This window comes from Priestia sp. AB, from assembly GCF_028369225.1.
Classification (GTDB): Bacteria; Bacillota; Bacilli; order Bacillales; family Bacillaceae_H; genus Priestia; species Priestia megaterium.
In genome coordinates, this window is record NZ_JAQMYN010000015.1 from 1 (window position 1) to 57,671 (window position 57,671).

Annotated in this window: 51 protein-coding genes and 1 pseudogene (1 of these 52 running past the window's edge); 38 read left to right on the plus strand and 14 right to left on the minus strand. The window is 34.4% G+C overall.

All coding sequences use genetic code 11. The features are described from left to right. Positions 1–222: pseudogene (locus tag POF52_RS26540) on the minus strand (YfcC family protein); the annotation flags it as partial. Between the two features lie 281 nt (positions 223–503). On the opposite strand from POF52_RS26540, the gene POF52_RS26545 reads away from it, so the two are divergent. Further along, a complete protein-coding gene (locus tag POF52_RS26545; protein ID WP_271996467.1) occupies positions 504–1,667 on the plus strand; it encodes a M20 metallopeptidase family protein in 1,164 nt (387 codons plus the stop codon). Between the two features lie 115 nt (positions 1,668–1,782). Here POF52_RS26545 and POF52_RS26550 read toward each other — a convergent pair whose 3' ends face one another. After that, on the minus strand, positions 1,783–2,661 hold the full coding sequence (locus POF52_RS26550; RefSeq protein WP_271996469.1) for a LysR family transcriptional regulator: 879 nt from the start codon (positions 2,659–2,661) through the stop codon (positions 1,783–1,785). A gap of 270 nt (positions 2,662–2,931) precedes the next feature. Here POF52_RS26550 and POF52_RS26555 point away from each other — a divergent pair, with 270 nt between their 5' ends. The 4 genes from POF52_RS26555 to POF52_RS26570 all read left to right on the plus strand — a co-directional run bounded on the left by POF52_RS26555 (position 2,932) and on the right by POF52_RS26570 (position 7,966). Then, positions 2,932–4,317 carry an MATE family efflux transporter gene (locus tag POF52_RS26555; RefSeq protein ID WP_271996472.1) on the plus strand — a complete coding sequence of 462 codons (1,386 nt, stop codon included), beginning with the start codon at positions 2,932–2,934 and terminating at the stop codon, positions 4,315–4,317. Between the two features lie 207 nt (positions 4,318–4,524). Then, complete coding sequence (locus tag POF52_RS26560) at positions 4,525–5,580, plus strand: ornithine cyclodeaminase family protein (RefSeq protein WP_271996474.1); 1,056 nt, start codon at positions 4,525–4,527, stop codon at positions 5,578–5,580. 21 nt (positions 5,581–5,601) lie between these two features. Then, a complete protein-coding gene (locus POF52_RS26565) occupies positions 5,602–6,726 on the plus strand; it encodes an aminotransferase (RefSeq protein ID WP_271996478.1) in 1,125 nt (374 codons plus the stop codon). A gap of 334 nt (positions 6,727–7,060) precedes the next feature. Beyond that, positions 7,061–7,966, plus strand: coding sequence for a DMT family transporter (locus POF52_RS26570; protein WP_271996481.1), 906 nt, complete (start codon positions 7,061–7,063; stop codon positions 7,964–7,966). 714 nt (positions 7,967–8,680) lie between these two features. Here the strand turns inward: POF52_RS26570 and POF52_RS26575 are convergent. Beyond that, positions 8,681–8,821 (minus strand): hypothetical protein, encoded by a 141-nt coding sequence (locus POF52_RS26575; protein WP_271996484.1) that lies wholly within the window; start codon positions 8,819–8,821, stop codon positions 8,681–8,683. 707 nt (positions 8,822–9,528) lie between these two features. Between POF52_RS26575 and POF52_RS26580 the strand changes: the two genes are divergently transcribed. From POF52_RS26580 to POF52_RS26590, 3 genes are all read left to right on the plus strand, one after another. Continuing rightward, positions 9,529–10,581 carry a Gfo/Idh/MocA family oxidoreductase gene (locus tag POF52_RS26580; protein WP_271996487.1) on the plus strand — a complete coding sequence of 351 codons (1,053 nt, stop codon included), beginning with the start codon at positions 9,529–9,531 and terminating at the stop codon, positions 10,579–10,581. A 178-nt stretch (positions 10,582–10,759) separates the two neighbouring features. Next, entirely contained in the window at positions 10,760–12,184 is a 1,425-nt protein-coding gene (locus POF52_RS26585) for a sugar porter family MFS transporter (RefSeq protein WP_271996490.1), read from the plus strand. Positions 12,185–12,374: 190 nt separating this feature from the next. Continuing rightward, positions 12,375–13,370, plus strand: coding sequence for a LacI family DNA-binding transcriptional regulator (locus POF52_RS26590; RefSeq protein WP_271996493.1), 996 nt, complete (start codon positions 12,375–12,377; stop codon positions 13,368–13,370). A 479-nt stretch (positions 13,371–13,849) separates the two neighbouring features. Here POF52_RS26590 and POF52_RS26595 read toward each other — a convergent pair whose 3' ends face one another. After that, on the minus strand, positions 13,850–15,286 hold the full coding sequence (locus tag POF52_RS26595; RefSeq protein WP_442956660.1) for a DHA2 family efflux MFS transporter permease subunit: 1,437 nt from the start codon (positions 15,284–15,286) through the stop codon (positions 13,850–13,852). A gap of 255 nt (positions 15,287–15,541) precedes the next feature. Here POF52_RS26595 and POF52_RS26600 point away from each other — a divergent pair, with 255 nt between their 5' ends. Together POF52_RS26600 and nfsA are read left to right on the plus strand one after the other, a co-directional pair. Then, the gene (locus POF52_RS26600) at positions 15,542–15,862 is read left to right on the plus strand and encodes a winged helix-turn-helix transcriptional regulator (protein ID WP_271996494.1); all 321 of its coding nucleotides are present in this window, start codon (positions 15,542–15,544) and stop codon (positions 15,860–15,862) included. Between the two features lie 588 nt (positions 15,863–16,450). Beyond that, the gene (gene nfsA, locus POF52_RS26605) at positions 16,451–17,191 is read left to right on the plus strand and encodes an oxygen-insensitive NADPH nitroreductase (protein ID WP_271996497.1); all 741 of its coding nucleotides are present in this window, start codon (positions 16,451–16,453) and stop codon (positions 17,189–17,191) included. A gap of 233 nt (positions 17,192–17,424) precedes the next feature. Here nfsA and POF52_RS26610 read toward each other — a convergent pair whose 3' ends face one another. Further along, positions 17,425–17,784: a winged helix-turn-helix transcriptional regulator gene (locus POF52_RS26610; protein ID WP_271996500.1), complete on the minus strand. Its 360-nt coding sequence runs from the start codon at positions 17,782–17,784 to the stop codon at positions 17,425–17,427. A 225-nt stretch (positions 17,785–18,009) separates the two neighbouring features. Here POF52_RS26610 and POF52_RS26615 point away from each other — a divergent pair, with 225 nt between their 5' ends. From POF52_RS26615 to POF52_RS26640, 6 genes are all read left to right on the plus strand, one after another. Continuing rightward, entirely contained in the window at positions 18,010–18,744 is a 735-nt protein-coding gene (locus POF52_RS26615) for an NADPH-dependent F420 reductase (RefSeq protein ID WP_271996503.1), read from the plus strand. 129 nt (positions 18,745–18,873) lie between these two features. Beyond that, positions 18,874–19,770, plus strand: coding sequence for a DMT family transporter (locus POF52_RS26620; RefSeq protein ID WP_271996505.1), 897 nt, complete (start codon positions 18,874–18,876; stop codon positions 19,768–19,770). Between the two features lie 230 nt (positions 19,771–20,000). After that, complete coding sequence (locus POF52_RS26625; protein WP_271996508.1) at positions 20,001–21,008, plus strand: LacI family DNA-binding transcriptional regulator; 1,008 nt, start codon at positions 20,001–20,003, stop codon at positions 21,006–21,008. A 799-nt stretch (positions 21,009–21,807) separates the two neighbouring features. Further along, positions 21,808–22,827 (plus strand): Gfo/Idh/MocA family oxidoreductase, encoded by a 1,020-nt coding sequence (locus tag POF52_RS26630; RefSeq protein ID WP_271996511.1) that lies wholly within the window; start codon positions 21,808–21,810, stop codon positions 22,825–22,827. 146 nt (positions 22,828–22,973) lie between these two features. Further along, entirely contained in the window at positions 22,974–23,816 is an 843-nt protein-coding gene (locus POF52_RS26635; protein WP_271996514.1) for a sugar phosphate isomerase/epimerase family protein, read from the plus strand. A gap of 52 nt (positions 23,817–23,868) precedes the next feature. Continuing rightward, complete coding sequence (locus POF52_RS26640) at positions 23,869–25,212, plus strand: sugar porter family MFS transporter (protein ID WP_271996517.1); 1,344 nt, start codon at positions 23,869–23,871, stop codon at positions 25,210–25,212. A gap of 344 nt (positions 25,213–25,556) precedes the next feature. On the opposite strand, the gene POF52_RS26645 is transcribed toward POF52_RS26640, so the two are convergent. Further along, positions 25,557–26,531 carry a LacI family DNA-binding transcriptional regulator gene (locus POF52_RS26645; protein ID WP_271996519.1) on the minus strand — a complete coding sequence of 325 codons (975 nt, stop codon included), beginning with the start codon at positions 26,529–26,531 and terminating at the stop codon, positions 25,557–25,559. Positions 26,532–27,086: 555 nt separating this feature from the next. Here POF52_RS26645 and POF52_RS26650 point away from each other — a divergent pair. The 8 genes from POF52_RS26650 to POF52_RS26685 all read left to right on the plus strand — a co-directional run bounded on the left by POF52_RS26650 (position 27,087) and on the right by POF52_RS26685 (position 35,144). Continuing rightward, positions 27,087–28,388 carry an ABC transporter substrate-binding protein gene (locus POF52_RS26650; protein WP_271996522.1) on the plus strand — a complete coding sequence of 434 codons (1,302 nt, stop codon included), beginning with the start codon at positions 27,087–27,089 and terminating at the stop codon, positions 28,386–28,388. A 21-nt stretch (positions 28,389–28,409) separates the two neighbouring features. Further along, on the plus strand, positions 28,410–29,354 hold the full coding sequence (locus tag POF52_RS26655) for a carbohydrate ABC transporter permease (protein ID WP_271996524.1): 945 nt from the start codon (positions 28,410–28,412) through the stop codon (positions 29,352–29,354). Next, on the plus strand, positions 29,354–30,202 hold the full coding sequence (locus POF52_RS26660) for a carbohydrate ABC transporter permease (protein WP_271996526.1): 849 nt from the start codon (positions 29,354–29,356) through the stop codon (positions 30,200–30,202). The genes POF52_RS26655 and POF52_RS26660 overlap by 1 nt, the downstream gene beginning before the upstream one ends. A gap of 179 nt (positions 30,203–30,381) precedes the next feature. Further along, positions 30,382–31,623 carry an MFS transporter gene (locus POF52_RS26665; protein ID WP_271996528.1) on the plus strand — a complete coding sequence of 414 codons (1,242 nt, stop codon included), beginning with the start codon at positions 30,382–30,384 and terminating at the stop codon, positions 31,621–31,623. 21 nt (positions 31,624–31,644) lie between these two features. Further along, positions 31,645–33,105, plus strand: coding sequence for a glycoside hydrolase family 32 protein (locus POF52_RS26670; RefSeq protein WP_271996649.1), 1,461 nt, complete (start codon positions 31,645–31,647; stop codon positions 33,103–33,105). Positions 33,106–33,158: 53 nt separating this feature from the next. After that, positions 33,159–34,139 carry a carbohydrate kinase family protein gene (locus POF52_RS26675; protein ID WP_271996652.1) on the plus strand — a complete coding sequence of 327 codons (981 nt, stop codon included), beginning with the start codon at positions 33,159–33,161 and terminating at the stop codon, positions 34,137–34,139. Positions 34,140–34,215: 76 nt separating this feature from the next. After that, positions 34,216–34,776: a maltose acetyltransferase domain-containing protein gene (locus POF52_RS26680; RefSeq protein WP_271996530.1), complete on the plus strand. Its 561-nt coding sequence runs from the start codon at positions 34,216–34,218 to the stop codon at positions 34,774–34,776. Between the two features lie 86 nt (positions 34,777–34,862). Beyond that, positions 34,863–35,144: a hypothetical protein gene (locus POF52_RS26685; RefSeq protein ID WP_271996533.1), complete on the plus strand. Its 282-nt coding sequence runs from the start codon at positions 34,863–34,865 to the stop codon at positions 35,142–35,144. 758 nt (positions 35,145–35,902) lie between these two features. Here the strand turns inward: POF52_RS26685 and POF52_RS26690 are convergent. Next, positions 35,903–36,487, minus strand: a complete 585-nt coding sequence (locus POF52_RS26690; RefSeq protein WP_271996536.1) for an NAD(P)H-dependent oxidoreductase — start codon at positions 36,485–36,487, stop codon at positions 35,903–35,905. 97 nt (positions 36,488–36,584) lie between these two features. Continuing rightward, the gene (locus tag POF52_RS26695; RefSeq protein WP_271996539.1) at positions 36,585–37,229 is read right to left on the minus strand and encodes a glycosyltransferase; all 645 of its coding nucleotides are present in this window, start codon (positions 37,227–37,229) and stop codon (positions 36,585–36,587) included. A gap of 748 nt (positions 37,230–37,977) precedes the next feature. Between POF52_RS26695 and POF52_RS26700 the strand changes: the two genes are divergently transcribed. From POF52_RS26700 to POF52_RS26730, 7 genes are all read left to right on the plus strand, one after another. After that, a complete protein-coding gene (locus POF52_RS26700; RefSeq protein WP_025753287.1) occupies positions 37,978–38,772 on the plus strand; it encodes a DUF2935 domain-containing protein in 795 nt (264 codons plus the stop codon). 162 nt (positions 38,773–38,934) lie between these two features. Continuing rightward, positions 38,935–39,441, plus strand: a complete 507-nt coding sequence (locus tag POF52_RS26705; RefSeq protein WP_271996544.1) for a hypothetical protein — start codon at positions 38,935–38,937, stop codon at positions 39,439–39,441. A gap of 19 nt (positions 39,442–39,460) precedes the next feature. After that, positions 39,461–39,928, plus strand: a complete 468-nt coding sequence (locus POF52_RS26710) for a hypothetical protein (RefSeq protein ID WP_271996547.1) — start codon at positions 39,461–39,463, stop codon at positions 39,926–39,928. Between the two features lie 391 nt (positions 39,929–40,319). Further along, positions 40,320–41,831 (plus strand): FTR1 family iron permease, encoded by a 1,512-nt coding sequence (locus tag POF52_RS26715; protein ID WP_271996550.1) that lies wholly within the window; start codon positions 40,320–40,322, stop codon positions 41,829–41,831. Next, on the plus strand, positions 41,821–42,243 hold the full coding sequence (locus tag POF52_RS26720) for a hypothetical protein (protein WP_271996554.1): 423 nt from the start codon (positions 41,821–41,823) through the stop codon (positions 42,241–42,243). The genes POF52_RS26715 and POF52_RS26720 overlap by 11 nt, the downstream gene beginning before the upstream one ends. Before the next feature lie 302 nt (positions 42,244–42,545). Beyond that, positions 42,546–43,229 carry a DUF421 domain-containing protein gene (locus tag POF52_RS26725; protein ID WP_271996557.1) on the plus strand — a complete coding sequence of 228 codons (684 nt, stop codon included), beginning with the start codon at positions 42,546–42,548 and terminating at the stop codon, positions 43,227–43,229. 180 nt (positions 43,230–43,409) lie between these two features. Next, a complete protein-coding gene (locus POF52_RS26730; RefSeq protein WP_271996559.1) occupies positions 43,410–44,276 on the plus strand; it encodes a cation diffusion facilitator family transporter in 867 nt (288 codons plus the stop codon). A gap of 649 nt (positions 44,277–44,925) precedes the next feature. Here POF52_RS26730 and POF52_RS26735 read toward each other — a convergent pair. The 3 genes from POF52_RS26735 to POF52_RS26745 are packed head-to-tail and all read right to left on the minus strand — an operon-like array spanning position 44,926 to position 47,334. Then, the gene (locus POF52_RS26735; RefSeq protein WP_271996561.1) at positions 44,926–45,336 is read right to left on the minus strand and encodes a YvaD family protein; all 411 of its coding nucleotides are present in this window, start codon (positions 45,334–45,336) and stop codon (positions 44,926–44,928) included. 31 nt (positions 45,337–45,367) lie between these two features. Then, a complete protein-coding gene (locus tag POF52_RS26740) occupies positions 45,368–46,441 on the minus strand; it encodes an acyltransferase family protein (RefSeq protein WP_271996563.1) in 1,074 nt (357 codons plus the stop codon). Positions 46,442–46,461: 20 nt separating this feature from the next. Continuing rightward, positions 46,462–47,334, minus strand: coding sequence for a class I SAM-dependent methyltransferase (locus tag POF52_RS26745; protein WP_271996566.1), 873 nt, complete (start codon positions 47,332–47,334; stop codon positions 46,462–46,464). Between the two features lie 406 nt (positions 47,335–47,740). Between POF52_RS26745 and POF52_RS26750 the strand changes: the two genes are divergently transcribed. Then, positions 47,741–48,955: an aminotransferase class I/II-fold pyridoxal phosphate-dependent enzyme gene (locus POF52_RS26750; RefSeq protein WP_271996569.1), complete on the plus strand. Its 1,215-nt coding sequence runs from the start codon at positions 47,741–47,743 to the stop codon at positions 48,953–48,955. Between the two features lie 78 nt (positions 48,956–49,033). Here the strand turns inward: POF52_RS26750 and POF52_RS26755 are convergent, their stop codons facing one another. Beyond that, complete coding sequence (locus POF52_RS26755) at positions 49,034–49,396, minus strand: DMT family transporter (protein ID WP_098250324.1); 363 nt, start codon at positions 49,394–49,396, stop codon at positions 49,034–49,036. A 14-nt stretch (positions 49,397–49,410) separates the two neighbouring features. Continuing rightward, positions 49,411–49,968, minus strand: a complete 558-nt coding sequence (locus POF52_RS26760; protein WP_271996573.1) for a TetR/AcrR family transcriptional regulator — start codon at positions 49,966–49,968, stop codon at positions 49,411–49,413. Positions 49,969–50,237: 269 nt separating this feature from the next. Here POF52_RS26760 and POF52_RS26765 point away from each other — a divergent pair, with 269 nt between their 5' ends. The 4 genes from POF52_RS26765 (at position 50,238) to POF52_RS26780 (ending at position 52,824) form a co-directional block, all read left to right on the plus strand. After that, positions 50,238–51,503 carry a Y-family DNA polymerase gene (locus POF52_RS26765; protein ID WP_271996575.1) on the plus strand — a complete coding sequence of 422 codons (1,266 nt, stop codon included), beginning with the start codon at positions 50,238–50,240 and terminating at the stop codon, positions 51,501–51,503. Positions 51,504–51,733: 230 nt separating this feature from the next. Continuing rightward, positions 51,734–52,210, plus strand: a complete 477-nt coding sequence (locus POF52_RS26770) for a GNAT family N-acetyltransferase (RefSeq protein ID WP_271996577.1) — start codon at positions 51,734–51,736, stop codon at positions 52,208–52,210. Positions 52,211–52,305: 95 nt separating this feature from the next. Further along, a complete protein-coding gene (locus POF52_RS26775; protein WP_271996580.1) occupies positions 52,306–52,623 on the plus strand; it encodes a YolD-like family protein in 318 nt (105 codons plus the stop codon). A 51-nt stretch (positions 52,624–52,674) separates the two neighbouring features. Beyond that, positions 52,675–52,824, plus strand: a complete 150-nt coding sequence (locus POF52_RS26780) for a hypothetical protein (RefSeq protein WP_271996582.1) — start codon at positions 52,675–52,677, stop codon at positions 52,822–52,824. Between the two features lie 176 nt (positions 52,825–53,000). Here POF52_RS26780 and POF52_RS26785 read toward each other — a convergent pair whose 3' ends face one another. Beyond that, complete coding sequence (locus tag POF52_RS26785; protein WP_271996584.1) at positions 53,001–55,526, minus strand: tetratricopeptide repeat protein; 2,526 nt, start codon at positions 55,524–55,526, stop codon at positions 53,001–53,003. Positions 55,527–55,826: 300 nt separating this feature from the next. Between POF52_RS26785 and POF52_RS26790 the strand changes: the two genes are divergently transcribed. Together POF52_RS26790 and POF52_RS26795 are read left to right on the plus strand one after the other, a co-directional pair. Beyond that, positions 55,827–56,888, plus strand: coding sequence for an NAD(P)-dependent alcohol dehydrogenase (locus tag POF52_RS26790; RefSeq protein WP_271996586.1), 1,062 nt, complete (start codon positions 55,827–55,829; stop codon positions 56,886–56,888). 201 nt (positions 56,889–57,089) lie between these two features. Then, positions 57,090–57,671 carry the 5' end (the start) of an MFS transporter gene (locus POF52_RS26795; protein WP_271996589.1) on the plus strand. 813 nt of this gene lie beyond the right edge of the window, so 582 of the gene's 1,395 nt are visible here — the first part of the coding sequence; the start codon lies at positions 57,090–57,092; the stop codon falls past the right edge of the window.

Consider the following 57,671-nt stretch of genomic DNA (forward strand, 5'->3'; position numbering starts at 1 on the left):
GTCTAAAAACTGAACAGGTGACTGATCCACTAGTTTAAAGGAATGAGCATCTACGATTTCACGACCATTTTGTTCAACTCTGTTAAATTCCCCTGATGGAACGATATGCGTTAGTAAAGTAGCTATGAAAAGAACACATAGTAGTAAAACAAATACGTTAATTGTTTTACTTTTACGTACCGCCAATTTTGTTTCTTTTTTACCTTCTTGTAATTGAACCAAGCGATATTCCCCCCATATATTATTTATTACATTACTCTCGGATCTTTTTTTATTTAACTAAATAGTAAAATTATTCAGTCATCTTTACTAATTAAAAAGCTTTATGATTACGATAAGGAAAATTAATAGTTTTGCTTAGAAAGAAGGAAACCATAAAAATTATTAATGCTAATAATAAAACTTTTCAATTAGTTGTAAGTGGATGATTAGTATACTATTTAACAATAAATAACACTTTTATATTTTCATCAATAATCAAAAGTTGGTTAGGGGGAAGGGACATGGATACCGTCACACTAAATAAATTGTCAGATTGGGCTATTACACATAGGCGATATTTACATCAGTATCCAGAATTATCTGGTCAAGAGTTTGAAACCTGTGAATATATAAAAAAACAGCTAAGAGAAATGGAAATTGACTTATTAGATTATCAAGCTCCAAATGTAGTTGGTTATCTAAATGGAACTAAAGGTTCAACAACCATTGCACTGAGAGCCGATATGGATGCATTGCCTATTGTCGAGGAAGGTGAAAAGAAGTATATTTCAAAGAAATATGGGATTTCTCATGCCTGTGGACACGATGGACATATGGCTATTTTGTTGGCAGTTGCAAAATGGCTATCAGAAAATAGACATAAGGTAGAAGCAAATATTGTGTTTATCTTTCAATCATCTGAAGAAATCTCTCCAAGTGGGGCAGAATTTTTGATTAAACAAGGGGTATTAGAAGATGTTAATGCCATTTTTGGAATTCATCTGTGGCAACCTCTTCAAAAAGGAAAAGTGGGGATATGCTCTGGAGCAATGATGGCGTCAGTAGATGACTTTCATATTCGTATTGAAGGTAAGGGGGGACACGGTGGTCTGCCGCATGAAACTATAGACTCTGTATACATATCTAGCTTAATTGTTAACGTTATACAATCTATCATTAGTAGACGAATTGACACTTTAGAGCCAGCAGTTATCTCAATTGGTAAGATTGAAGCTGGGGATTCATATAATATCATTCCAGCCCATGTTTCTATGTACGGAGCGATACGAACTTTATCCCATGATATAAGGTACAAGATACGTAAAGAAATGGAGAATATCGTTGAAGGAATTTGCAATAGCTTTGGTGCTAAGGGTTATTTAGATATACTTGGGGGAGTACCTCCTTTAATAAATGATGAGAAGCTAAGTCTATTTGTAGAAGATATAGTTAAAAAATTATATGGATCTGAAACTTTTGTCTCCTTAAAACCAACCATGGCCTCTGAAGACTTTTCTTATTATTTAGCTGAAAGAAAAGGAGCCTTTATTTTTGTAGGAGTTGGAGGAGAAAAAAGCAGCTATCCGCATCACCATCCTAAGTTCGATATAGATGAAGATGCATTAGAAACAGCGATAAATTTATTAATTAAAATTGCACTTAATTATAAAAATCATGTAATTTAAATAGCTTTCTAGTTTATCCTTCTATGCTTAAACTGGTATTTAATCGTTAGCTAATAACCCCTTAAATTACCTCATTAGGGAGTTATTAGCTAACAGATTCAATTTCAAATTTAAATTATATTGTAGCTTGCCATGTATCTTTTAATAAGTCACTAAAAGAGTGTATAGTAGGGCCCTCTCCTCGATCCTTTAAATAAATTAAAGAAGTCTCAATTTCTTGAGTACAATAATGTAATGGAACGAGGGTACCATTGACTAGCTCTTCTTTTATAACATTCTCCCCTAACAAAGCAACACCTGTTTGATTAAGCACAGCACGTCTAATTGTTTCATCGCTCCCCCCAAATTCTATTGTTGTTGTTGGGTTATAGTTCATCTCAGAAAAACATTGCTGAATGACAGTATCAAAACTACAACTTCCATGGTAAGAGAGAAAAGGATAATCCCTTAAAATCTCTTCTCCAGTATATTGTTTAAAGATTTCTGCAGATACTACAAGTACTGCTTTCTCTTTTCCAAGAACATATTGCTCAATATCTGGACTATTACACTCGCAAGCAATTATTCCCATATCAGCTTCATTATTAAGTACTTTTTTTATAACTTCTAAACTGTTTGCTGGAAGTAATTTTAGTTTGACTTGAGGGTGCAGCTTTATATAAGCATTTACTAAACTTGATAAATAGTGACTGCAGTAATATTCTGATGCAGCAATAGATAAAGTTCCAGATGGACCATTTAATTCCTCTAGGTCTCGTTCTAGTTCATCAACGACACGAAACAACTTATCTGTGTGAATTTGCAGTCTTTTACCTGCTGGCGTTAAAAACGTTTTTTTACCAATACGAGTAAATAGTGAATGGCCCAATTCTCCTTCTAGCACTTTAATTTGTAACGTGATAGTCGGTTGTGTATACCCTAAAATCTTAGCTGCTTTTGTCATATTTAAATGCTCGGCAACAACTTGAAAGGTTTTTAAGTTTCTAAGTTCCATTATTTTTCCTTTCACACAGGAAAATAACAAGTAAGCTGAAAAATGTAATGCATCACTAAATTTTTCTTATGGTTACTATTAAATTAATCAATTTTCTTGTTATTTTAACCTATGATAAATTTGATAAGGGCGTAAGTTAACTGGTATTTATATTAGCAAAAGATATACATGAAAGCAAAGACATTAGAATTTTATTTTTTATATAACAACCTTTAACTATATTGAACTAATTGGCTTTTTAATAGTTATGGGTGAAAGGAGAGTGTTTAGATGCAGCAGACAAAAACGGTTAGTCAAAAATTAAAACAGTTTTTTGGACTATTCATTCCCATCTTTGTGACTCAAACCTCTCTTTTTGCTATGCAATTCTTTAATACAACAATGGCAGGTCATGTAAGTTCAAAAGATTTAGCAGGAGTTGCGATTGGAGCAAGTATATGGACAGCAATTAGTACAGGTTTAGCAGGAATTCTATTGGCAGTAACCCCTACTGTCTCACAATATGTAGGAGCACGCAAGCGTAGTAATGTGGCACCTTTTATCGTGCAAGCAGTTTACTTAGCAATTACACTAGGACTCATTATTATTGGGTTAGGAGCCATTAGCATACCTTTCATTTTAGATTCGATGAATCTAGAAGCAGAAGTATATGAAGTCGCTTATAAATTTTTAGTAATGATCTCTATAGGCGTTATTCCCTTGTTTATTTATACGGTTCTTAGATGTTTTATGGATGCTTTAGGGCAGACAAAAATAACAATGATGATTACCCTGTGCTCTATCCCTATTAATTTATTTTTAAATTATTGTCTTATGTTTGGTAATCTGGGGTTTCCAAAGCTAGGAGGGTATGGTGCAGCTATTTCATCGTCTTTAACTTATTGGTGTATGCTAGCTATTTCTATTTTAGTTATTTCTAAAATTCCTCGATTTGCGGTATATAAAGTGTTTAAAAAATTCTTACCGTTCCATTTTAGAACGTGGAAACAAATCTTAAAAATAGGTATACCTATTGGCTTTTCTATTTTTTTCGAATCAAGTGTTTTCTCAGCAGTCACTATTCTAATGAGTCAATTTGATACGAATACAATTGCTGCTCATCAGATTGCAAATAATTTTCAAGCTTTACTTTATATGACTCCTTATAGTATTGCATTAGCTTTAACTATTTCAGTGGGGTTTGAAGCTGGAGCAAAGCGCTTTAAAGAAGCGCGTACGTATAGCTTTATAGGGATAGGAGCTGCCCTTATCTTTGCGGTTCTTTATATTACAGTTATAGTCATTTGGAATCACTCTATCGTCAGCATTTATACATCTGACACGAATATCAAAAAAGTGGCTGAAGGTTTTCTACTCTTTGCTGCTTTATTTCAATTGTCTGATGCTATTGCGACCCCAGTTCAAGGAGCTTTAAGGGGATATAAAGACGTTAATATTTCCTTTATAAGTACGTTACTAGCTTATTGGGGTATTGGTCTACCATTTGGATATATATTAGCTAATTATACGTCTATAGGAGCTTCTGGTTATTGGATCGGATTAATTTCTGGCTTAGCTTGTGCAGCTATTTTTCTATTATGGCGCTTATTTTATTTACAACGATTACATTTCAATACTGTTAAGGAAAAAAATCTATATTTGGAAGAGCAACCATAATTTTTAATCTCAAAAAGGCTCGCGAATATTTTATTAATGTTCGTGAGCCTTTTTTATTAAGACTCTTTTTAAAAATATATGACTAAATTTTTCTTATGGATACCATAGAATATCTTAATTTTTCCCGTCTTTTAAGCTGTGATAAATTTAAAAAGAACTCAGTATAACGTTGTTTTAAATAAACAAAAGGTTAAGGGAGGAATAAATGTGTTCCCATTTAGAATTTTAAATCAAGAACAAATTCAGGACTTATTAGATATGAGAACAACAATAGGTCTCGTAGAAAAAGCATATAAACTAAAGGCCGAAGAAGATGCTTCTTTATTTCCAATGGTCTTTCACGAATTTGAGCCAGGAAAAGCAGATATGGATATTAAATCTGGGGAATTAACAGGAGCTAATATTTTTGGATTAAAACTAGTTTCTTGGTTTGGAGATAACCCTTCTAAAAGTTTACCTGCAGTTGTAGGAACAGTTTTAGTACTTGATAGCCGTACTGGTGCACCACTCGGAATTATGAGTGGGGAACATATTACCATGATGCGCACTGGGGCTGCAGGAAGCATCGGAGCAAAATATCTAGCTAGAAAAGACTCAGAAAATCTGTTGTTGGTTGGATCAGGTCACTTAGGAGCTTTCCAAATCATCGCTACATTAATGAATATGGAAAACATCAAAAAAGTAACAGTTTATAATGCTCTTTCCTTTGACCAGGCTAACGAGTTTTGTAAATCTATAAAAGATAAATTATTAGGACTCCTTGCTCCATATAAATCTCATGATAAAGAGTTTTATGCTCAGATGCTGAAACGAATTGATATTGTCTTTGAACCAACACAAGATATTCAACAAGCTACAGAGCAAGCTGACATCATTATCACAGCTACTCCATCTCGAGCACCAATGATAAAGAAAGAGTGGGTAAAACCAGGAACACACATTTCTTGTGTAGGAGCAGATATGGAAGGAAAGCAAGAAATCGATGAGAACTTGTTTGCAAGTACACGAGTCTTTGTTGACGATATAGGTCAAGCCATTAGTGTAGGGGAGACAGAAATTCCTTATAAAAAAGGCATCATTACTGAAGATCAAATTAAAGCTGAAATAGGAAGCGTCATTTTAAATAGAGAAAATGGACGAGTATCTAATGAAGATATAACGATTTTTGATAGTACGGGAATTTCCTTACAAGATTTAATAACAGCGAACTACTTACTAGAGAAAGCTGCTGAAAAAGAAGTAGGACTTTTAACAACACTTTAAAATTCAAAAGGAGATTTTACTATGAATATTAAAACATTTGCAGTAGAGCAGTGGATGAACTTATATGAAATGGAAGCTGTATACAATATTGCAGAGACATGTGTAGAGTCAATGACAGTTAATGAACTCATTTCACTTGACGGTACAGACCCAGAAAAATTTCTAATTGAACTAGGGAAAAACCAATTAACATATGGACACATTGAAGGATCTCCAGATTTCAGAAAATTAGTGGCAGGATTATATGATTCAATTAATGCTGAAAATGTATTAGTTACTAATGGAGGAATTGGTGCAAACTTTTTAGTGCTCTATTCATTAATTCAACCAGGTGATCATGTAGTTGCTGTTCACCCAACATATCAACAATTATATGAAGTACCTGCTTCATTTGGTGCTAAGGTAGACTTATTACCTTTAAGAGAAGAAAATAACTATTTACCTGATGTAAATGAGTTAAAATCATTAGTCAATGAAAAAACAAAATTGATTATCCTTAATAATCCTAATAATCCTTCCGGTGCTATTATTGAACAAGAAATGCTCGAAGAGATTGTAGAAGTTGCACGTTCTTGTGATGCATATATTCTTTGTGACGAAGTATATCGTCGACTCCTACAAGAAGATGACTTACATGTTCCATCTATTGTTGACATTTACGAAAAAGGAATTAGCACGTCTAGTATGTCTAAAGTACTTTCGTTAGCTGGTCTACGTCTGGGATGGATTGCAGCTCCAAAAGAAGTCATCACCGATTGTTTTCATCATCGTGACTACACAACAATTAGTTGCGGCATGTTAGACGATATTTTAGCTGTTCAGGCATTAAAGAGTTATGACAAGATTTTGGATCGAAATCGTAAATTAATTAAGGAGAACTTATCTATCTTAGATGCGTGGGTGGAGAAGGAGCCGTTAATTTCATATGTTAAACCACGTGCGGGAACGACTGCGATGCTTAAATATGATTTGCCTGTGTCTTCAGAAGATTTTTGCATAGGTCTTTTTAAAGCAAATGGTGCCTTTTTAACACCTGGATCTTGTTTCGACATTGAAAGCCATGTTCGAATTGGATATGCATGTAAAACAGAAACATTACAAAAAGGTCTTGAAAAAGTATCTGAATATCTACAAACATTTAAATAATATATATCAAATTAGCTTTTAATTTGCATCTAAAGATCACCTTATTATTTATAGGGTGATCTTTAATTTACGCGTGCTAGGTAGGCGTATTTTTTGCTATACTTATTCTTTTATTGACCAAAAGTTAAGGATGAACAAAGAGATGAATTCACACGAATTCATAAGAAAAAAGCTTAATACATAAAATCATTGATTTTTCTACGCAGAGCATGTTGTGTTCCTTACTAGTCTTTGACAAACTTAAGAGTAGTACATAACAAGTTTAGTTTAGTAAAAGTAAAAACTATCTTTATCTCTAAGACAGTTTTTACTAGGGAGAAGGGAGCTATATTATATGAAAATGACAAAACTGATTGCAAACGCTTTATTATTAGTAGTAGCCGTGCTGTGGGGATCTGGATTTGTAGCAACAAAATTTGCTTTAGATGCCAATGTACCTGCAGGGTTTATTAACTTTTTTCGAGGACTAATCTTTGCTTTTTTTATATTTCTCTTTTTTTATAAGAAGATATGCAAAATGAATTTAAAAGAATTCAAAGTAGGATTAGTCGTAGGATTGCTTAATTTTGGAGGTTATATTACACAGACTGTAGGTATTAAATATACCACTCCTTCAAATAGCGCCTTTATTACAGCAGCATATGTAGTTATTGTTCCAATTATAGTCTGGGGGATTTATCGGAAGAAAATAGAGATAAAAAGTTGGATTTCTATTGCTTTTTGTTTATTTGGCATGGCCATACTTACTGGGGTAATAAACAAGGGATTAACAATAAATGTAGGTGATATTTACTCCCTTGTTTGTGCATTATTTTGTGCAGGTTGCATTGTGTATTTAAGTTACGGAGCTAAGGATGTGGATGTAAGTATCGTATCCTTTATGATGGCAATGGTACAAGCAATTGGTGGATTACTATTTTGTCTAGTCAGTGAGAGGGCGCAATTTGTTTATATTGATTGGTCTGCAGCAATTGTTCCCTTGTTATATATGGGAATAATGTGTTCATTTGCTGCTCAAACTATCCAAGTTTTAGCTCAAAAGCATACCTCTGCGACCTCTGCTGCACTAATCTTAATGCTTGAGGCTCTATTTGGAAGCGTCTTCTCAATCGCTTTTGGCTTTGAATTATTTACAGTCAAATTACTTTTGGGTGGGATCCTTGTTATGTTTTCATTAGTCATAATGGAAATCAAATTACAACCAATATGGACAAAGACACCTAGTAATTTTAAAGGATAATTGAATAGGCAACTTTACCTTCAAATTTAAATTAAGCCATAATAATATTGATGAAATAAGTTCATAGCGTATCAAGCTATATGTTTATCTTGAGCTTTGGGATGACAAACAAAAAAGACTTGCTTCATAATGAAAGCAAGTTAAAAGAAAGATGATTGATTTAACAATTCCATTATAATCCATAATGCATAGCAAAACATTAAAATATAGTTAAGATTGAATTAAAAGTAAATTAATTCATAAAAAGGATTAATTTACTTTTTCGTTCAACAACGTTAAAAAGATTCAAAGAAAATTTTGACTTTATCCCTATGGCTTTTGAAAAAGAATTAAGTGTACCTTCCGTAAAAGTATACTTTTACGGACAAAATCCAATTTCATTTGGCAAACGCTTATTTGCGTTCGTTTATGTATATAAATAATATACGAACGACTCTAATCTAACAGATGACATTTACGAACGGTTTTTGGAACAATACGAACTCTTATTATCGAAAGAAGTTTTACTTTTTACACACTTTCTAGAAAAAGCCCATATTTGTCGACACTAAGAGTAAATGATAAAAAGCAGAAGTTGTAATTTCCCTAATAAGGATGATTCTTTAGAAGAAACACCAATAGGTGACTTTATCTTTCAGTGGAGAAAGATAAAGTCACCTACAAAATTTTTCTATTCATTATTAGTTATCCTTTCAGCTTTTCATATTTAGCAATTTAGTGATTTACATGTTCCTGGTCTAACAGATCTACTACATCCTCCCGGCACTCATTGATAAATAGATAAGTAAGGTATGAAGGTAAGTCAAACCGTTCTTCCTTAATAAACGTAGAGAAAACTTGTTTATATTCGCTCAATAGTACGACCTCCTTTGTATAAGCTCCTATTTTTTATTGTTACCTAACTAGCAATCTCTTATACATACAAATTAACAAAGTATTTTGTATGATAAGCTATTTTTATCTTGTACTGGCCCCGCCTACGCCATATACAGTGACAACCCCGCTTGCTACCCAACCTAATTATCATTATAAAAGAAAACGCTTACAAATTAAACTGAAAATAACAGAATATTATGATTTCATAACGAAGTTAGGGGAATCATGAAAAATTCTTATAAATAGTTAAAAAAATTAAGTAATTAGAATGAGTCTTTATATGTCAAAGAATTGGAATAAAATCAAATTAGCTGTTCGCAAAAGTATACATGTTTATTTACCATAATGTTTTTATAGGTTTTTCTTTCATAACAAGACGGTACATTAACCAACTTTTTGAATTGTTAATAATCGAATTAAGGAAAAGGTTTTCCTTAATTCGATTATTTTATTTCTTATAAAAATCTACATAGGTTTAAAATTGAACACATCCACTGATGGTTAATCACCTATATTAAGTAAAAATATACTGTTAAATAAGGATTTATCATTTCGATTCGAAAAATGTTGACTTTGTTACAAGAAGCTAATTATAATAAAAAACATAAGGAAAACGTTTTCTTTTTTTATTTTATGTTTTTATTTCTGAATATTCTAATTAAATTCTTGAAAGGTAGTGATCAATAATGAAAAAAGTTAAAGTTGGAATCGTCGGATTAGGGAGATTGGGAAGAAAACATGCAGAAAATTTGGCATTCCGAATCCCAAATTGTGAATTACTGGCCGTTTGCAGTGTAATCAAAGAAGAGGCTGAACAGGTCCAGGAAGAATGGGGAGTTAAATACGCCTATACTAATTATGACGATATGATACAGAACAAAGAGCTAGATGCCATTCTTATTGCTTCGCCATCGGGTTTTCATTGTGAACAAATTGAAAAGGCCTTAAGTGCTAAGTTACATGTTTTTAGTGAAAAGCCTCTTGGTTTGTATTTAGAAGAAGCGTTACAGGTACAAGAAGTCGTTAACAAACATGCGGATAAGGTTTTTATGGTTGGGTTTATGCGAAGATATGACAAATCATATGCATACGCAAAAAAGCAAATTGAAGAAGGAAAAATAGGAGATCCCGTTTTGATTCGTTGCTATGGTCTTGATCCTACCAAAGCAATTGATGGGTTCATGACATTTGCTAAGAACAATTATAGTGGTGGCCTATTCTTAGATATGGCTATCCATGATTTGGATTTAGCTAGATGGTACTTAAATTCAGAAGCTAAACAAGTATGGGCTATTGGTGGGTCTTATGGCTATCCTGAAATTAAAGAATTAAATGACGCAGAGACGGGTGCTGCCTTGGTGAAATTTGAAAATGACACGATGGGTATTTTCGTTGCGGGTCGTAACTGTGCACACGGATATCATATTGAAACAGAAATCATCGGTACAAAAGGGACTTTAAGAATCGGAACAACCCCAGAAAAGAATATGGTAACTGTATTTGATGAAAATGGAGCGATAAAAGAATGTTCAGATGGATTCTTGGAACGATTTGAACAGGCATACTTAAGTGAAGTTGAAGAGTTTATCTCTTGTATTAGAGAAAATAGACAGCCCAACGTCACAGTAGAAGATGGAGTATTGTCCACTGCTTTAGGATACGCTTGCAAAGAATCATTTGAAACAGGAGAACTGGTTTCAGTGCAATCTCCTTACAAAGTTGTACCATCATCTTTATGATTTAATAGCCATGCTATCACCTATTGGGGTACTAGTATTTGTTTTCCGAAGCCCCCTCTAAATAATAGAAAATTGTTCCTCTCAATAATGTAAACGTTATCAATGATTTAGTTTTCTACTAACTTTATAAGTTCGTAAACATTACTTTTTATGTTTGATATGGGTAGGAGGAAAATGGATGTACATAGAGACAAAAGGGAAGAAACAAGACCCTAAAAGAATGGTAAGGAAAATTGCCTTTATTTCCACATTTGGTGGTCTGCTCTTTGGATATGATACTGGCGTTATAAATGGGGCATTACCGTATATGTCAGAGGCAAACCAACTTGATTTAAATCCGTTTACACAGGGACTCGTTGCTAGTTCCCTTTTATTAGGTGCAGCTTTTGGTGCATTATTTGGCGGACGTTTGTCAGATTATAACGGTCGTCGTAAAAACATCTTATATCTAGCACTGTTATTTTTTATAGCAACCCTTGGATGCACCTTTGCTCCAAATACTACGTTAATGGTCGTTTGTCGGTTCATTTTGGGAATTGCTGTAGGTGGTGCATCTGTAACTGTCCCAACTTTTCTAGCTGAAATGTCACCAGCTGAAACAAGAGGACAGATTGTTACACAAAATGAATTAATGATTGTTACAGGTCAGTTTTTAGCTTTTACGTGCAATGCAATCTTGGGCAATGTATTAGGAGATGTAGGGCATGTCTGGAGGTTCATGTTAGTTATTGCATCATTACCAGCTGTTGTTTTATGGTTTGGAATGTTAATCGTTCCAGAGAGTCCTCGTTGGCTGGCATCAAAAGGTAAAATAGGTGATGCCTTAAGAGTGCTTAAACAAATCCGGGAGGAAAATCAGGCAAATATAGAACTGAAAGAAATTAAATCGTCAGTTGACGAAGAGTCCAAATTAGAAAAGTCTAGTTTTAAAGATTTGTCTATTCCTTGGGTGCGCCGCATTTTATTTTTAGGAATTGGAATTGCTATTGTTAATCAAATTAACGGTGTGAACGCTATTATGTACTATGGAACAGAAATACTTAAGAATACAGGATGGGGAACCAAAGCAGCGTTAATTGGAAACATTGCAAATGGTGTTATTTCGGTAGTTGCGATGCTGGTTGGAATCTGGTTGCTTGGTAGAGTGAGAAGACGGCCAATGTTGATTATCGGCTTATGTGGTACTACCGCGTCTCTTTTTCTCATTGGTTTTTTCTCTTTTGTTCTCAATGGTTCCGCGGCACTTCCTTACATCGTTCTCTCTTTAACGGTTGTGTTTTTAGCTTTCATGCAAGGGGCTATAGGACCTGTAACATGGTTAACACTGGCGGAAATATTTCCGTTAAGGATGCGTGGTCTTGGTATGGGTTTTAGTGTATTTTGGATGTGGATTGTTAATTTCTTAATCAGTTTGTCGTTCCCTGTGTTACTTAGCACTATAGGCTTATCTACTACTTTTCTGGTATTTGGTGTATTAGGATTAGTAGCAATCGCATTCGTGAATAGGTATTTACCAGAAACGAAAGGAAAATCACTTGAAGAACTCGAATACTATTTTCGTTCCTATGATGATCAAGAATTAGAGAGCAAACAAGCAAGATGATTTATTAAAAATCATTCTTTAATATGTACAAAAATTATATATGGCGCATAGAAAATGGTAGACAGCTTTGTTTTAGGCAAAGCTGTCTGTTTATTAAAGGGGATAATTTATATGCTATAATAAATAAAATTAACCCATCGTAATACATACCTATTTATAAACTAAATACCTGAGTGAAAGGAGGAATTTTATGAAAATAACTATTCGCAGTGTGGCTCAAGAAGCAGGGGTTTCAATAGCAACAGTTTCAAAAGTCATCAATCATACAGGAAAAATTAGCGAAAAGACGAAAAAGAAAGTATTCATAGCAATGGAGAAACTTAATTATAAGCCTGATGCTGCTGCGGCTTCTTTAAGAGGGAAGCGAACAAAATTGATCGGCTTGCTTGTTCCAGATATATCTAATCCTTTTTATTCAGAAATAGCGAGAAGTATTGAAGATCGCAGTCATGAAATAGGATTAAACGTTATGATGTGCAATACAGATAATGATGTAAAAAAGGAAAAGACATACCTATCTTTGTTGACTAGTCAACGAGTAGATGGCGTAGTGGTAGCCTCAGCTTTTAGAAGTACGCATTTACTTGAAGAGATGATAAATAAGGGAGTACCTAGTGTCTTAATAGCTTCGGAAATACCCAGTTTGTCTATGAATACCGTAACAGTTGATGATTATAAAGGTGGATACTTAGCTACTTCATATTTATTATCTTTAGGACATAAGAAAATTGGGATTATTTCAGAAGATGTGCGAAGTAATACACCACGTTTAGCAGCATACAAAGATACAATTCAAGAAGCAAAACTTCCTATAAGAGATGAATACATAATAAAAACAGAAGCTACCATCCAAAAAGGATATGAGAGTGCTAAGAAGCTTCTTTCATTGGACGACAAACCTACTGCTATCTTTGCTTGTAATGACTTATTAGCAGCTGGCGTCATACAGGCAGCCAAAGAAGCAAATCTAAACCTTCCAGAGGATTTATCAATTGTGGGATTTGATAATACTGTGCTATCTACTACCACTTCTCCCATGCTTACCACGGTTTCTCAACCTATAAAAGAGATGGGGGCGAAAGTAGTTGATTTATTACTTCAAGAAATGGAGGATTCTAAGCCTTATAAAGAACGCTTACTTCTATCTCCTGAACTAGTTATTAGACAATCAACAGCTTGTTTTTAGTCAAAATACTTTTCTAATTTTCTAGGTACCAAAAACAAACTTAAACCGTATACTACCTTCTTTAATTAAACAAACTAATAAAAATTTAGTCCTCTATGGTCGTAAGGAGGGACGAATTAAAACATGTTAAAGATGTTTTAATTTGTTTTCTATGCAGTTGGTGGAGTGATCTTGTTAACAATTTTATTTTATTCTTTATATACTGACTTTTATGGATAATATTTCATATAATGAGCAAACTACTCAGGATGTTTCCGGGTATCACCTGATAAGTAGTGATACGTATAGCAGAAAAAACTCCCGACCGCCTGTGGAGTTTTTTCTGCTTTTTAAGCTGTATACTCTATACAAAGTTAGTTAACATAATACCCCTTCTAGGTAGAAATAAAAAAGGACTTTAAACTTAAAGTCCTTTTTTATTTTTCATTAATCTAATTCCAAAACTAAATGATATTATCCCCGATATCTTTTTTAAAACATCAATGTGTCGAATTGATCGCCTCGCGGCTGACTAAGACACGGCGGATAAAGAACGCTATGACCAAGCCAATCAGTGCTATGATCATCGTGAATAAGAACACGTTTTGTGATCCAGCCGTCATCGCATTTGCAATTTCAGTCTGTTTGGTCGGAGTGGAGGAGCCGTGCAAGTATTTCTCCATACCGCCCGTAAGGATACTGATTGCGATTGCTGTTCCAATCGCGCCCACGACCTGCTGCAGAGTGTTCATGACTGCTGTGCCGTGCGGGTATAACTCCGGTGGCAATTGATTTAGCCCGTTCGTTTGAGCAGGCATCCATATCATGCCTACCCCAATCATGAGCCCGATATGCAAAGCCACGATAAAGGCCACTGAAGAAGCAGGAGATAGGGTCGTAAAGAACCATAACATGACTGCAACGATTACGAGGCCAGGAATAACGAGCCATTTCGGCCCATATTTATCGAACAAGCGTCCCATACGAGGGGAGAGGATACCGTTTAGTGCGCTGCCCGGTAAAAGCATGAGTCCTGCAGTGAACACAGACAGTTCTGCACCCGTCTGCAGAAACATCGGCAAGATAATCATGACCGACATCATGATCAACATACACGACAGTATCAGGAGCAGCCCAACAACGTACATTGGGTACTTGAAAACGCTCAGATTCATCATTGGATCGCTCATAACGTTCTGTCGTAGTATGAACAGCACCAGTGCGGCGAGCCCAATAACGATGGAAGTGACCACAACTGCGCTACCCCAGCCTTCAGATCCTTCGCCTGCCTTACTGAAGCCGAAGACTACTCCTCCAAAACCGATCGTTGACAATGCGACAGATAACAGATCTATTCGTGGCTTCGTGACATCGGTGACATTTTCCAAGTATTTCAGCCCTACCAACAACCCAATAACCAGGAACGGCAGCGAGAACCAGAAGATATAATGCCATGTTAAATACTCAATTAATAGACCGCCAATGGTCGGGCCGGTTGCTGGTGCAAACATGATAACAAGTCCAACGAAGCCCATAGCCGTCCCCCGCTTTTCCGGCGGGTATATGACAAGAATCGTATTGAACATGAGAGGTAGTAATAACCCCATGCCTGCCGCCTGTAAAACTCGAGCGACCATCAACATTTCAAAATTAAAAGCGAGCGCAGCAATGAGTGTACCTAGAATTAAGCTTGCGAGCGAACCTGTGAACAGCTGTCTCGTTGTAAACCTCTGCAGTAGTAGCCCACTCATCGGCATTAAAACGCCAAGAGTCAGCAAGAACCCGGTTGTTAACCACTGTGCGGTTGCGGCTGAAATTTGGAACACCTCCATTAAATTAGTCATTGCTATGTTTAGCGCAGTCTCGCTAAACATGCCGACAAAGCCGCAGATAAGCAGCGATGCCAAGATGGCACGCGTATTGTATTGCTTCATCATATATCTATATCTCCTTGTAAATCAATTTAATTAATAATAGTTTATTTTTTACAAATCCTTGTTTGTTTAAATGCTCAAGACCGTTATTCCTCCATTATCTATAAAGTATTGTTATTAATAACTTTGCTATGTTAGTATATTTAGGTATCTTAAATTAAACAAGTACTATTATTTTTAAAACATACTATTAAAAATAATACTAATGAGGTTTTATAGGCTTTTAAGGGCATAATATATATTTTTGGAGGAGGAAATATGAATCATAGCAAGAAGTATTCGTCTGATTGTGGACTAAACAGAGTACAAAAATTAATTGGTGGTAAATGGAAATTGTCGCTTTTATGGTATATTTCCGAAGAAACAAGAAGATTTGGGGAGATAAAACGCGTTTTTCCAGATATTACACAATCGATGCTAACGAAGCAACTCAGAGAATTAGAAAGTGATAGACTATTACATCGTGAAGTTTATAAAGAGGTTCCACCAAGAGTAGAATATTCTTTAACAAATCTTGGCCAGCAGTTTGTGCCAATCCTTCATAGTATGTCTGAATGGGGGGAGTGCAATTTAAAATAAGAATCGATAACTTTTATGAAAAAGGATTATTTAACAAACTAAAAAAATATTCCTTTTTATAAACGTTAAAATGGCCGGCTGGTGACCGGCTATTTTTTCCTTTCATAATATTGTTGATGGGATGGGCATTCTGTAGATCAAGTCAATGAAAGCAATGTATAGAAAATGCATCTTATATATACGCTATCATGTAAAAAATAACAAAAGAAGCTAAATCTCTCTATTTTAATGCAGAGGGGTTTAGCTTTTTTTGTGAGAATTTCTTAATGGGATAACCCTAGGTTTTCTTACGTTATTCCACTAACAGAGAGAAATAAAGCTCTTTTGAAGTTAGCAAGTATTGTCATACATCATGTCACCCATTTATGGAATTTCTTGAAAAATCATTTTCACATACTCTAGGCACCTTTAAACCCTTTTATTACCGTTAGGTACAAAAAATGGTACTAAGGCAATTAAAATTGCCCTCTTCATAAATAAGAGGAATGATTTTATTATTGTCTTTGCAAATAGTCCTAATTCAAATCGATAATCATGACAAAATTAGACGCGAATTTAATATTTAGGAAAGAAAGGGAGAATGTTAATATGAATAATACAATTGAATTACTTTCTAATCATACCTCTATTCGTTCTTTTACAGATCAACCTTTGACAGAGGAACAGCGAGATGTAATCTTTAAGGCTGCTAACCAAACTTCATCTTTTAGTCTTCTACAGGCCGTTTCTATCATTAGGGTGTCAAATCCAGATCTTCGAAAACGAGTGATGAAACTCTCTGTCAATCAACCGTATATTGAAGAAGCAGCAGAGTTTTGGATTTTTTGTGCAGATTTTAACCGCAATCATCAAATAGCTTCCACAGTAGACCTAGACTATATTGAATACCTTTTGATAGGTTCATTTGATGCTGGACTCATGGCTCAAAATGCCTTAACGGCGGCTGAATCAATGGGACTCGGTGGTGTCTATATCGGTGGAGTAAGAGCTAATATTGCAGAATTAACCGAGGTATTAAATTTGCCAAAGTATGTGGTTCCTCTAGTAGGTCTATGCATAGGCCATCCTGCAGGAGAGAAACCTGGACTAAAACCACGTTTGCCTCAATCAATGGTCATGTTTAACAATCAGTATCAATCACTGGATGAAGAAAAATTAGAAATGTATGACCAACAGATGCGTGAGTATTATCAGGATCGCCCTGTTAAAGCTCCTTTCACAGTAAAGAAAGTCAAGGGATGGAAAGATCATATTGAGGATCATCTTGAAAGAAGTAAACTGCCTTTTATGCTTGATTATTTAAACAAACAAGGGTTTGCTAAAAAATAAACTTTCGCAATTTATGTAAAATAAACTAGGTTTCGAATTATTAATTCCTTTTCAATGGTATCTGAATTAGAACTGGCTCACATTAAAGTAATGGATTCTTACACAAATAGAAGTAGTGTTCCTTAAAACAATAATTAAGCGAAAACAAAGAGCGTAAGCCCTATGAATGACAAAGGGTTTGCGCTCTTTGTTTTAACACTTTTTTATCTAAGTTAGAACTTTTGCTTATTATTTTACTCAGGTTTCTCCCCGAATTTTTTGCCGAAGTTCTCCATCATATCAAGTATAGGAATAAATTCACGCCCTTTAGTTGTTAAGGAATATTCTACACGTGGAGGTACCTCAGGAAAAACCTCTCGTTGAATTAGTCCATCTGTTTCTAGTTCTCTTAACTGTTTTGTCAGAGAACCTTGCGAAATATCCCATAAAAAAGCTTTAATTTCACTATAACGACGTTCTTTGGTTTTTAAAAACCAAAGAATAATATACTTCCAACGTCCTGAAAGGATATTTTGGGTATAGGCAATACCATATACTTCTCTTTGGTCTCTTATACATTCTTTGTCGAATCCATCCTTGCATATTCTTGACACCTTTTCACCTGCTTTCTACTGTTAGGTACAAAAAAATGTACTACGGCAATTTTTATTGCCTACTTTAAAAAAGTGAGAAATGATTTTATTCTAGTATATGTAACCAAAATACTCAATAAGCTTTTAATTTCTAATGAATATATGCTTAAGGTTTGATAGACATATAATTGTGCAACCTTAAGCAGAATAATTCTTTTATATACAAATTCTTGAGGAGGAATCATAATGAGATTTGGAATTATAGGTGCCGGATCAATTGGATCAATTATTTCTAAAAAATTAGTTGAGAATGACCATGATGTCAAAATTGCAGATGCAAGGGGAATGGAACATTTAAAAGGAAAAGAGCTTGCTGGAACGCCCGTGCGTGTAGAGGACGCAATTAAAAATATTGAAGTTCTTATAATATCTCTTCCTACAAAAGCGATACCAAGCATTCGGGACATTATCAATCAAGTTGAGGAGGAAGTAATCATTGTAGATACTTCAAATTATTATCCTTTTAGAGACAATAAAATTGTAGAAATTGAGAACGGAATGGTTGAAAGTGTTTGGGTTTCAAATCAATTAGGTAGACCGGTCATTAAAGCTTTCAACAACTTATTAGCCTATACTTTAGAAAATGAAGGCACATCCGAAGATTCTAGTGGACGAATTGCAATGGCAGTTGCTGGTAATGACTCATCACAAAAACAAGTAGTCATGGACGTAGTATATGAGCTAGGATTTGATACGGTGGACAGTGGTTCTTTAAGTGACTCTTGGAGACAACAGCCAGGAACTCCTGCTTACTGCACAAAGCTAACAAAAGATGAACTCACGAAAGCGTTGAAAAAGGCAAATAAAGAAAAAGCACCCTTACTACGCGACAACGTGATAGAAAAGTTTGCGGAAGAAAAGGATGTTGAATTTTCACATAAGGATGTTGTGAATCTAAACAGAGAAATATATAATTCATAAAAACAAAAGGTGCACTCAGTTAGAGCGCACCTTTTATTGTATAAGACATATCATAATCATTTACCTTCTGGAAAATATCTATTTAAATTAATTTTATATCTAGTAAGTATCCAAAGGGGGAAGAAAGAAATGTTTTTTGGCATTTTATTTACGATTCTATGGGCGTCTGGAGCAGTGTCTGTTAAATTTGGTCTTTTGTCGGCCCCTCCATTAATAATGGGAACTATTCGTTTTCTTTTAGCTGGTAGCTTATTGTTAGTATATATTTATTTGTTTAGGAAAGGTAAATACCGCATGCCCCAGAAACATGAGTGGAAACCACTAATACTATTAGGTTTATTTAATACTTCTTTGTACCTTGGTTGTGGTTTTTGGGCACTAAAAACCGTATCATCTGGTTTTTTTAATTTAGCAGTCGTTATTAATCCTTTTCTTGTTGCCATTCTGTCCTCAGTTTTCATGAATCGTTTCATTCAAAAGAAAGAGTGGATAGGGATGCTTATTTCGGCTATTGGCTTAGTAATTGCTACATATCCTTTATTGAAAGATGGACATTCTACATTAAGTGGAATAATCTTACTACTAATTGGCATGATCTCTATGGCCATTGGCAGTGTTTATTTTCAAAAACAGAAATTGCAACTGCCCAGCTTAGTAATTAATGCCTGGCAGGTTTTATTTGGTGGAATTATTTTAATTATACCTTCTATGCTTTTAGAATTAGATGAACCTGTCGTATTTGATATGAATCTGATTCTATATCTAGTGTGGTCCGTTTTAGGTGTTTCAATCTTTGCCATGATCCTCTGGTTTTATTTACTTAAACAAGATGCCCTTAAAGCCAATATCTGGCTATTTCTAACACCTATTGCAGGTTACCTTTTAGCCTCTATCTTATTAGGTGAAAAGATTACAATATATGATGCTATTGCTTCCCTGTTTGTCTTTACTGGATTATATTTATCAGGCAATTTACGGTTAAATAAATTACCTAAACCTCCATTAGAGAAAAAAGTGGAAGCTTAGCATAGCAAAATTAATAATTTAATTAAAAAAGCTTTTAAGAAGTATATCTCTTAAAAGCTTTTTTAATTTTGATAAATTTCCATTATGTTAATTAGACTTGTTATATCGTATACACAGTAACTTTGATGTTAGATTCTACTATATCAATCTTTGTTATTCAATTATTTTACCTATAACTAAAATAGGTTAGAATAAATGTATGAGGTGTTAAGAGAAAAGAGGGAAAGGGAATGAAACCAACGATATATGATGTAGCAAAGGAAGCTGGAGTATCCATTTCAACCGTTTCTAAAGTATTAAATAATACGGGGAGTATTGCAGAAAAAACCAGAAAAAAAGTTAGGGATACCATGCATCAGCTAGACTATCAACCTAGTGTCGTAGCATCCGTTAAAAAACGTATTCAAACTATTGGGCTTTTAATACCTAATATTGCTAATCCTTTCATGGCAGAAATAGCAAGAGGTATTGAAAATCATGTTAAGAAATTCGGTTTTAGTTTGATGATTTGTAGTACGGACAATGATTTAAAGAATGAAATCGAATACATTTCTATATTAAAGCAAAAGTACATAGATGGTATTATAATTGCTACAGGGTTAAAAGAGGATAAAGCTATTAAGGAGCTTCTTAAGGCTGAGATTCCGGTTGCATTACTTTCGAGAGATGTATCTTCGCTTGCTGTGGATGCAGTATTAGTAGATGATTTTCTAGGGGGATATGAGGCTACAGAATACTTGATAAGCTTAGGTCATAAAAGAATTGCAATGATTACTGAAGACATTAAGTTTCCGACTATAGGAGCAAGATTTGAGGGATATAAGCAAGCCCTTGAGAAAGCAGGATTGCCATATGATGAAAGTTTAGTATCTCTCAATAATACTTCACTTGAGGAAGGAAAACAGTCTACACGTGAACTTCTGCATTTGTCTGTTCCCCCGACAGCTATTTTTGCCTCAACCGAATTTCTTGCGATTGGAGCAATACAAGCTGCGCGTGAACTTAAGATAAAAGTTCCGCAAGATCTATCAATTATTGGGTTTGACGATACGGTCCTATCGACAATTTGTGATCCTCCTTTAACTACTATAGCTCAACCTATTCATGAAATGAGTAAGAAGGTTGTTGAACTATTGATAGAAGAGATTGAAGATTCAAAGGAGACGAAGCAACGAATCGTTTTATCTCCAAAATTAGTGGTTCGTGCCTCTACTTCTCACAATAAAATGAATACATGAATGTAAATAAAGTAACTAAACCTTATAGTAATTAATACGCTTATTAAAGATAAATATTTATGTATTAGATAATCAATTTTTAGAAGCAAAAAAGGCTACACAGCTTACTTTGAAGCTATGTAGCCTTTTTTGCTATCTTTTTTAAAAAGAAGAAAATCAATAACGTTAAATCATAAGCATATTCATCTATATCTTCGAAAATATCTATAGTGAATTTATCTTGTTTGAGATGGTCTTGTACTCCATTATTCCAACTAACAACGTATTAATCTATTCACTATATGTCTTTACGCTTCTCTAAAATCTTCGTTTGACATAGGTAAAATATTGCTAATTATTCTATATAATAAAATTCATTTTACGCAAAAAATATAGTTATTTATGGACAATCCATTTAAAGCTTTCCTCTTAACTTTATTAAATTATCGTGGTAACTACTTATTGACTTTAAGAAAATCCAAAAAGGAAAGAACTTTCCTTTTTTTAAAAGAGTGCCTGTATGTCTTTTACCAATACTTATAAAAAAACATAAAGTTATTTTACTGTTGTTAAGATGCTTAGGAAGGACATTTACTCTAAAAACTCAGTTATAAGATATAAGTTCATGTTATTATTTAAATTTTTAAAAAATTATTGACAATAAAAAAACTAGAGGATAAACTCATTATCAAGGAAAGAACTTTCCTTACTTGTTAGCTTACTAATCATAAAAGGGTTGGTTAAACCAAAATATGAAAGCGCTACAAAAAAAGAATAGCAAGAATAAGGTAACTTTATTTAATCATAAGGGGGAAGAAAGATGAAAGAAGTTAGAATTGGTCTGGTTGGTGCAGGACGTATGGGAAGTTTTCATGGAAGAACAGTTGCTCGTAAAATCTATGGGGCAAAACTTAACGCGATTGCTGATCCAGTTTCAGGAGCTGCCGAAAGACTTGCGAAAGAACTCGGAGTATCAAAGGCATATACAGATCCAAAGGAAATGTTCCAAGATCCACATATTGACGCAGTAGTTATTGCAGCACCTGCCCGTTCACATGCAGATCTTGTTGTTGCTGCTGCTAATGCAGGGAAAGCAGTATTCTGTGAAAAACCAATGGCAATTACCTTAGAAGAAGCAGATAGAGCCATATTGGCAGCAGAGGAAGCAAACGTTCCCTTACAAGTAGGCTTTAATCGTCGTTTTGCTTCAGATTTTAGAGCTGCTTATAACGATATTGTGGAAGGTAAAATCGGAACTCCACAGTTATTGAGATCATTGACACGTGATCCGGGATTAGGGGATCCTACTCCAATTCCAGAATGGACGATATTCTTAGAAACGCTCATTCATGATTTTGATGCTCTGCTCTATTTAAATCCAGGTGCAGAACCGATTGAAGTTTATGCAGTAGCTGATGCACTTGTACGTCCAGATTTTAAAGATAAAGGTCTCCTTGACACTGCGGTTGTTAACATCCGTTTTGATAACGGAGCAATTGCAACAGCTGAAGCGAATTTCCAAGCAGTTTATGGATATGATGTTCGCGGGGAAGTATTTGGTTCAGATGGAATGGTGACAGCTGGGGGTGTTCAACAAACAAATATGATTCGCTACACTTCAGAAGGAATAAGTAGGGATACATATCGAAGAGACACTGAATTATTGCACGATGCTTACGTGGCAGAACTCACTTCTTTTGTAGAATGTGTGCGTAATGGAAGTACTCCATATGTAACAGGTAACGATGCTCGCAGAGCTCTTTCTATTGCACTTGCTTGTATTGAATCTGTTAAGACAAATGCACCAGTCAAAATTAAGGAAAGCGTACAGTTGATTTAATTAAACTATCTTCATTATAAAATCATTATTTTATTTGACCTAAAAAGAAAGCGATATCATTAATGTCTAGGTTCTTCTTTTTAGGTTTAACTTTCTAAAATTCAGCAATTTTAAAATAAATTAAATGTATAAAAAGGAGAATAAAGATGAAATTTTCAATTTGTAGTTGGACGTTTGGAGATATTCCTTTAGAAAAGACAATGGAGTTTGTAGCAAAAACGGGATATGACGCAATAGAAATTAGAGCTGCAGTAGACGATTATAAATGGCGCGATATTAAACAATTAGCGAAAAATTTAAATCTAGAAATAAGTGGTTTGACAGGTGATACTGGTTGGCCAAACGAAGAACAAGATTTAGCCAATCGAAGCGAAGATAACCGAAAAAAAGCAGTTTCATACTTTGAAAGACAAATCGAAGCTGTTAAAGAGGTAGGAGCAGAATATTTAGTTGTTTGTCCTTCTGCGGTTGGAAAAACAACTCCAATGGGCAACAATGGAGAGGATTGGAAATGGGCTATTGACTCTGTACAAAGATTAACGAAAAAAGCAGAGGAATTAAATATTACTCTTGTAATAGAGCCTTTAAACAGATATGAGAGTTGTATTGTTAATACAGGAGCCGATGCTACAAAATTTGTGAAAGAAGTTAACCACCCTAAAGTGAAAATGTTACTGGATTCCTATCATATGAACATTGAAGAACGAGACCTTGAATTTCCTTTTTTAGATGCAGGGGACAACCTACATATTCTTCATGTAGCTGATAGCAATCGAAGAGGCATGGGGCGTGGACACATCGACTTTAGACCATTTATTTCTGGGATACAGAAGATAAACTTTGATGGATATGTTGTAGTAGAAGCAACAGCTCCTGGTCCGAATCCTTTTCAAGCGAATAAAGGGGCTAACATGAATATGATTTATACATTCGCGGAAGAAAGTTTATCGTTCTTACAAAATAACTTCAAGCCTGTAAAACAACTCTAAATAGTATTTCTTTACTAAAAAAGATTCAACTAAAGGGGCGGATGGGTGGACCATGAATAAACAAAAAATGTATAGGTGGGTAATATATTGTTTTGGTGCTTTAGGTGGGCTTTTATTTGGTTATGATACAGGAGTTATTTCAGGTGCTCTTCTTTTTATAAAAAAAGACATGGGGCTAACACCTTTTCTTGAAGGGTTAGTTGTAAGTGGAGTTTTAATTGGTGCCCTTATCGGTGCGGCTTTTAGTGGACCTGTAGCCGATAAATATGGAAGAAAGAAAACAATTATTATGTTAGGTGTACTATTTACCATTGGCGCAATTGGAACAGCTATTTCTCCTAATGTACATACTTTAATTGCGTTTCGTATTGAGCTGGGAATAGCAGTTGGAGGGGCTTCAGGCATTGTACCTCTCTATTTAGCCGAAATGGCCCCAGCTAGTATTCGCGGTAAAGTTTCTTCATTAAACACGATTATGAATGCCCTTGGCATCTTCATGGCCTATCTTGTAAATTATATGTTTGCAGCTTCAGGAAATTGGCATTGGATGCTAGGGTTAGCTGTTGTTCCTTCTGTTTTATTGATGTTAGGGATGTTCTTTATGCCCGAAAGTCCAAGGTGGCTTTGGCAGAATGCAAGTGAAAATGAAGCACGTAGAGTATTGTCTTTAACGAGAAATTCACAACAAGTAGACGAAGAAATAGAAAGTATAATGCAGGTAAAGTCTCAGAAAAAAGGCAATCTTAAAGACCTGTTTTCCCCTTGGTTACGTCCAGTTTTATTTGTTGGAATCGGCATTGCTGTATTTCAACAGGTTATCGGAACCAATACAATTATTTACTATACACCAACGATTCTACGTACGGCTGGATTTGGATCTACAGCCGCCATTGCTGGAACGATAGGTATCGGAGTTTTTAATATTTTGTTTACAATTATCGGAATGCTTCTTATTGATAAAATTGGCCGCAAAAAGCTGTTATTAATCGGAAACATCGGTATGACGATTGCGCTTGGTACACTGGGAGTTGGTATGACATGGGTTGAGGTGCCTGTATGGCTATTACTAACTTGCCTTTCCTTATTTATTGTTGCGTATTCAGCAAGTTGGGGTATGGTCGTATGGGTTATTCTTGGTGAAATCTTCCCTATGAATGTGCGTGGCGTAGCAATGGGGATAGCAAGTACAACTTTATGGCTTTCAAACATCATCATCTCGATGTCATTCCCAGTGCTTGTAGAGGCTGTTGGGGTAGGAGTCCTATTCTTAACATATGCAGTTATTGGCGTCTTTGCTTTCCTCTTTGTTATGAAATATGTTCCCGAGACAAAAGGTCGAACGCTAGAAGAAATTGAATTAGAGATAGCCTTTAAAAATAAACAAGCTGTTAGCTAATAAAGGTTGATTACCTATCAGGAATAGCTTCAAAAATTAATAAGAGAGTTTAAATTCTGAGTAAAAATAAGTCACGACTTTTATAAGATGTGACTTATTTTTGTATTTATATAATGTCTCTTAAAAGAAGCAGACAAAAGAATCCATACTGAAGGCCTCTAACAAGGGTTCTTTTGCTGGGGTATGAAACTTTTTATATACCCTTAATTTCTCAATCTTTCTGAGACAACCAAGCTCGAAATTTCTGGGGAAAAGTAGTTATTTTAATCACTCTAAATTAAAAATAAACTGGTTTCAGGTCTTTAAAGAGAAAACTTTTTCCTATGTAAATGTTATGAATTTATTTAAGTAGTTCCATCTTCTAAAAGCTTAACAGGCAGATATGTTTCAAGTTCTATATTGGTGAATTCGCCCTCAATCTCTTTAGATAAAATGTCAATTGCTACTTTTGCAATAGAATCGATAGGTTGTTGTATAGTCGTTAGTTCTGGTAGTATAGCCTTTACTGTTTCTGTGCCATCGTAACCAATCACTTTTAATTGAGTGGGTATGTCTTTTCCTCTCTTTCTAGCTTCTGTGATGACAGCAGCCGCAATTAGATCATCACTTGCAAAAATACCGTCTACTTCCGGGTGTTCATCAAAAAGCTTAACGATTACCTCCTCACGGCTCTTTTGAGGAGAGACTTCATATGTAATTGGTAATTTTCCTTGTCCTTTCATAACATCCTCATACGCTTTTCTTCTTAAGTTTGCTGGTGTTTCCAAATCGAGTGGACCATTAATATGAATGATATTTTTACACTGTTTCTTTATTAACAATTCTGTAGCTTTTTTCCCTCCATCATAATTATCAGATCCTACAACAGGAATCTTTTCAGATAAATAATGATCAATTGCTACGATAGGTAAATTTTGTTTATGATAATCTAGGACTCCTCGGTTGTATGTTACAACAATGACCCCATCTACCTGGTTTCGTATAAGCATTTCTAAGTATTTTTCCTCTTTATCCATACGGTTTAAACTGTTACAAAGCAACAATTTATAACCTAGTGAAGTACAAATACTTTCAATATGAAAGGCAAGCTCACCAAAAAATGGGTTACTTGAATTGGGTATAATTAATCCTATTAAATTTGTTTTTTTATGAAATAAAGAACGTGCTAAATCGTTTGGGAAGTAATTAATTTCTTCCATCGCTTTATAAACTTTATCCTTTGTTTTCTCACTTATATAACCTCGATTATTTAAGACACGTGAAACTGTTGTTGATGAAACTCCTGCAACCTTTGCTACATCATGGATATTAGGTTTCATTATCTTTCCTCCTATCCCACTAAATATCACTTGTTAATATTATATTAGGATTTTTTATCTTTATTATTTAAATAGGCGTTTATATTTTTTAGTTACATAAGAATTTTTTGATTAGGTTAGGAAAATAGCTTGTTGAGAATTATACAGACACTTCATGTCAATTAAAATTAATTCCTCTTTTGGTAGCTTTACAATTTCCTTATTAATAAAAATTTCATATTGTGAAATAGTTCATTTCGAAGAACACTTTAATTAATTAAAGTTTATTTGTTACGGACTTATTGTAGAAAATATCTCTACCATGTGCAAGAATTAGAGGTTAATTACCATTAGCATATATCGAACATACATTAACTTTTATTATGAACGAGATATTGATAATACATATATTCTAATATATTATACCTTCGTTTTAAGGGTAGGAGCGAAAAGTTTGATATTTCAAAAAAAACATGTCAACCGATTGACATATGTAAACGGTTGACATAAAATACTCCTTGAAAGCGCTTTTATATATTTGTTGTGAATAAGGAGATATAAGGGGGACTGGAACGTATGAAGAAATGGCTTTTAGTAGGTATATCTTTATTACTAATTCTTGCTGTAGCAGGTTGTAGTAAAGGTAAAAGCGTAAGTAGTGACGGCAAACAAATGGTTACAATGTGGGTACACGTATCAGACGATAGTGAAGAAGGTAAGGTGTATAAAAAACGAGTAGATGCTTTTAACAAGAAGTATGAATCTAAAAATGTTAAAGCTAAAATTGAATTTATTCCACGTAGTGGAAACGGCGGAGGGTATGAAGATAAAGTAAACGCAGCGTTGACAACTGATACATTACCCGATGTTATTACGTTGGATGGTCCAAATACTGCTGCTTATGCAAAATCTGGAATCATTGCTCCACTAGATGATTACGTGAAAGATCAAGATGATTTACTGCCGAGTATCAAGCAACAAGGAACATACAAAGACAAATTGTATGCGATTGGTGCAAGTGAATCGTCCGTGGGAATTTACTACAATAAAAAAATGCTACAAGACGCAGGCGTTGATTTAAATACGTTACCAACAGTTGATAATCCTTGGACATGGGATCAATTCATGGCTCTTTGTAAAACGTTGAAAGAAAAATATAATAAACCGGCTATCGATATGCAATTACAATCAAAGGATGAAATGTTAACGTATGCACTAACGCCATTTGTATGGTCTGCAGGCGGGGAAATTCTCTCAAAAGATGGTACCAAAGCTGAAGGTGTGTTTAATAAAAAGCCTAGTGTTGAAGCCATGACTTTTATACAAATGATGCTAAAAGAAGGTTATACAACGCGTACTCCAGTCAAACAAGCTTTTGAAACAGAAAAGTATCCAATGAAGTTTAGTGGTGTATGGACAGTAACGGATATGGAAACAAACTTTCAAAAAGTTGACTATGGTGTGATGCCTTATCCAGTATCACCAAAAACAAAGAAACTAGTTTCACCTTCAGGAAGTTGGCAGTTTGCAATGACACAGAAATCTGAAAATAAAGAATGGTCTGCTAAACTAGTAGATTGGATGACAAATAAAGATTCGAATTTAGAATTAAGTCGTACAATTGCAGCACTACCAGTTCGTTACTCTTCTGAAAAAGTACTTACAAAAGAATTTTCGGATCAAATGAATGTATTTATGAAACAATTAAAGGAATCAGGACACGCTCGGCCAGTAACACCAGCATATCCACAAGTAACACGTGCTTTCCAACAAACAATTGATGATATCAGTTTCTATGATCAAAACAAAAATATTAAAAAAGTCTTAGATACACGCGCTACAGAAATGCAAGCAGCTATCGATAAGGCTAATCGATAAAAGCAGCTAGAAGGAGGCATTATGATTAAAACTGGATTAAAAGGAAGTAAGACTGTTTACACATTCCCAGGAACAGAAAAAGAGGCTAAAAATAGAATTAAATGGAGAGAAAATGTAGTAGCTTATACATTTTTAGGACCAGCATTATTACTTTTATTGCTGTTCCTGATTATTCCAGCTATTATGTCCGTCTACTATGCATTTACAGATTATTATCTTTTAACACCCGATACGCGCAAATTCGTAGGATTAGATAACTTTATCAATTTATTTAAGGATCCTATTTTCTTGAAAAGCCTGGCGAATACACTGAAATTTGTCGTATGGGTAATTCCTTTACAGATAGGGGCAGCTCTTGGGCTGGCCCTCCTGTTAAACAAACAACGTAAAGCTAACACATTTTTTAAAGTAGCTTACTTTAGTCCTGTGGTAATGTCGCTCGTTGTTATCTCAGTTCTTTGGCTTTATTTATTAAATCCAAATGAAGGAATTATCAATAATGTACTCACTTATTTTGGTATTTCAGCTCAACCGTTCTTAACAAGCCCTAAACAGGCTATGTTTACAATTGTTTTTGTTTCAGCCTGGCAGGGAGCTGGATTTCAAATGTTAATTTTTCTAGCAGGTTTGCAAAATATACCTGGAGACGTCTACGAAGCTGCACAACTAGATGGAATGAATAAATGGCAACGATTTATTTATATTACGTTACCATTATTAAAGCCAACCTCTATTTTCATATTTATTACGACATTAATTGGTGCGTTTAAGCTATTAGTTCAACCAATGGTTATGACACAAGGGGGGCCAGTAAACTCCACGATGACGGTTGTATATTACATTTATCAAACTGGCTTTACGGATCGAATGGTTGGATACGCTAGTTCGATTGCCCTTCTATTTGGAACAATTATTGGATTAGTTACGCTAGCGCAACGGAAATTAGTAAAGGAGGAAGATGACTAATGAGACGAAAATTCGGGCCTTTAACAATCCTAGAATACATTTGTTTATTTTTGCTGGCGGTATTATTTATATTTCCATTGTTTTGGATGATGGCATCCTCAATGAAACCTGAAGCAGAAGTTTATAATAATATGAATAGTATCAAGGCTTTCCTACCTTCCTTTCATCCGTCGGATTGGTTTATATCCTATAAACAAGTTCTGACGCGCTTTCATTTACTTGGTTATATAATAAACAGCTTGTTTTATGGTTTATGTGTAGCAGCAGGTTCTGTCATTATCAATGGGATGGCAGGTTATGCGTTCGCTAAATTGAATTTTAATGGAAAAAGAGTGCTGTTTGGTCTTTTATTGGCGCTTTTAATCGTACCACTTGAAACAATCTTAATCTCCCAATTTACTATAGTTCACAAACTGGGATTAGTAGACACTCGTCTCGCTGTAATTCTGCCAGCCTTAGCAGGGGCATTCAATATCTATTTATTCCGAAACTTTTTCATGGCTATTCCAGCAGAGATTATTGAATCAGCCAAATTGGATGGAGCAAATACCTGGCAAATATTCTTGAGAATTATGCTCCCGATGTCTAAACCGGCTGTTGCTACAGTTGGAACTCTAGCCTTTATCGGAAGTTGGAATGATTATATTTGGCCTTTAATGGTTTTAACGGACAAATCAAAATTTCCGATTCAAGTTGCAATAACAGCCATCAATAGTACCGAGCCAGTTTACACGAATCAAGTTATGGCTGTTTTAACGATATCCACCATACCCTTAATTCTTATCTATATAGTGGCTCAGCGTTATATTTTAGAAGGGATTGGTGGTTCAGGAACGGGTATTAAATAAGAAAAAATTAGGTTATTGTTGCGAAAGCAATACTTAGGTATGGGTAATTTTAAAAATAAATGTCAACCGGTTGACATAAAAATATTGACTTGTGAAACCGGTTGACATAAAATGAATTTGAAAGTGCTTTCAGTTTTTGTTTCAAGGATTCTATATATCTAGTTAAAGGAGCAACAAACATGAAAAGTTCAAAAGTTCTCTATTGGAAGTTAAGCGCATATTTTTTCTTTTTCTTTTTTACTTGGTCTTCTAGCGCCTCTTTATTTCCCATTTGGTTAAAGCAAGAATTGAATTTAAGTGGATCAGCCACAGGTTTGATTTTCTCTGTAAACGCTATCTTCGCATTGTGTATACAGCCTGTATATGGTTACATCTCTGACAAGATAGGCCTAAAGAAAAATATATTATCTTTTATTAGTTTACTGCTTGTATTTGTAGGACCATTTTATATTTATATATATGGACCACTATTAAAATATAATGTGATTTTAGGTGCAGCTGTGGGAGCTATTTATTTAGGCATTGGGATTTCTGCAGGTATTGGCGCTATTGAAACCTATGTTGAAAAAGTTAGTCGTAAATACGATTTCGAATACGGAAAGTCTAGAATGTGGGGTTCGTTAGGTTGGGCGTCAGCAACTTTCTTTGCAGGTCAGCTATTTAATATTAATCCCAATATCAACTTTTGGGTGGCATCTATTTCAGCAATTATCTTAGTTGCAATTATTTTATCAGTAAAAATAGAAGTCACAAACTTTGAATTGGAAAAAGCTGAGTCCGTTAAATTAAAAGATGTTGGGCAACTTTTTCTTTTAAAGAAGTTTTGGTTTTTGATGATGTATGTGATTGGAGTAACGTGTGTATATAGTGTGTACGATCAACAATTTCCAATTTACTACACATCTTTATTTCCTACCGAGGCGAGAGGGAATCAAGTATTTGGATATTTAAGTTCTTTTCAAGTATTTTTAGAGGCCGGAATGATGTTTATTGCACCTTTTATTGTAAACAAAATTGGAGCCAAAAATGGACTATTATTAGCAGGTCTTCTAATGGCATTTCGCATTATTGGGTCAGGGCTTGTAGTGGGACCAATTGGGATTTCCTCAATGAAATTAATACATGCACTAGAATTACCCATTATGTTGATAGCTATTTTTAAATATTTTGCAGCTAACTTCGATACCCGATTATCTTCGGTTTTATATTTAGTTGGATTTCAGGCTGCCTCTCAAATAGGTGCATCTTTGTTATCACCTTTTGCAGGTAAATTATACGACATAATAGGTTTCCGTCATACTTATCTTATTCTAGGAACAATGGTCCTTTGTTTTACGATTATTTCAATGTTCACCTTATTAAATTCTAATAAAATTAAAGATTTAGAAGTAAATGAAAAAGACATAAAACAAGTTATATAAGGAGATGTTAGAATGTTCACAATAAATAACCTCCAGCAAGCGCAAGAAGCATTGGATACTGCAAAAGAAGGAGTAAATAAACGTTATCGGTTAGGCTATCATATTATGGCACCTGCCAACTGGATTAATGATCCAAATGGTTTAGTACAGTATAAAGGAGAATATCATGTCTTTTATCAACATCATCCATACGATGAAAACTGGGGTCCAATGCATTGGGGCCATGTAAAGAGCAAAGATCTTGTGCATTGGGAACACTTACCTATCGCTTTAGCTCCTGGTGACGCTTGTGATACTGACGGGTGTTTCTCGGGAAGCGCTGTAGATAATGATGGTGAATTAACGTTAATCTATACAGGTCATCACTATATGGACAAAGAAAAAGATCTATTTTATCAAAATCAAAATCTTGCTGTTAGTACCGATGGTGTCACATTTCATAAGATTGCAGAAAATCCAGTAATCCCTGAACCACCTACAGATAGTAGTCATCATTTCCGTGATCCTAAAGTATGGAAACAGAAAGATAGTTGGTATATGGTAGTAGGAAATTCGACCAAGGAGAATGTGGGCAGAGTAATTTTATACCGTTCTCCAGATTTACGTACGTGGTCATATATTGGTGTATTGGCACAAGGAAACGAAAACCTTGGATTTATGTGGGAATGTCCAGATTTCTTTGAATTAGATGGAAAACACGTTCTCATAATTTCTCCACAAGGTATTAAAAAAGATGGGGATTTATACAACAACTTATTCCAAACGGGATATTTAATTGGAGATTACAATTACGAAACAAACGATTTTACACATGGCTCATTTAGTGAGTTAGATAATGGACATGATTTTTATGCAGTTCAAACGTTATTAGATGAAAAAGGACGTCGAATTGCTATTGGTTGGATGGATATGTGGGAGTCAGATATGCCAACAAAAGAAGATGGATGGTGCGGAGCACTTACGTTACCACGTGAAGTTACTTTAGGAGAGCATGATAAAGTTTTAATGAATCCTGTAGAAGAATTAAACTTATTGCGTGAGATTGAACATAATACACTTACCGATGTAACTTCTAATAGCTATTTAATAGAAACAAACGAAGATTTAATCGAAATAAAAGCTGTGTTTGACCTAACCAATTGTAACGCTCAGTCGGTTGGAATAAGAATTCGTGGCATTAACCAGGAAGAGACTATATTAACGTATCACTTGGACAAACAAACACTAAAACTCGATTGTTCTAAATCTGGTAAAGTTGAAGATGGTGTAAGAAAAACCATTCTTAGGGCAAATCAAGAGCTTTCCTTACGCATATTCCTTGATCGATCCTCTATTGAAGTATTTGCAAATGAAGGACAAGCAACTATGACAAGTCGTATTTATCCAACTGAAGATAGATTAGGCATTGAAGTATTTGCAGATGTTGAAGATGTAAAGATTAAGGAATTAACATATTGGAAGTTAAAAGATATCTGGAAATAAACTATGAGTGAACAAGTGTACAAGCACTTGTTCATTGTTTTGGGGTGAAGATGTTGAAAAGAGTTTTTTGTATTGGTGAAACATTAATTGATTTTATTCCTGTTCAAAAAGAAAAGTCTTTAAAAGAAGTTACTAGTTTTGAACGTGTGGCTGGGGGAGCTCCTATGAACGTTGCAATTGCGATTGCAAAATACGGGGGGAATTCTGTTATGCTAACGAAAATAGCTAATGATAGCTTTGGCGATTATTTAGTAGATGTGCTTGAAGGAAATGGGGTAGATACTTCATATATTATTCGATGCAATGAAGGAGAGACCGGTTTGGCATTCGTATCTGTAGATAAATTGGGAGATAGAGACTTCAGTTTTTATAGAAAGAATTCAGCTGACTTATTACTTTTACCAAACGAAGTGAAAGTAGAGTGGTTTGATAAGGGAGACCTTCTTCATTTTTGTTCTGTAGATTTAGTTGAAAGTTCAATGAAACAAACTCATATCAAAGTAATAGATAGTTTTCAAAAAATAGGGGGGATTGTCAGTTTTGATCCCAATGTTCGTCTTCCCTTATGGCCTGACAAAGAAAGCTGTCGTCGAACAATTCTAGACTTTTTACCTTTAGCAGATATCGTAAAAGTATCGGATGAAGAATTATTTTTTATAACTAATATTAAGGGAGAAAGGGAAGCTATTAACTCCCTTTTTGTTGGCAATGTAAAAGTAGTAGTTTATACCAAAGGAAAAGATGGAGCCCTTATTTATTTAAAAAATGGAGAACAATTCGAGGACAAAGGATTTAAAGTGACTGTCTCAGATACAACCGGAGCAGGTGATGCATTTATAGGTGGTTTTTTATCTGAATTGCTTTCAATTGATATATCGAGCGAAAATCTATGTCAAAAAGTGAGTGAACACCATCAAAAGTTGCTTACCTTTGCTAATGCAAGTGGGGCACTTACTGCCTCAGTAAAAGGAGCGATTCACGCAGCACCTGGAAAACAACATATAATGAATTTTATTGCTACTCAAAGAGCATAAGAAAATATGTATTTATAGTTAGGACTTAGTATGAAATCCACGATATAAGTAAGGGTTAAAAGAAAGGATTTAAATAATGAGGACTGAAAAAGAAAAGATGTTAGATGGAGAAATGTATAATCCTGCAGACGCACAATTAAGAAAGGATCGAGAACATGCTAGAAGGCAGGTTAGAATATATAATGAAACTTTAGAGAGTGAAGATAATAAGCGTATTAAATTATTAAAAGGTTTATTCGGTTCTACTGGGGAAAACGTATATGTTGAACCAAATATTAGAGTTGACTATGGCTATAACATATTTGTTGGCGAAAACTTTTTTGCAAACTTTGATTGTGTCATTCTAGATATTTGTGAAGTTAGATTTGGAGATAACTGTTTACTTGGTCCGGGTGTACATATCTATACAGCAACTCATCCAATTGACCCAGATGAACGGAATTCAGGAAAGGAATATGCAAAACCAATTATTGTTGGAGATAACGTATGGATTGGTGGGAGTTCAGTGATAAATCCAGGAGTGTCGATAGGAGACAATGTGGTTATTGCATCTGGCTCAGTAGTGACTAAAGACGTACCTAACAATGTAGTAGTAGGTGGGAATCCCGCAAAAATCATTAAAAATATTGGAAATTAAGGATATAAGGATATTTCACTAAATTTTAGCAACAGTACTCTAAATGAAATTTGAATTTCTAACTTATTAGTTAATTGGTGATTAAATTGGATATGTGGATGGGGAAAATTAGAGATTATAATCATTTGGGTCATTATTTAGGGAACTATCAAGCAATTATAGAGAAGCAGGATAAGATGCTTTATAAGATGACACTATGGTTTAATCCAGCATATACGCTAAAAAAGCGAGATAAAAATAATCATTTAAAAGATAAAATATTGTATAGTTCAAGTGTAGAGGTACTTAAAAGAAAATTTAGAAGTAAAATTCCTCTTTTAAAGCAACAAACAAAAGTAGTATGGATAAAAAGAGGGTTAAATATTTAATTTCTTCAAGTAAAAGGTCATGATGGCAGGAAATTTTACTTGTAAAGCTAGTTTTTATTGGTTCTGGTGCAAGCCAACCCATGATTATGCATTTTACTCTGTATATACTTAAAAGGACATATCTTATGATATGTCCTTTTAATATGGTTAATTTTCATCTTTTTTTCCCCATTAAATGATAAATTAATGGCTAATCATGCTGTAAAGCATTTTCCATAGATATCACCTTTCGCAAGCTTATCTAAAAAGGTAAGCTTTTCTCTTATACTCTGCATTTTGTTTACATAATGTCTCTTTCCGGAACACACCATAAAAAAGAACCCTTGGTAGGCAAGGGTTCAAAGTTTGTTGTTCGAACGGGAACATGCAGCCTTTTATACATCCTTGGTTTAACGGGTTTTACCGTAAATATGAATGACCTGAAGATGTATAAAAACTCTGCGTTTTATACATATGCTCGTACGGTAAAATATAGTCTTTATGGCAAAAATGTGCTAAAATTCTCTTGAATTGATTTTTTACACTTTCATAGGTGTAATCCCTAAAAAGCAACCTCGCTTGCCATACCGAGGTTGCTTTTTATTTTGTTAACGATAATAAATACTTTAACCTCTTACAATAGATTTAAATATCTTGTCTGTTAAAGGATGCATTTTTAATTACCTTAATGGATTTTTTAGGAATCCAAAAAACTAAACAATAAAAAATCAAATGAAAGTCAAAAAAGACTGCCTAGTTTGGCAGTCTTTTTCTTTTCCTTATGAAAAGTGACGATTAATAGTATCTTCCACTCTTGTTAACATACCTTTATAAGCTTCTTCCTCAAGGTATCCAATGCTTCCAAATAGTAAATGTTCTACCGTTTCGATTCCAGTAAAATCAAATATTCCAACATCAGATGTTACCTTCAATCCTGCTGTCATGCCAATCTCATCGTAGACTTCATTAGGGGTACCATGGGTATTAATAATTAAACCTTTTTTACCTTTCAAGAGTTTAACAATCCCTTCTGCACCAGGCATATAAGCGAAACCATAGGCAAATACTCGATCTACGTATCCTTTAAGAATAGCTGGAAGTCCCGTCCACCAAATAGGATAAATAAATGTTATAGCATCTGCTTCAGAAATAAATTCTTGTTCTGTTTTAATGTCATTAGGTGTTTTTCCTGCCTTCATAGCTTCCGTATCTTCTGGTTTCAAAACAGGTTGAAAATTAAGTTCATATAAATCACGTACGATAACTTCGTGTCTGTTTTTCCTTAACGTATTAACAGCTGTATCTAAAATTGAATGATTTAAACTCTCTGGATTAGGATGAGCGTAAACAATAAGATGTTTCATAATAAATAACCTCCGTGTATTTAATTTACATTTGATTATTAAAGATAATTTAATATTGAAGAAATTCACTCAATAATTTCCAGTATTCCACTGGAGATTATTGAGTGAATTTCTCTGGAAACTGCTTCACAACTCCCGTGGAGATTGTATCTGCCATTAAGATGATATGTGAGACACCTTCATCAATCGCACCAATTCTTGCCTCCCAATCCCTTGCTAAGCTCGCAGATAAATCATTTGTCACCAATTTTAGGTGCATATACAGTAATTTTTTCAGATCCTCACTTTTTAAATAAGGGTTAGCTCGGCTAAGGAACGCTGCTATATCATCAGCATTTCGATACCATTCTTTGTTTAACTGATTCACCAAGGCCTTCTTTCCGGTTTTTGCTGCATCTACAATCTTGCCGGCAAGGATAATATGTTCCTTAAGCAAATTCGTAAGCTTGTTTCCGGCTTTCTCTCCGTATACTGGCTTCACAGCATTCCCAATATCCTCTTGGTTTTTAAGCAATCTTGCCAATACCTGCTTTTGATCTTCTGATCCTGCTGTTGTTGCACTTGTAATATAATTGCTTGTCCACAGTACATGATCAATCCAAAGTCTTCTGAATTCATTTTCAAACGTTACCTCAGATTGGCTAATACGATGTTCTTGAGCTTCAGCAACAGTACTAATGGGTCCAGCCAATATGTTCAGTGGAAATAACAAAATAAATCCTACCATTAATATTCTCTTCATAAAAACTACTCCTTCCAAATTAGGTGATTATCGCCCTTATTATTTGTATAGGAGATTTTTTACATTCTTTAAAATGTTACTTTCCAACATTAATTCTTTATAGAGTACCGCCACATGCCTAATCAGCTAACACTTATGAAAGGTTACAGAGGATATCTTTTTGTAAGATTATAGTAGAAAAATTCAAATCCTAGGACCTTGTATTTATCTATTCATAAATAGTATTGCTTGTCTCATATGCTTATATAAAATTCTAGAAGGGAAAAGAGGTGAAAAATGTGAAGCATATGCTGATGGTATGTAATCAACATGTGAAGGATGGACTTGTACGCCTTGAAATTCCCCATGTAAAGAAGATTCACTACTCTAAACACACCTGTTCTTTTTGTAATAAAAGGGCAGAAATAAAAATTTATTATTCCATCGCTCAAAAATATAGTAAAACCAATTCTATAGTATGAAGAGCCTATAATCTGGCCTGTTTTTAGCAAAAATAACGCTGCAATACTCATTCTACATTTGGTGATCTTATATAATATGTAGGGTTAAAAATCAAAGAGGAGTAATTAATATACCTTCTTTTTAGACAGAATTCCCCTTCATCTAAATCATATATTGGATAGAAGAATACATTAAAAAAGCTCAAGCCTGAAAAGATTTGAGCTTTTTTATGTGAGCCTAAGCATGTCCAGACATAAAGCAGAATAACTTAGAATGAAGCTATTTTACAATTGTAGGAGGAGTAATAATGACTAATGCATTTGTTGCACAATCCTTAGATGAAATTCGTTTTTGGTCAAGAATTATGAAGGAACACTCATTGTTTCTTCGCTTAGGTTTCAGGTGTGAGGATACACAATTAATTAATGAAGCGAATCAATTTTATCATTTGTTTGAAGATATTGAACAACGGTCTCATTCCTTTACTCATCAAACAGACCCGGAGCAAATGAAAAGATTCAATTCAGAAGTCCAACAAGCAGCCACAGGTATATTTGCTTTTAAGAGAAAAGTTTTAGGCTTAATCCTGACCTGTAAACTACCGGGTTCAAATAACTTTCCTCTTTTGGTTGATCATACTAGTAGAGAAGCCAACTATTTTAGAAAACGATTAATTGAATTAAACGAAGGGAAATTGAAGCCACTCGCTGATTCCATTATCAAGGAAAATGTCTTCTTTTTAAGAATTATGGCTGATCATGCCCAGTTTATAGGTCATCTTCTTGATCCATCCGAAAGAAAACTTGTTGATATGGCCAGAAACTTCAGTCATGATTTTGATCAATTAATTTTTCAAGCAAGAGATTTAGAGTCTATGAAACCACAATCTCAAACGGTTCCTCTTTTAGATCAATTTCTTGATCAGAATCGTGTTTCTGTAGCTTCCCTTCGGGACTTTAAAAAAACAGCCAGAGATTTAATTGAGGAATGTAAAATTAAAAGCATTATCCATCCTCTTCTGGCTGATCATGTTTTTCGAGAAGCTGAAAGGTTCCTTCATATTATCGATATGTTTGAACAGAGTCTTCAAGCACATAAATAATACATTGATGTTAAATTTAAACTTTTTTTCTTTATGAATCTTAATGATTTAACTTCAAAGGGCTTCGGATTTTAATGAAGCCTTTTGTTGTTATCTTTCGAAGTATCTTATAACCATAGCATTGCCTTTGAATATAAGGAAAATGAAGAGGAGGAACAGCAAGTGACGTCTACTTTTATAGGAATAGACTCTAATCAACAAAATAATTATCTTAATGCGATCGACGCTGCCTTAGAAAAAGGAATGGCTGCCAAAGAGGTAGCCTGTTCAATTACAACTGGTTTCCGAAGGGTTCCTTCCATGCGGGTTGCCCCAGGACTGAATACGTATCATGCTTCTGTAGCTGATATCGGCTATGGGTTTGATGCAGTACAAGGAACGATTAGTCGTATCCGTCAAGGAGAATCTATTGAACTTGCAAAGGAAATGCTTGTGTTTGATCTTGACACACTGGGTATTAGTGAAAAGCAATTAAGGCCTAATTTTGAACTTGCTGTAAAAAGAGCCAAGCCTGATGCTTTTTACTTAATTGCACAAAGCCGGTATCTGCATGGTCAAATCTTTGAAGCAATTAAAGAGTCAATTAGGCTTGGGCGAGCTCTGTTGGGTCCCGAGTGGGAAACTATACGAGCGAATATAGAAGAAATTCAGGCAATACCACGTCTTTAGAGGAGAGGAAGATAGAAAAATGTTTCCTAACGCAGAGTTTTTAAATATGAGTGTAGATCAACAGCGACACTTATTGGACTGGTGGAACACAACGGAATCAGCCAAATTGATTGTGAGACGTTTAGTTTCATTGGTAAGTGAACTAAGGTTACACCCTGAATCAAGCCACGCAGATGGAATGATTCTTTTCTATAGGGCTGTTTCAGAAGTTTCATACGGATATGCAGGTACACGAGGATGTATACGTAGGGCGTTTAACGATGAATACAGTGAATCTCTGAGAAGGAATATGACCATGTGCCACGGGTTTGCACGTAAGTTTTCCGTAGATGCAAAAGTTCTTCTTGAACGAGTAGCTAAGCAGATTACTGGACCGAATGCCCTAGAACTAATGCATCGTATTCGAGAGGTATTGAAAGAAAATGATGTGATGTTACACGAGATGGAGATAAAAGCTCATGCTTTCTACGAAAAGGCAAGTCACTAAAGAATGTAGGTTTAGGTGAGTGCATTTATTAGGTTCCAGTGGGGTATTTTGGATTTTCTACGCAGAATAAATTAGTTTTTTAGATACATTCAAAGGATCGCCAGTATAGGTGGTCTTTTTTGTTATTGTCTTTAGGTTTATGGACGTATGAGAAACCTCATACTATACAGCATTTGAGTAAGGGCCATGATAAGTATTTTTATAAGTTTATAACCCTTGTAATAAAATCTATATATCTTCTTATCTATCACCATATAAAATGTAACAAATTGTTATTGACGTTACAGTTAAAAAGAACTTATAATCTTATAGAAATTATATTTGATAACGATTTTCATTTTCAATTCGTACAATTAATTGTTAATTTATTTCTTTGGGGAGAGGGAAAATAATGCAACGTAGGACTAGCCTATACATAATTATTTTTGCAATTGCGATGATAGCATTTCCATTTCGTAGTTTTGCCGCAAGTGCTGAAAGTGATCTACAAGATGCAAATGAAAATATTATTGAAGCGCTTCAATCTGCACAAAATGGTAATGTTGAAGGAGCCAAGAAACAATACGAAACATTTTCATCTACATGGATGTCGATTGAAAGTGGTATAAAAAAGCAGTCTCAGGAGGCCTATCGTGAAATAGAAGATGGGATGGGACAGATACAATTTGCTTTGGCTCAGCAACCTGTCCAAAAAGAGAATTTAGAAAATTCTCTCAAAAATCTAAAGCAAACCAATGAAAAGTTTATTGCAGGAAAATACCCTCGTACTACAGCAAAAGCTGAAGATGAGGGAACAAAGCAGGGGAATGTAGCCGATTTAATTGTGTTATTAAATCAGTCACTTTCTAAATTAGATCATAACGATGTGAATGGTGCAAAAGCAGATATTGAGCAGTTCCGCACTTCCTGGTTGGATATAGAAAGCGTAGTGTTAACACAGTCTTCTAAAATCTATACAAACGCTGAGAGAGACATGGTAACGTCGTATGCAATGCTTTCTTCTAAGAACCCTGATGTAAAGGGAGCTAAAAAAACAATTGAAGGAATGCGAGATTATCTTTCTCCACTTGCATCTAAAACAAGTTATAACATGTTAGATGCTACAACAATCCTTTTACGTGAAGGTTTAGAAGGTTTACTTGTTGTAGTAGCACTTTTAGGTTTTTTGAAAAAATCTGGTCATGCAGATAAGAGTAGATGGATTTGGATCGGTGTTGGCTCAGGCCTGGGAGCAAGTATTATATTAGGTGTTATTGTAAACATGTTGTTTTCTGCCGGAGCATTTGGGAGTAATAACTTTTTAATCGCTGGGTGGACGGGAGTCTTCGCGGCAATGATGCTTCTGTATATGAGTTATTGGCTTCATAGTAAATCAAGTACGGCAGAATGGCAACGATATATTCAGACTCAAAGTACGAAGGCTATTGATAAAGGAAGTCTGTGGTCATTAGCTATTCTTTCTTTCCTTGCTGTTTTCCGGGAGGGAACTGAAACCGTGTTATTCTTTATCGGCATGGCTTCATCCATTAAACTGCCTACACTTTTAACAGGGATAGCTATTGGATTAGTATTATTGATTGTTCTTTCTTACTTAATTTTAAAAGTTGGATTAAAGATTCCAATGCGTCCATTTTTCTTAGTATCCAGTGTTCTAATGTTTTACTTATGCTTCAAATTTGCCGGTATGGGTATCCATGGGCTCCAACTTGCTGGATTATTACCAGCTACACAAGCTCCAATCCCTACTATAGATTTTTTTGCGATTTATTCAACATGGGAGAGTGTAATTCCACAAATCATTTTACTTATAGTTGCAGTTGTCGCAATGGTATGGAATAAAAAAAAGGATAAAAAAGCAAAATTACAACAGACAAATCAGGGGGAATCAAAACATGCGCTCTAAAAAACTTATCGTACCAATCATCTTAGCAACGTCATTTACATTAGCAGCTTGCGGAGCAAAAGAAGAAACAAAGAAAGAAGCTCCAAAAACAACAGAGGAATCATCAAATTCAAAAGCAGTTTCGATTGCTGATGGTGCGAAAGACATGAAACAAGTACTTGCTGATATGAATACACAACTTACAGCAAAAGACGCTACAAAAGTAAAAGAGAGTGGAGAGAAATTAGAGGAGAAATGGGAAGTATTTGAGGATTCAGTAAAAGATAAAAGTCCCGACCTATATGAAAAAGTAGAAACGCCACTTCATATAATTGAAGCAGGAGCAAAGGTTGAACCCCTCGATACAAAAACGTTAGACAAAGCAGCAACAGATCTAGACAGTGTATTAACAGAAGTACAAAATTTAAAATAAAACAATGAAAAGAGTGCTTTATCTATGGTTAACATAGGATAGAGTGCTCTTTTTTTATATATTATCAGAAGGAAATTCAAAAATCACATTATCTGGTTGTTATATACAGGGGATAAAGTCCATCTATATATGGCTTATATTTAGATGGCTTATATAATCCGTCTGCATTAACACATAATAAAAATACATTAAAAGCTCAATTTTATTCTTTAATTAAATCACTAGCTTATTAAATAAATTTAGATGATACAAAAGGAGAAGCATTTTCTTCCTAATACGACTAGGTTGGAGGCGAATAATCAATGAGTTTTATTGAAGTTGTAGGCAGGGTGATCATTTCTTTTAGTGTATTACTATTAATGACTCGCATTATGGGGAAAAAACAAGTAAGTCAGTTAACTTATTTTAATTACATTACAGGGATCACAATTGGTGCTGTCGCTGCTTCCATTACAATTGATAGAAGTATTGACATGAGCGATGGTTTCGTTAGTATGGTTTGTTGGTCACTGCTCACTGTTCTAGTAAGTTATATCAATTTAAAGTCTCCAAAAGCTCGTATATTACTTGATGGCCAACCTACAATTGTCATCAAAAATGGAAAAATCCTAGAGAAAACGTTGGCTGGGTTAAGATTAAACATGGATGATCTTAGTATGTTATTACGGGAAAAAAACATTTTTTCGACTCAAGAGGTAGACTATGCCGTATTAGAGCCAGATGGGCAGCTGTCTGTTTTAAAAAAAGTGGATCAACAGAGTGTTACCAAAAAAGATTTAAAGATAGAAGCTGTGAAACCTTTGTACGTGCCTACGGAGATTATTGTTGATAGCAAAATTATTGTTCAGAATTTAGAAGAACTAAATTTAAGCCAAAACTGGTTGGAAAAGCAATTGCATCAGTCAGGAGTAAGCCTACAAGATGTGTTTTATGCCGAAATACAAAGTGACGGCACTTTATATATTGATAAAAGACAAGATAATTAGTTCACCTTCCATTAAAAAGATACAGAAATATGTTGAAACTCGTTTTTCTTTTCTATTGTTTACTCCATGAAACTTTATTTGCACAGGATTAATTTTATAGAAAACCTCAAAAAGGTTGCTATAGACCCACATGAACTTGCTTTGTTAGGATAATAAAGAAGTAAACGTGGAGGAAAAAACATGGAACAAAGATACAAAGATTTAAAGATGGGTGAAAGAGGAGCAATCTTAAGTATTTGTGTGTACATATGCTTATCTGCTTTAAAATTATTTATTGGATATACGACCAATTCAGAAGCCTTAAAGGCCGATGGTTTGAATAATACCACTGATATCATTGCTTCAATTGCTGTACTAATCGGCCTTAGAATTTCACAAAAGCCGGCTGATAAGGATCACCCCTATGGGCATTGGAAAGCCGAGACAATTTCCTCTTTGGTGGCTTCGTTTATTATGGCCATTGTGGGACTTCAGGTTCTTTATGAAGCTGTTACTTCTATACTTGAACAAAAAACAGAGGCTCCCGACTTGATTGCGGCCTGGACAGGCATTCTTTGTGCAATTGTTATGTATTTTGTCTATCGCTATAATCGCAACTTAGCTACAAAGATTAATAGTCAATCTGTTATGGCAGCAGCTAAAGATAATTTATCAGATGCATGGGTAAGTATCGGAACAGCAATTGGAATTATAGGAGCACAGTTTCATCTTCCTTGGCTAGACTCCGTTACGGCTGTTATTGTAGGATTCCTTATCTGTAAAACAGCTTGGGATATTTTTAGAGAAGCTTCTCATCATTTAACAGATGGATTTGATGAAAATCAGTTGGAAGAGTACAAGGAAACCATTTTGAATACTCCAGGCGTGAAAGGTGTAAAAGACATAAAAGCAAGAAATTATGGAAGTAGTCCTGTAGTAGATGTGTCCATTCTCGTGAATTCTACCTTAGGAGTAGGCGATGCTCATGATATAACAACTAAAGTAGAGAGTGCATTAGCAGAAGAGCACAATGTAGTGGATGCTAACATACATGTAGAACCAAGCTGAAAAATAAGCAAGCATGGCAATTAAAACGAGCATTTAGGAGAAAGGAATTAGTCATATGGAATTGGGATATAAGAAAAACATACAGCTTGAAGATAAAAACTCAAAGTACAAAAGAAAAGATAATGAGGAAGCAATCGAATTAATTATTTTCATTGTACTCTTAGGTGTAACATTTATCCTCAATGAATTTTTAAAATTCTTATAGACCTTTTTTTATATGTCATCGTTCAGAAGAATATAGTCTGCATGACGAAAATATGTTATTATATGTCTGCACATGCATTTTATAGTGAAAAGCTACCCGTCCTGCAAATACTGGGTGGCTTTTTATTTTTTTAACGATAATAATGACTTTAACCTCTTATAATAGGCTTCAATGTACAGTCCGTAAAAGTATACTTTTACGGACTGTGTGTTTGTATAAAAAATTTATCATTCTCGACGTTCGTTTAAATTTAAAAACAATTTACGAACGTTCTTTAAAATGCATGTAGTTTTACGAACGCTTTTAGCAAACTAATAGATTGAAAAGTCTACTTCCTATAATCAAACTTATGTTAAGTGAAGTATATAAAAAAGAAAGCCTCCTCAGGAGGCTTTAATAACTCTTTAATGATTGCTTACATTTAAACTGATTTTACAACCTCTCTTACATGGAAAGGTTGTTTTTGTGATTACCGTTCTCCTTAATAAATAGTTTTATAAAGAATAGGGGATAAATCATCAAATACAAATTAAAGGCCCACCAGGTTAAATCGAAATCTTTAATAAATGCCCAGTACGCAATAGCTTGTAGCCCTGAGCAAAATGTTAAAACAAGAGAAATTAAAGCGTATCCCTTCCAAGATTCCCTGTTTCGCTTATATAGATATAGACTAAATAATCCAGTAAATGAAATTAGAATATCTAAAGGGAAGAAAGACCAGTTCCATGCTATGATTATGGGATTATCATAATCTTTGAAAGCTGCACTTTTAGGTATCAATTGAAAGTAAGTAACAATCCAATAAACAATAAACCCTATATCTGTGACAAGAAAAAAAGGTTTTAAAAATTTCATTTTCTTACCCCCATTCAATGCTAAATTTAGTTTAAATAATTTTGTTTAGCTTAGGAATTTTCAATAAAAATACACTAAGGAATAACGAAACCGTAAACGTAATAAGAACAACTAATAATACTTTAAAGAGAATATCTACATCTAGGTTTTTTAAAAGTAGTTGTAGACTAACTATAATAGGTGCTTGAATGATATAAATGGAATAGCTAGATCTACTAGTTATATGAAGAAAAGAATTATTGTAATTTAACCTTTTCTGAAAATAATACAATATCTTTAGTATTACCCCTATACAAGTGAAAGGTTCCCAAAAGGAATAATATAAAGATTCGAGTGTAAACCCTCCATAGAATCCTTCTAAACTAGAGGAATATGTACTTACTATAAAAAACATCACTGGCATTGTTAAGATTGAAATTAGGGAAACTTTATAATATAAACTAACTATTTTGCTATCCATTTTATTTAACCACTTATTTCTATAAGCAATAATCCCTAATAAAAAAAGAATGATATATTGAGGGAAATAGCCTAAGGAAAAATCATGTATATAGAGTCGATTTGTCGGAAAGAAAAGTCTAGTTATAAAGTTAAAGAACCCCATAAAGATTATAAATAAGAGAATATTTTTAGAGCTTGGAAACTTATATTCCCTTACATTTAATGTGAACAATTTTCTTGTAATAGCGTAAGCCAAAGTAAAATAAAGTAAAGCAACTATAAACCACATGTTATAAAAGCCTAATGAATCAAAGTAATTTTCTTTTCCTACCAAATTAATACATAAGGGATTTAGTAGGAAGAAGTAAAATAGAGCAGGAATAAGTAATTTTGGAACCCTATCTTTAAGGAATTGATAAAACCCTTTATTATCATAGGATCCAGGTGAAAAATAGGCCGCAATAAAGAAGAATAAGCCCATAAAGAAACTTTGAAATATGGCATTTAAAAGAGTTAGTATTGATGTTGATATAAAATTATTTGAGCTTTCTATGTAATACCAACCTCCTTCTCCACCATAGGCACTATTTGTATGAAAAATAATAACTAAAACAGCAAGAAAAGATTTTATATTATTAATGTAATGCATTGTGTCTTTTCCCACAGTGATCACATTCCTTTCGTTTACAGTGCTTTTGAAGCAATACCTGCCACATATGTATGACTTAAGTTTAACTCTCCATTTTCTTTGATTATAATGTCAACTTGATTCTTTATATTTGTTAGTATTTCTTTTTCTCTTTTTCTATCTAATACATCCAAAAATCCAGCAGCAGCTCCTGAACGTAAAATCCACTCAATTGCCTCATCTGAATTTTTACAAGGTAGTGGTTGCTCACCTTGCCACGAACTAATTATTTTCAATTTAGATTTCTCAAACCATTTTTCTAATATTTTATTGTTAGACGGCAATTCAATCCTAATGTACCTCTGCAAATATGAAGGATCCTTACTTAACACTGTTTCAAATGCCTTCATTAAAACTTCTTCCGAGTCTACACGTGTTTCAATAATTCCTACTTGTCCATTGTCTTTTAAGACGCGATTAACCTCTTTCATAAAGTTAACTGGATTTGTATAACATATAGCCCAACCACATACTACAATATCAAAACTTGAATCAGGCATTTTTTTTAAGAAATTCATCATATCATCTTGCGATGTTTTTATTTCTAAATTACTAAATTTTTTCAATTTATTACGTGCAATGTTTAACATACCAATAGATTGGTCTACAGTTGTAATGGAACCCTTTCCGTCCAACATTTGAGCAATGTTATTAGTAATAAATCCTGTTCCACAAGCAAGTTCTAATACATCTTGCCCTGGTTTGATATCCATTTTTTCAATTAGATTTAATGAGTGTTCGCCCATAGTGCTGGAAAAAAAAGAGTCATAATCTCCACTAGCATTATCATAGTCCCCAGAGCTGTTAGCATTTTTCTTTGATAACATAAACCATCCCATGCGTAGAGCTAATTTGATTTTATTAACCATTAAAACCTCTCCTAATCAATCTAATTTTTCAGAAATTAATACTTTTTCATTCTTGAAGTTAGTAACGAACTAGAACATTTGACTCTCTATATCTCCTTTATAAATACTTTTTTGGTATTTTATTCAAAAAATACTCTGTTATTATAGCACTTTATTATCATATTTTATTGAAAGTTTTCAAAAATATTGTAGAATTATGAATAATTAACAAAAAATTTACACTTTATTCAATAAAGTGGATTAAAATGTAATAAGGTTACATGATTAGTATGACATGATAAGAGACACAAAATTACTCTTTTAAAGTCATTGAAAGGGGGAGGTAAATTACTTTATACCTATTATCAATACAGTTGCTTAAGTCACTTATTAAATAATACTTAGGAAATTTGGAGGAACCATGAACATGGATATTTTAAAAAAATGTTTTGATTGGGATTATGTAAGGCAATTAAGAAACAATGACACCTATCCATATTTCAAATCTCTTGAAGAAAAACTTGGAACAGAGACAATGGTTAGTTCTACAAAAATGATTATGATTGGTTCTAATGACTATTTAGGACTGTCAAATGACTTGCGTTTAATTGAATCGGCTGCATATGCTACAGAGAAATATGGGACATCTTCTTCTGGTTCCCGATTTCTAAATGGATCTTTAATATTACATCAGGAACTAGAAGAAAGGTTAGCCACATTTTTAAATAGAGAAAAAGCAATTGTATTTTCCACTGGTTTTCAAACAAATCTAGGAGCTATTTCTTCTTTAATTGGCCGAAATGATTTCGCCATAATTGATAGAGATGTCCATGCTTCTATCGTTGATGGTATACGTTTAGGCTTTGGTAAAATGAAGAGATTCAGACACAATGACATGTTAGACCTAGAAGAAAAGCTAAATTCTATACCAAGTAATGCTGGTAAATTAATTATTGTTGATGGCGTTTTTAGCATGGAAGGTGATTTAGCAAATCTTAAGGAAATCGTTAGGTTAAAAAAGAAATATAACGCCCGACTATTAGTAGATGATGCTCATGGCGTAGGAGTACTAGGTGAAAATGGGCGCGGCACATGTGAATATCTTGGTGTAGAAAATGAAGTCGATATTATCACCGGTACATTCAGTAAATCCTTTGGTAGTTTAGGAGGGTTTGTAGCAGGTGATAAAGATGTTGTAGATTTTATTCAACACAAAGCCAGAAGTATGATTTTTAGTGCTAGTATGACCCCTGCGAGTGTAGCAGCTACATTAACTGCATTAGACATCATAGAAACAGAGCCTCAAAGAAGAGCGAGATTGTGGTCTAATACTAATAAATTCACGACTCACCTTCGACAATTAGGCTTTAATACTGGATTAACCGAAACACCAATTATTCCAATAATGATTGGCAATACTTTTCAAACTTTTTTATTTTGGCAAGAGCTTAGTGCTCAAGGTGTTTACACTAATCCTATTATTTCACCTGCTGTATCAGAGGGAAGTGAGTTAATACGTACTTCTTTAATGGCTACTCATACAGAAGAGCAACTTCACAATGTTTTAGAAATTTTTGAGTTAGTAGGTAACAAATTGGAAATGATACAAACTATGAATGAAAATGTTCTAATGAAATCATAAATATTAACTTTTTAGCCCTTATTTAAAAAGTATTCTCCTGCAAGTATCTCTATATATTAAAGGGATACTTGCAGTGATTTATTTAGTTTGTTGTTCTAGAGTGGATTTACTAGTAGAAGCTTCTTTTTCCCCAGTCATATTTAATGTAACTACACCGATGATAATTAAAGCTATAGCAACAAGCTTTAGAGGGCTTACACTTTCATTAAAGTACATAAATCCAATTAGAGTAATAACGATAATACCCATACCTGACCAAATAGCGTAAGCGATTGAAACTTCTAAACTTTTTAAAGTTAGCGTCAAAAAGCATAGACTACAAATGTAAAAAATGATAAGCAGTACACTTGGTACGACTTTCGTAAAACCGTCTGATAATTTCATGGTTGTAGTACCAGCAACTTCGAAAAGAATTGCTAAACACAGATAAATCCAATGCAATTTCCTTCGCCCCCTTATTTTTTTATAGAAATGCCATTCAAAAGAATATCTATAACAGAGCTTAATATTTCACTCATTGTTAATTTATTTTTTAGAGGAAAGCTTGGGTGATAAATTTGATTTATTGCTCCCAAATATAACTCTATAAACAATTGTAAATTGACCTTACGTATAACGCCTTTTTCCATTCCTTCTTCCATAAGTTTTACTACTAGAGCCCACTCTTGTTTTAAAAATTCATCTAGCCTAACCCATTGATTATAGTGAAGCCTTTTTAAATCTACTAATAAGCGAATATCCATCACATTAAATTCTTCTGGGACACATACAAGGACTTGAGTAATTTTTTCAAGTAAATCGATACTTTCGTTATGAGCAATTTCTTCTTCTTTTTTCTTGATCTGTATTATAAGATTTTCAATTACTGATTCGATTATGGCGTCTTTAGAGTCAAAGCATTGATAAATTGTTCTTTTGCTAGTTCCTAAATTCTTAGCTAAATCGCTAATAGTAAATGCAAAACCTTTTCGTTGTATTAAATAAATTGCTTCTTTAGTAATTCGTTCGTTCATGAATATCCTCCGTTTGGTACCAAAGATAATTTAGTGGTACCGAATGTATTATACAATATGAAAAACCAAAAATAAACATTAAATGTTAAAAATAAACATAAATAAAATAGTTTTCTAAACTTTGAAGAAGTTTATGAGGAAAAAGAAGATTGATAACATTTGTTTTACTTACATAACCTTAGCAATAATCGGGAAAAGATTCCATTGAATAAAGAACGTTTGTTCGTATATAATAAAGAACAAACGTTCTTTATTGAGGAGTTATTCCAATGGATTATGGGCAGCTACCAAACAGAGTCATTATTTGCATAGACATGAAAAGCTTTTTCGCTTCGGTTTCATCTGTCATACGAGGGTTAGATCCGTTGAAAACAAGGCTTGCTGTTGTAGGAGATATCAAACGGTCAGGATCTGTTGTGTTAGCTGCCACACCTTTATTAAAGAAAGAAGGGATTAAAACAGGAAGTCGCCTCTTTGAAATTCCTAAAAGGAAAGATATCCATGTGGTGAATCCATCCATGGAGAGATACATCAAGGCTTCGAACTATATTTCTAGTTTGGTGTTACAGTATGTGGCTCCTGAAGACTTTCATGCATATAGCATTGATGAGTTGTTTATTGATGCGACAGCTTCTTTGCATTTATTTGCCCGAACACCAGAGGAGCTAGCTCATCGAATACGTAATGAGATCTATCGTAAAACAAGACTGACAGCTACCGCAGGAATCGGTCCTAATCTCTTACTGGCGAAGGTTAGCTTAGATCATGAGGCCAAGAATAGCCCAACAGGAGTTGCGTATTGGCGATATGAGGATATTCCCTTTAAGTTATGGTCGATTCATCCAATGAAGGATTTCTGGGGGATCTCGTCAGCTACAGAAAGACGCTTAAACCGTTTAGGCATCTATACCCTAAAAGAACTTGCTCTTTCTTCGAAGGAGATGTTACAAAAAGAATTTGGCATCATGGGACAGGAACTTCACCAACATGCAAATGGCATTGATTTTAGTCGTATTTCCGATGTGTACATTCCTAGTTCCCGTTCCTTTGGGAAAAGTCAGATTCTCTTTCGAGATTATACAAGCCGAAAAGAAGTGGAATTATTGCTGTTAGAACTATTAGACGATGTATGTTTTCGTTTACGGATGCATCAAGTCGTGGCTCAAACTATCCATTTGTCAATTGGCTACAGTAAACAAACAGGTGGAGGCTTCGCTAGACAAAAGAAAATGGGGCGGGCTTCGAACTTAAGCCAAGATATTTTCCCTTATTGTTTAACCATTTTACATAATTTTGATAATGGAATGCCGATTCGCTCCATTGGGATTTCGTTATCCAATACTAGCATTGAAGAAGAGGAGCAAATGAGCTTATTTGAGGATATCGATCAGCGTGAAAGAGCCCATGCTCTTGCTAAAACGATAGATGAAATTCGGCTGCGTTATGGGAAGAATAGTGTGCTGCGGGCTTCAAGCCACCTTGAGCATTCAACAGCTCGTTATCGAAATGGCTTACTTGGAGGCCACAAAGCGTAAGGAGGGCAGAAACATGGAACATAGAGGAATGAAAGAAACAATAGCATATTATAAGAGTAGATATAAAGTATACAAAGATTGTTATTCACCTATTGTGATTTCCTTGTGGGATAAATAACACTACTAAAAATATACAATATCTATAGTATAGATATTTGCAGACGGCTTCAACGATTGAAATGAAAATGATAGTTACCAGTTAAACAATTAGTGAGAGGTAGGAGAAAAATATGGATATATCCATTCGAAAGGCTAAAAAAGGTGATTACGAATCTTCATTATCCTTATTCAGGCAAGTTCATGAGTTACATGTCTGCGAAAGACCAGATTTGTACAGAGAGAATTCCACTCCAGTAAGTAAAGAGTTCTTTGAAAGTCAGCTAAATGATGTCAAACAACACATTTTTGTGGCTACCATTGGTAATGAAATAGTAGGAGTCGTTGTGATGAAGGAAGAAGAAATAACTAAAAATGCATTTGTGAAGGCAAGAAGGATATTGTTTATAAACAGTTTATGCATTGCTGAAGCACAGAGAAATAAGGGGATAGGAAAAAGAGTTATGAAATATGTTTTTGATTTTGGGAGAAGTCTGAAAGTTGATAGTATTGAATTGGGAGTATCAGAGAAGAATCCTTATGCAATTGAATTTTATGAATCCATGGGTATGACAACAAAGAGTAGAAAAATGGAGATTATATTAAATTAACGAGTGCTTATCTTTAATAAGTTAACATTGTAGAGATGGATACATCGATAAAAACCATCAAAACGACAGCTCTTTTAAAGGAAGGTCTTGATAAAATGAAAAAGTGGTGCCCTTTTGCTACGTTGCCAGAACAATACATAGAGTTAAAAGAAATTATAGATAAGCAAGTAGAAGTAGCTCAACCTGTTTTAACAGAAGAGCATATGGAACAAATCAATTTCACCTTAATTGAAGCCTTACATACAAATAAACAAGTGCATCTTGCATATTATAAACAAGGCAAAATCGTAACAGAGAAAGGATTTATTCAGTTTGTTGATTCTCTTGGGGATTTATTTATTTTCATCGATGACGTATTTGAGTTAAAGAATAAAATGAGGTTAAGCGAACTCATCGATGTTCGTTTGGCTTAGTTCCTGAAGAAATCGTGTACAAGAAGCATTTATTTTGGTGGAGGTACATTCATGTACAATTTTAGAGTATACACGTTACGTGACGGTTCAAAGAGAATCATTAAACTAAAAGAAGGAGAATCCTTTAAACACGAACTCCAAAGAGCCGGCATTCAAGAAACGCAAATTTTTCAGATGCAACTAGTGGAAAAACCAGAGTAATTTTAACATAACCCTTCCATGTGAATTTAATTGTAGTAGCCTAATAAAAGCTAAATAGCGAAGAGTGATCAACCTAGAAGAAACAAGGAAACGGATTAATTTCAAGCTAATTAAAGCGCTACATTCAAACAAAAAGGCCAATTGATTCATACAAGTGGCCTTTTTACTTAATTCTTTCAAATATTATGTTTAATAACTTCATTGAATTCTTCTACTTCTTTTCGAATACTAATGGTTGGTCCCCAAGAATTGATAAGATTTAGAGCTTTTCGATTAGATTGTAAAGCTTCTATATGTTCTCCTTTTCGCAATAGCAATTGGGCCATTCCATAGTTGTAGTATATTAGTTCAATTTGGTTAGCTTTATCTTTATGATAAAGAAGGCTATTAAAGCATTTTTCTGCTTCCTCAAACTTATCACAAATAACATAAGCTACTCCTAAATTGAAGTAAGCTTCAATGGTTTTTTCTCCTCCATATATTAAACTGACTTTATTGGCTGCTTCATATAATTGGATTGCTTCCCCATAATTTTTGTAAAGTAGGGATAAATCACCACGAACTAATGAAATTCTATGTTGAATGACTGGTGTAGTAGAGGTTTCTCTAACACCTTCAAGAATAGGCTCTGCTTTATCAGGGTTATTTTTCTTTAAAAAAAGCCTTGCTTTTAAGGCAAGTCCCCAAGCTTTCAAATCATAAATATCAGAACTATCTGAGCTTAATTCATCTAGTATCTTTAACCCTGATTCTATTTGTAGGAGGGAACCATCTAGGTTATTGGTTTCCATCAGGGCCCATCCTAATGTGTCGATTCGGAAAAATGCTTCATGGGTATGCTCTCTAAGTTGTTTTGCATAATCAGCTGCTATTATTCCATATTTAATCCTTAAAGGTAAATTGATTCGACTTAAAAAATGACTTATACGAATTACAAGTTCAATCAAAAGCTCTTTTTGCTCGGTTTGGTTTGCCCATTTTAGAACCTTAAGTATATTAGGCCATTCTTTTTTTATTTCCTCCAAATCACGACCAAGCAAATAGCTCCAATAAATAGAATCAGGAAGGTCTCGTTTTAAATAGTTGTCTAAATAATGGAGATAGTATTGGCTCCAACGCTTACGTGCTACGTTTTCAAACTGTTTATCTTCTAACAATCGTTGTTCACCATACGTTACTACGGTTTGGTGCCCTAAATAATGAATTTTTTCTTCTATACGTTCTCCTTGGATAAGTGCAAATAGTTTCATTTGATCAACAGCATAATGGAATCTTCGGTCGTCTAGTCCAGCCACTGTTGCCCAACTCTCTTTATCAGGGGGTTTACTGAAGAAACATAACACTTTCCATAGATGTAAAGTGTCCTCATTGCATCGGTCCCACGTGCGTCCAAAAAGAAAATCAAATAATTCCAACAGTGAGTAACCTGCTTTGCCTAGTTCCTGAATAAGTTGCTGGGCAGGAATGTCATCATCTGCAATGTAAGCTATACTAAGCGCAATAGCTTTAGGATTTCCAGCAGTAGCCGAAATTAGCTCTTCGTGAATTTCACGAGGGCTATTTAATAACTGTTCCATTTGTTCTTGTTTAGTTGAAGAATTAGACATTTTCATATGTTGTTGTACTTCATAAGAAAGATAGTTAAGAGCATCACTATTTTCCAGGCCCTTTAGCTGAATGGTTACTATATCCCTGAAGTTATTTCTATACCTTTGTTGTAGATTTTCACGAGATGTGAGTAATACTTTAACGCCTTGAGGAAGGTTAGTAATAAATTCATAAATCTCACTTTCAGCTGTATCAACGCTATCTATAACAAGTAATACGGACTCTTCTTTTGCATAATTAGCTAATGCATTACGAACTACAAAACGTTTCTCATCAATTGATCGGTTGATTTGTTCTATCCGTCCAAGTTGGTAAGCAATTGTATTTAGAAAATCACTAAATGTTAGTCCCTTCCAATCAGCACTAAACCATATTATAGAACTGAGGTTTGGCCAATCCATTACAAGATTTTCTGCTTCCTTGTAATGCTCCTGAACACATGCATATGCCACTTCAAGGGCAATAGTTGTTTTGCCAATACCAGCCCATCCAGAAATTAAGCATAATGGGGAAGGAGAAATTATCCACTGACGAATTGCCTCTAAGTCAAAGTGTCTTCCAATAAAAACTCCTGACCAGCGTGTTGGTAGGTTATGTATTGTAGAATGCTCCTTTGAAGTAGCATCTTCAGTCTGAAGTTTACTATGAAATATTTTTTTAACTACTTTCTCAATATCTTTATCAAGAGGTGTACCAAATGAGTTGTCTGCTCCTAATATTTTTGCCTTTTCTAGACACGAAGACACCCAAGCAGGTAATGCAGGTTTAAGTATAGGTATAGAAGTTGTTTCCATTAGTTTTGAGAACCAACTTATATCTAAATCCGTTTTTTTTAGTATTATCCATATGATGCCGAAGAGCTTTCCATCATCAATACGACCAGGGATATATTTTAATCCCATCTGACCTATCCAACTTTTAATTGTATTGGAAGATACACCTAATTCATTGGCAATATTAGCTATATAAGATTGTCCTAGTGAACTATCTTTGCCCTTTTTTCTTTTAATTTTATAATCAGGATGAAGTTTTAGTTCCTTAACACCCAAAGATAACAGTTCCGCAAACTTTTTCTGATTTTCAATTTCAGCCATAAGAATTTTACACCTCCTATTAGCTTTATTTTAAAGCTATATCTTTTTTTGTATATAAAAAGAAAAGTACAGTACTACTGTACTTTTATACAGCACAAAAAGCTGTTGATAACATGATGTTAACAGGTAAAATTAGCTCATGTAATAACAAACTCTATAATGTATGCACTTACATAATAATAGAAATATGTTTAAGGTACAGTCAAGTACATTAGAGATTTATGAGTTGAAAATAAATCCATACTAATTTTTACGTTATGGATTTATATACAAGTTCTATTAAAGAAAGGAAAATTATTGATGAATAACAACTTACCTAAAACCATGAAAGCAGCTGTCATGCATGGCACAAGAGAAATTAGTATTGAAACCTTACCTATACCACAAATTGATGATAATGAAGTTTTAATTAAAGTAATGGCTGTAGGGATTTGTGGCTCAGACTTACATTATTATACCCATGGTAGAATTGGTAAGTACAAAGTAGAGAAACCGTTTATTCTTGGACATGAGTGCTCAGGTGAGATTGTAGCTATTGGACCATCTGTTGAAAGACTTAAAGTAGGTGACCGCGTAGCCGTTGAACCAGGAGTAACTTGTGGACATTGTGAAGCCTGCAAAGAGGGAAGATATAACCTTTGTCCAGATGTTCAATTTTTGGCAACGCCACCGGTTGATGGAGCCTTTGTTCAATATATAAAAACGCGTCAGGATTTTGTCTTTTTAATCCCAGATACCCTTTCCTATGAAGATGCTGCCTTAATAGAGCCATTTTCTGTTGGCATTCATGCAGCGACGAGAACAAAGCTTCAGCCTGGATCAACAATTGCTATTATGGGGATGGGACCGGTCGGTCTAATGGCTGTGGCAGCCGCAAAAGCATATGGAGCAAGTACAATAATAGTAACAGACTTGGAGCCATTGCGTCTTGAGGCAGCAAAACGAATGGGGGCAACTCACGTTATTAATATTAGGGAGAAAGATCCTCTTAATGAAATTAAAAATATTACTGAAAACGTAGGCGTTGACGTTGCATGGGAGACAGCAGGGAATCCAAAAGCATTACAATCTTCACTTGCTTCAGTTCGTCGTGGTGGAAAGTTAGCAATCGTAGGTTTACCTTCTCAAAGCGAAATTCCACTCGATGTACCATTTATTGCTGATAATGAGATTGATATACATGGTATCTTCCGTTATGCAAACACTTATCCGAAAGGAATTAAGTTTCTCGAGTCTGGTGCAATTGATACTAAGAACCTTGTAACAGATAAATATGCGTTAGCTGACACACGTGAAGCGATGGAGAGAGCACTGAATTTTAAAAACGAATGTTTAAAAGTTATAGTGTATCCAAATGAATAAAATACATTAGACTTGCAAGCTAGGTTCTAGTTAGTATTTATAACAAGATTCTTAAACTTTTAATTTTCAGATGCGGATTTAAAATAGAACAATTGCAACTAGACCGCATCTGTTTTTTCTTTAAGATTAATGTTGATAATACGGACTTTCTACTATCTTTCTCAGCATATTTTTTGAAAACGCATTCTGGGGGTATTACTTATGTTAAACGCAGAACAATCACAAATATTAGAGGCTGCAAATAAAGATAAATCTAATTCTATTACTAGATTATCCTGGTTAGAACGGTTTGGATATGGTTCGGGAGACATGGCATATAATATTGTTTTTCAATTCGTTAATGCCTATCTACTTTTTTATTATACTGATGTTGGAGGTATCCATCCTGCAGTTGTTGCGACATTGTTTTTAGTAGTAAGAGTTTTGGATGCTATTTGCGATCCTATAATGGGAGTTATTTTAGACAAAACTAATACACGTTGGGGAAAGGCAAGACCATATTTGTTATGGGTTTCACTTCCTTTTGCATTATTCACTATCCTATGTTTCACTAATCCTCACTTAGGATCAACTGGGAATATTATATACATGTATATTACCTACATCTTACTAGGGATGACATTTAGTATGCAAACGATTCCAGTTAATAGCTTAACAGGAAGAATTACTAACAATGTTCAGGAGCGTACAGTTTTAACAACTACTCGTATGATATTGGTTTATGTGGGAATACTCCTCTCTATTTCATGCGCAACCCCTCTTGTAACAGTTATTGGAGGAGAA

Bases quoted from the DNA above. Each gene is read 5' to 3' on its own strand.
- POF52_RS26545 (WP_271996467.1), top strand. From the start codon at position 504: ATGGATACCGTCACACTAAATAAATTGTCAGATTGGGCTATTACACAT.
- POF52_RS26550 (WP_271996469.1), bottom strand. From the start codon at position 2,661: ATGGAACTTAGAAACTTAAAAACCTTTCAAGTTGTTGCCGAGCATTTA.
- POF52_RS26555 (WP_271996472.1), top strand. From the start codon at position 2,932: ATGCAGCAGACAAAAACGGTTAGTCAAAAATTAAAACAGTTTTTTGGA.
- POF52_RS26565 (WP_271996478.1), top strand. From the start codon at position 5,602: ATGAATATTAAAACATTTGCAGTAGAGCAGTGGATGAACTTATATGAA.
- POF52_RS26570 (WP_271996481.1), top strand. From the start codon at position 7,061: ATGAAAATGACAAAACTGATTGCAAACGCTTTATTATTAGTAGTAGCC.
- POF52_RS26580 (WP_271996487.1), top strand. From the start codon at position 9,529: ATGAAAAAAGTTAAAGTTGGAATCGTCGGATTAGGGAGATTGGGAAGA.
- POF52_RS26585 (WP_271996490.1), top strand. From the start codon at position 10,760: ATGTACATAGAGACAAAAGGGAAGAAACAAGACCCTAAAAGAATGGTA.
- POF52_RS26590 (WP_271996493.1), top strand. From the start codon at position 12,375: ATGAAAATAACTATTCGCAGTGTGGCTCAAGAAGCAGGGGTTTCAATA.
- POF52_RS26595 (WP_442956660.1), bottom strand. From the start codon at position 15,286: ATGATGAAGCAATACAATACGCGTGCCATCTTGGCATCGCTGCTTATC.
- POF52_RS26600 (WP_271996494.1), top strand. From the start codon at position 15,542: ATGAATCATAGCAAGAAGTATTCGTCTGATTGTGGACTAAACAGAGTA.
- nfsA (WP_271996497.1), top strand. From the start codon at position 16,451: ATGAATAATACAATTGAATTACTTTCTAATCATACCTCTATTCGTTCT.
- POF52_RS26615 (WP_271996503.1), top strand. From the start codon at position 18,010: ATGAGATTTGGAATTATAGGTGCCGGATCAATTGGATCAATTATTTCT.
- POF52_RS26620 (WP_271996505.1), top strand. From the start codon at position 18,874: ATGTTTTTTGGCATTTTATTTACGATTCTATGGGCGTCTGGAGCAGTG.
- POF52_RS26625 (WP_271996508.1), top strand. From the start codon at position 20,001: ATGAAACCAACGATATATGATGTAGCAAAGGAAGCTGGAGTATCCATT.
- POF52_RS26630 (WP_271996511.1), top strand. From the start codon at position 21,808: ATGAAAGAAGTTAGAATTGGTCTGGTTGGTGCAGGACGTATGGGAAGT.
- POF52_RS26635 (WP_271996514.1), top strand. From the start codon at position 22,974: ATGAAATTTTCAATTTGTAGTTGGACGTTTGGAGATATTCCTTTAGAA.
- POF52_RS26640 (WP_271996517.1), top strand. From the start codon at position 23,869: ATGAATAAACAAAAAATGTATAGGTGGGTAATATATTGTTTTGGTGCT.
- POF52_RS26645 (WP_271996519.1), bottom strand. From the start codon at position 26,531: ATGAAACCTAATATCCATGATGTAGCAAAGGTTGCAGGAGTTTCATCA.
- POF52_RS26650 (WP_271996522.1), top strand. From the start codon at position 27,087: ATGAAGAAATGGCTTTTAGTAGGTATATCTTTATTACTAATTCTTGCT.
- POF52_RS26655 (WP_271996524.1), top strand. From the start codon at position 28,410: ATGATTAAAACTGGATTAAAAGGAAGTAAGACTGTTTACACATTCCCA.
- POF52_RS26660 (WP_271996526.1), top strand. From the start codon at position 29,354: ATGAGACGAAAATTCGGGCCTTTAACAATCCTAGAATACATTTGTTTA.
- POF52_RS26665 (WP_271996528.1), top strand. From the start codon at position 30,382: ATGAAAAGTTCAAAAGTTCTCTATTGGAAGTTAAGCGCATATTTTTTC.
- POF52_RS26680 (WP_271996530.1), top strand. From the start codon at position 34,216: ATGAGGACTGAAAAAGAAAAGATGTTAGATGGAGAAATGTATAATCCT.
- POF52_RS26690 (WP_271996536.1), bottom strand. From the start codon at position 36,487: ATGAAACATCTTATTGTTTACGCTCATCCTAATCCAGAGAGTTTAAAT.
- POF52_RS26695 (WP_271996539.1), bottom strand. From the start codon at position 37,229: ATGAAGAGAATATTAATGGTAGGATTTATTTTGTTATTTCCACTGAAC.
- POF52_RS26700 (WP_025753287.1), top strand. From the start codon at position 37,978: ATGACTAATGCATTTGTTGCACAATCCTTAGATGAAATTCGTTTTTGG.
- POF52_RS26710 (WP_271996547.1), top strand. From the start codon at position 39,461: ATGTTTCCTAACGCAGAGTTTTTAAATATGAGTGTAGATCAACAGCGA.
- POF52_RS26715 (WP_271996550.1), top strand. From the start codon at position 40,320: ATGCAACGTAGGACTAGCCTATACATAATTATTTTTGCAATTGCGATG.
- POF52_RS26720 (WP_271996554.1), top strand. From the start codon at position 41,821: ATGCGCTCTAAAAAACTTATCGTACCAATCATCTTAGCAACGTCATTT.
- POF52_RS26725 (WP_271996557.1), top strand. From the start codon at position 42,546: ATGAGTTTTATTGAAGTTGTAGGCAGGGTGATCATTTCTTTTAGTGTA.
- POF52_RS26730 (WP_271996559.1), top strand. From the start codon at position 43,410: ATGGAACAAAGATACAAAGATTTAAAGATGGGTGAAAGAGGAGCAATC.
- POF52_RS26735 (WP_271996561.1), bottom strand. From the start codon at position 45,336: ATGAAATTTTTAAAACCTTTTTTTCTTGTCACAGATATAGGGTTTATT.
- POF52_RS26745 (WP_271996566.1), bottom strand. From the start codon at position 47,334: ATGGTTAATAAAATCAAATTAGCTCTACGCATGGGATGGTTTATGTTA.
- POF52_RS26750 (WP_271996569.1), top strand. From the start codon at position 47,741: ATGGATATTTTAAAAAAATGTTTTGATTGGGATTATGTAAGGCAATTA.
- POF52_RS26760 (WP_271996573.1), bottom strand. From the start codon at position 49,968: ATGAACGAACGAATTACTAAAGAAGCAATTTATTTAATACAACGAAAA.
- POF52_RS26765 (WP_271996575.1), top strand. From the start codon at position 50,238: ATGGATTATGGGCAGCTACCAAACAGAGTCATTATTTGCATAGACATG.
- POF52_RS26770 (WP_271996577.1), top strand. From the start codon at position 51,734: ATGGATATATCCATTCGAAAGGCTAAAAAAGGTGATTACGAATCTTCA.
- POF52_RS26775 (WP_271996580.1), top strand. From the start codon at position 52,306: ATGAAAAAGTGGTGCCCTTTTGCTACGTTGCCAGAACAATACATAGAG.
- POF52_RS26780 (WP_271996582.1), top strand. From the start codon at position 52,675: ATGTACAATTTTAGAGTATACACGTTACGTGACGGTTCAAAGAGAATC.
- POF52_RS26785 (WP_271996584.1), bottom strand. From the start codon at position 55,526: ATGGCTGAAATTGAAAATCAGAAAAAGTTTGCGGAACTGTTATCTTTG.
- POF52_RS26790 (WP_271996586.1), top strand. From the start codon at position 55,827: ATGAATAACAACTTACCTAAAACCATGAAAGCAGCTGTCATGCATGGC.